The sequence below is a fragment of the Pseudomonas inefficax genome, from assembly GCF_032164165.1.
Lineage (GTDB): Bacteria > Pseudomonadota > Gammaproteobacteria > Pseudomonadales > Pseudomonadaceae > Aquipseudomonas > Aquipseudomonas inefficax.
Genome location: NZ_CP134401.1, coordinates 4750390 through 4806926, shown reverse-complemented (window position 1 = coordinate 4806926; position 56537 = coordinate 4750390). Strand labels below are relative to the sequence as shown.

Sequence of the window (56537 nt, the reverse complement as noted above, 5' to 3'; positions counted from 1 at the left end):
GCCGAAGCTGCTGCGTGTGCTGGAAACCGGGCAGTACCGGCCGCTCGGTAGCAGCGAGAGCCGGCACTTCCGCGGCCGGGTGGTGGCGGCTACCCACCGTGACCTCAAGCGCCTGGTGGCCGAGGAACGCTTTCGCGAAGACCTGTACTACCGCTTGTCGGTATTCGAGCTCGAGCTGCCGGGGCTGAACGAGCGGCGTGAGGACATCCCGGACCTGATCGAGCACTTTTGCCGTCAGCAACGGCGACCGCTGCACTTCGATGCCGCAGCGCTGGAGCTATTGTGCCAGCGAGACTGGCCCGGCAATGTGCGCGAACTGCGTAATTCGATCGACCGCATCGGCACCCTGGCCCCGTCACCACTGGTCGATCGAGAAACCCTCGAGCAGTTGCTGGCACCGCCCTCGCCCGCCTCTGCGCTTGCCGTCGAGCTGGCCGAAGCGCTGCTCGGGCTTGAGGGGCCGGACAAACTGGCGGCGGTGGAGACACTGCTGATAGAGCATGCGCTGAACCGCTGCAATGGCAACAAGAGTGCTGCAGCGCAGCTGTTGGGGGTGAATCGCAAGGTGATCGAGCGGCGGGTCCGGTTGCGCCAGGACTTGCGCCTGACCGTGGAGCGCTACCTGGCCGAAGGCCGCAAGCTGATCGACGGGGCTGACTTTCGCGGCGCCCTGGGCCCTTTACAGAAAGGCCTGGAAGTGGCCGAGCGGGTCTACGAGGGCAAAGACCTGTGGCGTTTGCAATTTGAATTGCACCGGCTACTGGGGGTGAGCTTTCGCAGTATCGAAGGCTGGTTGAGCATCACCAGCCTGGCCAGCTATCGGGACGCCCAGGCCTTGGCCGCGCGCCAAGGCCAGGCGCAGGAGATGGCGTCTGTGTCGTTCGGGCTGTGGACCACCCTTTTGATGGGCCTGGAGCTGGCGGAAGCCCGCGCCACGGCACAACAGATGCTGCAGCAGGCACAGGTCGCCGGTGGCGAGGCACTGCGCATCGAGGCCCACCTGGCCATGGCCAACACCTTGTTCTGGCTCGGCGATTTCGAGGAAAGCCTGGCCTGCCTGACGCGCGGCAGGCTGCTGGAGGACGACCAGGCCTGCTGGCCATCGAACCAGGGGCTGGACCTGGTCGGCCTGGCCCGCACTTTCGAAGGTTTGGCCGCTTTCGAGCTGGGCCTGTTCAGCCAGGCGCGCCAGGCGCTGGCCCGCTTGCAGTCCCGCGCCGAGCAGGCAGTCGACAACCCCTTCAACCGCGCGGTCGCCCTGCAGGGCGCAGCCTGGCTCGCTGCAGTGCTGGGCGAGCGCGATGCACTCGGGCACCTGGCCCGCGAGCTGGAGCTGCTCAGTGCGCGCCACGAGTTCTCCTTCTACCGTGGCGTGGGCATGATCCTGCGCGGCTATCACCAGGGCATATCGGGTGAGTACGAAGCCGGTGAACAGGCCATTGCCGAAGGCTACCAGCAGCATGTGCTGCGTAACGGCGGCCTGTTGTTCCATGGCTTCCAGGCCTGGAAGCGCGGCGAAGTGCTGTTGCTGGGCGGGCGTGCGGAGGCCTGCCTGGAACTGGTGGATGTCGCCCTGGACCTGGCCCAGGACCATCAGGAGCGCGCCTACCTGTGCGAACTGATGCTGTTACGCGGCCGGGCACTGCTGGCCATTGGCGACGACCGCGAAGCCGAGGCAACCCTGCGCGTCGCCTTGTCCACCGCGCTGACTCTCGGCGTGGTGCCGGCGCGGCTGCACGCCGCCGTGGAATTGGCCCGGTTGCTCGAACGCAGCGAGCGTGGCGCCCAGGTGCAGTCGATCCTGGTGCGGGCGCTGCGCGGCCTCGACCCGCAACTGGACTACCCGCCCGCCAGCACCGTGCGTAGCTGGCTGGCACGTTTGTCGAGCTGACCCCTCAACCCGAAAGCAGGAGCACGATCATGGCGTTTGAGCTGGAGCTTAAGGATCTGCAAGCGTTGATCAACGGTGGTTGTTTCTTTGGCAGTGGTGGTGGCGGCACCTTGGCGTCGGCCCGGCACTTGCTGGCCGCGTTCAAGGTCGGGGATTTCTACCCGCACGACCGGGTCACGGTGGTCACGGTGGATGAGGCCCGTGCCGGCGACGCCGCGGTAGTGGCGTACATGGGTGCACCGGAAACGATCGGGGGTTGCGAGTACCCCCTCGGGCCGATTCAGGCCCTGGATTGCTTGCGCCAGCGCCTGAATGCGCAGGGCCGCGAGCTTGCCTATGTCGTGCCACCGGAAAGCGGCGCGCTGGGCTTTCTGGTTGCGTGCCTGGCCGCTGCCAAGCTGGGCCTGGCGGTGGTCGATGCGGACGGCGCCGGTCGCGCAGTGCCCTCGCTGCCGATGCTCACCTTCGCGGCTGCCGGTATACCGCCGCGGCCGGCGTTCGTGGTCAGCCAGGGCGGACTGGTGGTGGAACTGAATGTGACGCCGCCGGCCAAGGCCCAGGGGTATGCAGAAAACGCCAATGTGATCGCCGAGCAAATGTTGCGCCCTGTGGTCGGCTCGCCGGCGTTCGGTGAGTTCGGTGGCCTTGCGCTATGGTGCATGAGCCCCGACCAGCTGCCTTCCGCGCTGCCGCTGCGCGGCACCCTCAGCCGCGCCCTGGCGCTGGGCAGAGCCCTGGCTGCGGGGCAGCTGCCCACTTGCCAGGCCGTGCTCGACTGGCTTGGCCAGTTCGGCCTGATGGCCCGCTGCCTGGCCCGCAATACGCGCCTGAGCCACGCCGGCGTGACTACCCAGGGCGGCTTTGACATCGGCCGCATCGACCTCGACAGCCCGGAAGGCAGCTTGCGCCTGTGCTACGAGAACGAGTCGCTGTTGCTGTGGGACAAGCGCCAGCCGCAACCGCTGGCCATGGCCCCGGACAGCATTGCCTGGTTCTTCGAAGGCCCGGGGCCGGCACTGGCCTCCAACGGCGACCTGGTGCGCGCCGATGGCTCGCTGGACCCGAGCTATGCCGGGCGCGGTGCCAGCCTGATCGGCTGGCAGGCAGCGGCGCCGCTACGCCAACCCGGTGGGTTGATCGCTTGGAGCTTCGAGCAGTTACTGGCAGACCTGGGTTACATGGGCGCCTACCGAAGCATCGAGCAACTGCAGGAGTTACGACCGTGAGCCTGCGCATTGCGGTACTCGCGCCGGTCAACAGCAGCGACTACAACGAGGGCCTGCTGGCCTCGATTGCCCCAGTGGTGCCCCCGGATGTCGAGGTTCAGGTGTTCAATATCGACCAGGGCAGCCCGTGTATCCAGAACCGGCTGAATCTCACCGAGAACGCCCTGGCGGTGGTGCGCCTGGCGCAGCAGCTTGAGCAGCAGGGGTTCGACGGCATCTGGCTGAGCGATTTCGACATGTGCGGCGTGGAGCCTGCCCGCGAGGTGATCGATATCCCGATCATTGGCGGCTTCCCCACCTCCGCGTTCAGTGCCCTGGGGTTGTGCCAGCGGTTTTCCATCATCACCATCTTGCAGAGCACCCTGGCCCTGCAACGCGGCCATGTGGCCAATTATGGCCAGAGCATCAATTTTGCCTCGATCCGTGCCATCGACTGCCCGGTAGCCCAGTTGGGTGATGTGGAGGTGGTACTGGTCAAGGCATTGCAAGCCGGGCTGGCTGCCATCAACGAGGACGGCGCGCAGGCACTGTTGCTCGGCTGTACTGGCTTCATGGGTGTCGCCGAGCGCTTGTCCAAGCTGATCGAGCAGGACCTTGGCTGCTACGTACCGGTGCTGGACCCCAACCAGTGTGGCTTCGGCTTTCTGCTGTCGCTGGTGCGGATGAAGGTGCGGCCGAGCCGTTTGTGCTATGCCAGAGCGGCCCTTGGCTGAGGCGGCCGGATGCGTCCGCCATGGGTTCCCCAAGGTGGACGAAAACGTCCACCTGCGCCGCGGCTTTCTGGGCTAACTGCTTGAAAGGAAAGCAATCACCAGCCTGGCATGATCGATGCTCTTGTCACTGGGCCGGGCGCGTGACCCCACACGCTCGGCCCACATGACAAGGAGAGCATCATGAGCACTGACTACTATGTAGACTTCGACAACCAGACCAACGATACCTGGACCCTCGCGGTCTACCAGACCTTGCCAAGCTCGGTAGGGCTCGACAGCGTGTCGTGGAAGCAGACCACCGTGCCCACCCAGGGCTTCAGCGGGGTGGAGTGGACCATCGACTACAACGTGGTGATCGCCAATTATCGGCAGGTCGGTGGCGTTGGGGTGTACAAGGCCAGCCAGACACTGTCGACGCAGCTCGGATCGGTCTGGGACTGTGTGTTCAAGGACAACGTCCAGCAACTGGTATTGGGTAGCGGCTCGGCGCCTGGAGACAGCATCCAGATCAACAACAAGTCGAACTTGCCTGCCAACCTGGGTATCGGCATGAGCGGCCAGGGTTCGGTGTTCAAGCCGGATGTGGTCGGTGGCGGCCAGGCCCAGTTCAAGGTGACGCCCACGTATTACCTGGGGCTGTTCCAGAAGGTACAGCTGGGTGAAGTCATCAGCAGCAACGTCGTAGTCGGCCCAATGCAGATCCAGTTCCCCAGTGGCATGAACTGCGCAACCGCTACTGCGCGCATGGATGGCGCCAATATCAAGCTGACGCTCACCTACACCCAGGTGACCAAGGTGTCCTACGAGGCTACCCAACGGTTGATCGCTGCCCGCCAGGAACGCCTTGGCAGGGTTCTCGAACACGCCTGAGCCTGCGGCCGGCGCGCTGCAACGCGCCGGCCTGGTTGTCGCCGGATTCGGCAAGGAGCTGAAAATGAACAAACCCATCGACATCGCCACCATCGACGCCGGCCCGCTGGCGTTTCTCGCCGAGCCCAATGTGACTGGCGCCCAGTTGTTGAACTTCGTCCATACCGTGGATCGACAAATCGAAAGCGTCACCAAGGGCCTGGTCGAACAGTTGAAGAAGGGCAACATCAACGCCCGCGTGGAGCAGCAGGGGCGTGACTACCTGATCATCCAGGAGGGCCTGCGCCCGGCGTCGCAGCTGCAGCACCGCAGCGAGGAGACCGATCCCGCACCACAACCCTCTCGCATCCGCATCTTCGTCCGCAGCAGCGACGCACCGCCCACCATCAATGCGATGCGGCTGTTCTTCCGTGACTGGCGCGCAGTAGCGGGCCTGATCGCGGTAGGCGGCGCCTGGTATGCAGGCCAGTGGGTGATGCACGTGCGCCGACAGGACCAGTAGAAGCACCTTGAACGCGAGGGGCTACCGCCGGGCAGCCCCATCGCGCGCTCACGCTTGACCCACACCCTCCCCCCGCCACATGCTCGGTCGCTCCACCCACGCTCAAGGAACGATTGCATGAAGCTGGAAACCCTCGCCATCCACGCAGGCTTCAGCCACGACCCGACCACCCGGGCAGTGGCCGTACCGATCTACCAGACCACCTCCTTCGCCTTCGACGACACCCAGCACGGCGCCGACCTGTTCGACCTGAAGGTGGCCGGCAACATCTACTCGCGCATCATGAACCCCACCAACGACGTGCTTGAGCAGCGCATGGCCGCCCTGGAAGGCGGGGTCGGCGCGCTGGCGGTGGCCTCGGGCATGGCGGCCATCACCTATGCCATCCAGACCGTCGCCGAGGCCGGCGACAACATTGTCTCGGTGGCCAAGCTGTACGGCGGCACCTACAACCTGCTGGCCCACACCCTGCCGCGCATGGGCATCCACACCCGCTTCGCCGCCCATGACGACATCGCCGCCCTGGAAGCATTGATCGATTCACGCACCAAGGCGGTGTTTTGCGAGTCCATCGGCAACCCTGCCGGTAATATCGTCGACATCGCCGCGCTCGCCGAGGCCGCCCACCGCCATGGGGTGCCGCTGATCGTCGACAACACCGTGGCTACCCCGGTGCTGTGCCGGCCGTTCGAGCATGGTGCCGATATCGTCGTGCATTCGCTGACCAAATATATCGGCGGCCACGGCACCAGCATCGGCGGCATCGTCATCGACTCCGGCAAGTTCCCGTGGGCCGACAACAAGGAACGCTTCGCCCTGCTCAACACCCCCGACCCGTCCTACCATGGCGTCACCTACACCGAAGCCTTCGGCCCCGCCGCCTTCATCGGCCGCTGCCGCGTGGTGCCGTTGCGCAACACCGGTGCCGCGCTGTCGCCGTTCAACGCCTTCCTGATCCTGCAAGGCCTGGAAACCTTGGCCCTGCGCATGGAGCGCCACACCGAGAACGCGCTTAAGGTAGCCCGTTACCTGCAAGCCCACGAGCAGGTGGCGTGGGTGAAATATGCAGGGCTGCCTGACCACCCCGAGCATGCACTGGCCCAGCGCTACACTGGCGGCAAGCCGGCGTCGATCCTGTCGTTCGGCATCAAGGGTGGCCAGGCGGCTGGTGCGCGCTTCATCGATGCGTTGCAGCTGGTGGTGCGCCTGGTGAACATTGGCGACGCCAAGTCGCTGGCCTGCCACCCCGCCTCCACCACCCACCGCCAGCTCAACGACGAGGAACTGGAAAAGGCCGGCGTGCCACGGGACATGGTGCGCCTGTCGATCGGCATCGAGCACAGCGACGACATCATTGCCGACCTGGCCCAGGCGCTGGAGGCCAGCCGCGGTTGATTCATCTGCGCCCCACCCAATGCCTACGGCGGGCGCACCTTTCGCACACCTGGATAGCGCTGCGATGACCCTGTTCTACCTCAAGCTGATCGTTACCCCTCTCCTGATGTGGGCCATCTCCCTCGCCTCGCGTCGCTGGGGTGGCCTGCTCGGCGGGTTGCTGTCCGGCCTGCCGATCACCTCGGCACTGGTAATGACATTCCTGTGCCTGGAACAGGGCACGGCCTTTGCCCTGGGGGCGGTGCCCGGCGCGCTGGGTGGCCTGGCGGCGGTGCAGGCTACGTACACCTTCTACCTGTTCGCCACACGCAGGCTCGGCATCGGCCCGGCCGTATTGCTGGCGATGCTGTTCTATGGTGTAACGGCCTATGCGTTTACCCATGGGGGCAACCAGTACCTGTCGATTGCCCTGGCGCTGGTGCTGATCGGCGTGCTGATACGCGCCAGCGGCCGCGAGCCCAGGCCGGATGCCCTGGCCCGGCCACGACAGCGGTTTTGGGAGATCCCTCTGCGCATGGTGTCTGCCACTTCGTTGCTGATGGTCATCACAAGCCTGGCCAACTGGCTGGGCCCCGCGGCCAGCGGGATGCTGGCGCCGATCCCGGTGATTGCCTGGCCGCTGGTGGTGTTCGCCCATGTGCAGAATGGCCGTGCAGGGATGGCGGCGATGGTGCGGGGCAATGCGATCGGGGCGGTGGGGGTGATCGCGTTTTATCTGGTATTGGCAGGGCTGCTCGATGCCTGGGGTGTCGCAATTGCCATCAGCCTGGCCATGCTTTGTGCCGTGATCCTGACCGTGGGGCTGGCGGCTGCGTTGCGACGGGGGTGATACGCCGGCGCATGCTAGCGCTGTGTCCATTGGGGCTGCTGCGCAGCCCATCGCAGGCAAGCCAGCTCCTACAGGATCACTACAGCCATCAAGGCAGCCACAGGATCACCACAACCTTCAAGGCAGCCACCGTACCTGTGGGAGCGGGTTCACCCGCGAACACCGGCGCAGCCGGTGCCAGCCACCGCGCTGGATGCTTCGCGGGTAAACCCGCTCCCACAGGGCTATGCCCTATCAATGGTCATTACCTGCGCTGATCCAGGTCTACCGCAGGCTGCTCCACGCTTTGCCTGCCGTCATCAGCCAAGCTGTCTTCCTCCTGCCAACCACCACCCTCCTCTTCGTTCATGAGCGGGTCGTCGTCAGGGTCGGGTATGGTCGGGCGGTCAGGGTCAACGGCCGGGTCGGGTGAAGTGGGCATGTCCGGGTTCGTGCCGCCTTGTGCATTGGGGGCGGGGCTCATCGCTGCATACCTCGCAAGAAAGGTGTGAACCGCATTCGTTCCAGACAAATCCCGTCAGCGAGGCTGCGGGTGCTCGGCAGAAACCGAATTGTTGGCCTGCACGTCCTCCATCTCTTCCTCGATCGGGCCTTCGTCATCCGAAGGTAGTGGGACCTCTCCGTTACCGCTGCCGGGCTGGGATTCGGTTTGCTCGAGGCCGGGGTCTTTCTGATCGTTTGCCATGGAAGTTCTCCTGGGTTTGCGCGTTGGTCGCGCATACAGATCGGACGGAAAACAGCATCAGCAGTGCCTTGGGTTCGACAGGTGGCACAAAAGGCCGGGGTACTGATCATGGCCACATACTGAGCACACCCGTTATTCAGAGACGTTTCCTACAAGCTTTTAGGAAGCCCAATGCCTCTCTGGAAAGCGATTCCCCGTTAGTGTTCAGAGGCCGTCAAGGACCTGTCCAACACAAGGATCGCTCATGACCATCAGCCAACGTATTGCCATTGCAGTCGCCGAAGCCGCGCTGCCGCACGACCAGTGCATGTCCTGCGAGCGCCAGGGCCTGCCGATCCTGCCGCTGCGTCGCGCCCTGGTGCCGGATACCCGCCCCGAGTGTGTCTCCACCGTCGCGGATAACCGGCATATCTCGACGAAGATAGGTGTGCGCACCTTGCGCATGGGCTACCTGTATGTGCTGCTCGACCAGCAGGTCTGGCATGCCTATGCCGTCAGCGAGCAGGGTCACCTGCGCCGCTTCAACCCTTACGAGCCGCCAGACGGCCCGCCATCGCCGCTGCCCGAAAAATGCGTGAACGCAGACCACGACATTCCTTCGGCCTTTCTCAACATCGATACCAGCAGGTACACCAGTGCCTGGCTGGCCTTCTCCAGCGATCCTTGGCCGGTCAGTGTGCTGAACGCCTACAAGAGCGGCGCATCGCCTGCGCATCGCTTCGAGGGCCTGGACCTGATCCAGGCGCGCAGCAATCCCGAGCTGCTGGGCATTGCCATGACGCCCGATAAGCTTGGGGTCGACCAGCAGGTATTCGAGTACGCCCAGCATGGCTGCGCCCCCTTCGACAGTGCGCATGGTTTCCACAGCCGCTGGCTGCGCCGGTTCGCCCTGCGCGGCTATCTGGTCAATGCGATCAACCGGCACCAGCTGGAAAACGGCGTGCTGGCAGTGGTGCTCGACGACACCGTCGGGCTGATTCAGGAGTACAACCATCAGCGGCTGAACTGGGTGGTGAAACGCCAGGTGTGGCGGGAAGACCCCATGCGCGCCTATCAGCTGCAGACCTCGCAGATCCTGCAGATCATTCGTGTCACGCACAGGGAGTGGGCGGCGCAGGAGGTGCCGTCGCTGGAGCCAATGACTGGCGATGGGCCGCCAGCGTTCGTCGAGCCGACAGTCGAGCGGCAGCGGTTGGTCGAGCGTGCGCAGCAGGAGAGTGACGAGCGGCTTGAACAACGCTACCACGAGCCGCAGCGGGCCGCGTTCCAGGCTGAATACGACCAGCAGGAACGTGAGTTTCAGCGCTACATCGACAAGGATGCGCAGGCGTACGTAGCCTTGTTCGATACGCCCATGTTCAAGCTGGCCGAGGCGTACGACTACGACGGTAACGATCGTGAGTCCGGGGTGGCCTACGCCAAGACCATGGCCCTGTGCCTGGGTGGTGGCGTTACCGAAGCTGTCGTCCCCCGCCTTGAACCGCATGTTCCCGCTTCCGGCACCAGCGAACTGCTCTGGTTGAAATGGCTGCAGGACCCGGACAGCCCGCCCTACCGCGCGTTGTTGATGCGGGATCGCTCTCTCCTGGCCGGGCTGCTGCCCAGTTTCTCCGCCACAGAAGCGATCAACTGGAACGACAGTGACAAGCTCTACGGCATGCTGAGCAAGATCATCGCCAGCGATGACGCCGGCTTGCGCATGCGCAATACCCTCAAGCAGGCCATTGCTGAAACGCAGAGCGCGCTCAATGCGGCCAGTCAGCGGCTGGCGCCCTGTCTGTCGCCTGGCATTCAGAAGGCCGTGCGGCATCTGAACAGTGCCACGCAGTTTCTCTACAACGGCGTGCACCTGATCGAACTGGAAGTGAAGATGAAGCTGGGCGAGTACTACGCCTTACAGAGTGCGCACCTTCGGGAGTTGCAGCACAAGGCCAATGCGTCGATCGCCGAGGCGCGGGACCGGATGCGCCGCAATATCGATGACTTCGAGTTTGGCTCGATGAAGGCCATGCGCAAGGTGCGGCCGATCATCCAGCACGGGCTGATGAGCCTGGCTGTGCTCGACCCGCGGTTCACCAACACCATGATCACTGTGACGGTGTGGGTCGAAGGGAAGGCTGAGGAGGTGCATGGGCGGTTGTTCCAGGAAGCCAACATGGGCGTAACGCAGGCGAGCAGTGCGGCGCAGCTTGCCTTGGTGGATATCTCGGTGGCAGCGGGGACGTTGGAAGCCGATGCGCGGAAGCTGTTGCAGGGGATGAGGATCACGTCGCAGCAGGTGGCCCGATTGGTAAAAACCGGTTTTTCCGGGTTGCGCGGGATTGCTGGCAGCTGGGAGGTTCTGCTGGCGATAGGCGGGTTGTATTTGCAACAGGACAGCCTGGGCAGGAATCAGGAAAAGGCGGAAACGGAGATTGGGCCCAAGGCGTATGAGGCCAAGTTGGCGTTGCAAGGATCGTACTTGGGAGTGTTGGGAGGGAGTATCGAGCTAATTGGGCTCTTGTTGAGCTCAAGTACTAAACCCATTGGAAAGTCGTGGGCTAAGGGCGTCTCAGAAACTGGAGTGTCGCTGATAAAAATCGGTGCGATGATAGGTGCAATAACCGGAGTGATTGACTCAGCGCAAGCATTTTCTGCTGCTAAACGTGCAATGGCATCCGGGGACAACACGGCAGAAACGCATTATTTTCGCGCAGGTTTTTTGTATGCCTTTTCAACTGGAGTGTTTGTCTACGCAGTATTTAAGCCCATCCTGTTAGGACCTTTAGGCCTGGCTATAATACTGGCGCTCGCCGCCTATGCACTTACACGCTCAGCTGAACAAAGCGAATCTAATGCATTAGAGCGTTGGGCGCGACGCTGCTGCTTTGGTAGAGGCGACGAAAGTCCGGTTGTGTCTTGGGGGACACCCGAATATGCAGATATAGCGTTTGCAGAACTCAATGCCGCCACGCTTGGCGTGCACGCGGCGGTTCATTTCGAATCCAAACGCATAAGTGACCCGACCACTTCCAAAATGGGAGGCTTGGTCAGTTTGGAACTAGAGCACAAGCTAAAATTTTACATCATATTACCCAAATACAATGATGAGTACTCAGCCTATCGGTGGACCCTGTCAGTACATCGCCATGGTGACGGAGCTTTCCCCGATTTCATTGGTGGAGAGACTCTCGTTTTTGATGAGCACCAACCTGTTCAAGTTGAAGCCCTTACCAAGACGGCTATATTTCACGACTTTTCTCAGCCAAGACTGCCAGATTATAAAAATGATGTTTTAATTGAAAAAATTCGACGCTCGCCTGACCCGGACAAGCCATATCAGTCTTGGCTAGAATTCACTGGAACGGCGGAGCTTATGGGGGCCGTTGGGCAGCATACAATAAGAGCCGCGACACTGCTGGTAAGGTATTGGCCAGATAGACGACTACCAGATGCATATGTCGAAATTTGCATTAGGGAAGCTAACGAATGAGAGCCAAATCCAGAGTTCTTTGCGAGCGGGCTTTGCACTGGAGTCATGACTTGCCGGACGTCAATTCGGATGCAGTCCCGCGACTAAGTTTTGAGGATATAGATCCCTCGCCAAATTTTTGTGATTCGGTGTACCTGGAACTCCCTCGATCCACTGTCAGTTTGCGTGGCATCGCCGTATTAATAGGAGGGCCAATACTGGCTTTTACTGTTGGCGCTATTATCTACATGCCTGGAAAATTATTTGGTATTAATTGGTCGAATGACTGGCATGTTGACCTCCTCGCATCGCTAATGCTTCTGGTCGGCATGTGGGCTACTGCGACATATGTAAAGATGGACCTGCTGCTCCCACGAGACGAACCAATCCGCTTCAATCGCCTACGACGCAAAATCTATCTCTATCAATTCAGATTCCACTACATCTATCTGTTCAGCCGCAAACACTGGGGCGTGAGACCTGTCGCCTACAACTGGGACGACGTGACCGCCGAAGTCTACCGAGTCTACGCCCCCGGCCACGGCGGCCTGGTCGAGAACGTCATGCTGTCGATACGCAACCCGGAAACCAACGAAGTCATCGACCGCGTGTTCTTCACCCACAACCTCTACCAAGGCGAAGCCTACTGGGCCATCGCCCGGTTATTCATGCAGCAAGGCCCCGAAGCCCTGCCGAAGTTCGTGCACCCACCTCGTGACTGGAACGACGACGATGGCCTGAGCCACATGCATTGCCTGGCACCAAAGGTTCATTGGCCGGAGGACATTGACCGTGAATCCCGCACTGCCCCATCTGACTGAGAAGGCCGATGCTTTGACGCAGCGGTTTTATACGGCCCGTGTCAGATGCCGAATCTATCTAAATATGGCGGCATGATCCGGAACTAAACTAAAAAGTGGCACTTGTTTGCGAGGACAGGATCATGGCCTATGTCGATTGGCGATTGCGCGGCGCAGGGGTCGACCTTTGCAACTGCGATTATGGCTGCCCCTGCCAGTTCAATGCCTTGCCCACCCATGGCACTTGCGAAGCGGCAGTGGGCTATCACATCGAGGAGGGGTATTTCGACGAGGTGTCGCTGGCCGGCTTGAATGTGGCCTGCACCTTCGCCTGGCCTGGGCCCATCCACGAGGGCGGTGGGCAATGCCAGGCCTTTATCGATGAACGCGCCAGTGATGCCCAGCGCCAGGCATTGCTGACCATTCTCAGCGGCCAGGAGCAGGAACCCACGGCCTTCTTCGCCATTTTCGCCAGCACGGTGCAGACCACGCACGCACCGCAGTTCGTGCCGGTTGAGGTGCACACCGACCGCGCCGCACTGACCGCCAGCATCCACGTGCCCGGGGTGCTGGATGGCCGGGCCGAGCCGATCCGCAACCCCGTGGACGGATCGGTGCACCGGGCCAGGCTGGTGCTGCCAGAGGGCTTCGAGTTCGGCGAGACGGACTGCGCCAGCGCCACCTTCAACTGCTCCGGGGCGGTGAAGCTGGACTATGCCGGGCGCAACGCCATGCTCTACGACCTGGATATGGGGCCAAATGGCATCATCCGCGGCTAGTCGCTGGCCAGCCCCGGGCGCGCTGCTGACCGGCGCGCTGGTGCTGATGATCAGCGCGTTGGGTTGGTGGTGGCACGTCGAGCAGGCAGCGACCATGGCGGCGATGGGCGAGATGCAGATGCCACCCACCGCCTGGTGGTCGCGCCAGGGCGCGCTGACCCTGCTGATGTGGTTGGCGATGATGCAAGCGATGATGCTGCCGGCCGCCCTGCCGGTGTTCCTGCTTTACCGACGCTGCCTGCTGCGCGACAGCGCCGGCCCATTCAAGCTGCTGCTGTTCTGCGCGACCTATGCGCTGCTCTGGTGTGGCTTCGCCCTGCTGATGACCCTGCTGCAGGCCCTTGGCGAATGGCTTGGCTGGCTCGACCCCATGACCCTGCGCCTGCCACCGCTCATGGGTGCGCTACTGCTTCTGCTGGCCGGTGGCTACCAGATGAGCCAAGGCAAGGCCGCTTGCCTGGAGCATTGCCAGAGCCCGCTGTTCTTTCTTCAGCACCATGTGCGCCCGGGCCTTGGCGGCGCCTGGAGGCTGGGGTTGCAGCATGGCCTGTACTGCATTGGTTGCTGCTGGGCGCTGATGCTGGTGCTGCTGGTGGTTGGCGCCATGAGCCTGTGGGGCATGGCCGCGCTGGCGATGCTGGTACTGGCGGAGAAAGTGTTGCGGTTGGGCACGGCCTGGCGCCGCTACAGTGGCGCCCTGCTTATCGCTGGTGGACTGCTGCTGGCGCTCTGGCCGCATATCTGACAACCCGCCCGGGCCTGCCCGGGCGGGGTGCAGCGGTACCACGCCGAAGCCCTTGGCGTCAGGCCAGCGCCTCGCGGCTGTGCTGGCCGTCGACCAGGCGTTGCAGGCCCAGCGGGTTGGCGTTTTTCAGGGCATCAGGCAGCAGCGCGTCCGGATAGTCCTGGTAGCACACCGGGCGCAAGAAGCGGTCGATGGCCAAGGTGCCGACCGAGGTGCCACGAGCATCGGATGTGGCCGGGTACGGCCCGCCATGCACCATCGCATCGCACACTTCAACGCCGGTCGGGTAGCCGTTGACCAACAGTCGCCCGGCCTTGCGCTGCAGCACCGGCACCAGCGCGGCAAAACGTTGGAAGTCTTCCGGTTCGGCAATCAGGGTTGCGGTCAGTTGCCCATGCAGGGCTTGCACGGCGCGGCGCAGTTCGGCTTCGTCGGCCACTGCGACGGCCACCGTGGCAGGCCCGAAGACTTCTTCCTGGAGCAATGCATCACCGTTCAGCAGCAAGCTCACATCGGCCTGGAACAGCTGTGCCTGGGCCTGGTCACCCGCCTGCTCAGCACCCGCCAGATGGCGCACGCCCGGATGCTGGTGCAGGCGTTGCACGCCCTGGGTATAGCTGCGCAAGGTGCCGGCATTGAGCATGGTCTGCCCGGGCTGGTCGGCCAGTTGCGCGCCAAGGGCCCTGAGGAAGGTGCTGAACGCTTCGCCGGCAATACCAATGACCAGCCCGGGGTTGGTGCAGAACTGCCCGCAGCCCAGCACCACCGAACCGGCCAGTTCCCTGGCCACCTGCTCGCCCCTGGCCTGCAAGGCCGCAGGCAAGACCAGCACCGGGTTGATGCTGCTCATTTCGGCGAACACCGGAATCGGCTGCGGGCGCGCCGCAGCCAACTCGCACAAGGCTCGGCCGCCTTTGAGCGAGCCGGTAAAGCCCACGGCCTGGATCGCCGGGTGGCGGACCAGCGCTTCGCCGACACCAGCACCGTAAATCATGTTGAACACGCCGGCGGGCATGCCGGTGGCGACCACTGCGCGCTCGATCGCCTCGGCCACCTGCTCGGCCGTGGCCATGTGGCCGCTGTGCGCCTTGACCACCACCGGGCAGCCCGCAGCCAGCGCTGCGGCGGTGTCACCGCCGGCGGTAGAGAAGGCCAGCGGGAAATTGCTGGCGCCGAACACGGCTACCGGGCCGACACCGGTGCGGTACTGGCGCAGATCGGGACGCGGCAGCGGCTGGCGCTGTGGCTGGGCACGGTCGATGCGCGCGCCGAGGAAGTCGCCGCGGCGCAGCACTGTAGCGAACAGGCGCATCTGATTACTGGTACGCGCCCGTTCGCCCTGGATGCGCCCGGCCGGCAGCGCGGTTTCGCGGCACACCGTGGTGATGAAGGTGTCGCCCAGCGCATCCAGCTGATCGGCAATGGCATCGAGGAACTGCGCACGGCGCTGGGGTGCCATGGCGTTGTATTCGGCAAAGGCCGCTTCGGCTGCCTGCGCGGCGGCGTCCACTTCTTCCGGGGTGGCCTGGGCAAAGGCCAGCGGCAAGGCTTCGCCGGTACGCGCATCGAGGCTTTGCAGGCGCACGCTGCCGGCAGCGCTGCGCTGGCCGCCAATGAAGTTGCTTCCGGTCATGGTTGGCTCCTGTAAATGAGAAGGAAGGTTCAGATGCTTGTGTCAGGCAGTTAGCGGAAAGGGGGCTGCTGCGCAGCCCATCGCAGGCAAGCCAGCTCCCACAGGGGCCGCGCAGTTCCGGAGGCTGCGCTGTACCTGTGGGAGCGGGCGAGCCCGCGAAGGGCCGCAAACCGGCCCCGATTCATCAACTGGCTGGCGGCGAGCTCAAAGGCTTTTCACCACCCCGGGGCGTACCTGCCCGGGCGCCGCTGCAATGCCGTTGCGTAGCGGCTGGCCAAAGGCGTCGAGGCTGATCTCGAAGGTATCGCCCGGGCGCGCCTGGATGCCGTCGGCGAATGACAGCGTGGCGGTACCGAAGTAATGCACGTGGATATCGCCAGCGCGCAGGAACTGCGGGTACTTGAAGTGGTGGAACTCGAGGTTCTCGAAGCTGTGGCACATGTTCTGCTCGCCCGACAGGAACGGCTTGCGCCACAGTTCCTGGCCGTCGCGCAGGATGCGGCTGGTGCCTTCCAGGTGGGCCGGCAGCGCGCCCAGGCGCAGCTCGGGGCCGAAGCTGCAGGCGCGCAGCTTGGAGTGGGCCAGGTACAGGTAATTGCGCCGCTCCATCACATGGTCGGAAAACTCGTTGCCCAGCGCGTAACCGAGGCGATACGGCGTGCCGTCGGCACCGATCAGGTACAGCCCGACCAGCTCCGGCTCCTCGCCGGCATCTTCGGCGAATGCCGGCAGCGGCAGGTCGGCGCCTGGGCGCACGACGATGCCGCCGTCGCCCTTGTAGAACCATTCCGGCTGCGCGCCCTCCTCGCCTGCCGGCGGCCGACCGCAATCGAGCCCCCACTGGAACATGCGCATGCTGTCGGTAACGGCGCCTTCGGCCTGCTGCTGGTGCATCTTGTCGCGGGTGGCGGCACTGCCCAGATGGGTCAGCCCGGTGCCGGTGACCAGGCAATGCGCCGGGTCCGGATGGTCCAGCGGTGGCAATACGCGGCCTTCGGCCAGCAGGGCCAGGTAGTCGTGACGCTCGCCCAGGCCGGCAGCCTGTACTTCGCTGGCCAGGTCACGGCCGGCGGCGATGGCTTGCAGGGCCAGCTCGCGGGTGCTGCCGGCGCCACGTACTTCCAGGGCGTACTCGCCTTCCACCACGCCCACCCGGCGCTCGCCGGTGGCGGTTTCGAATTGAATCAATCGCATGCTTGTGCTCGCTTTTCGGTTGCGAAAGTTAGCGGGAGGCCGGGGCTACCCGCGTAGAAGCCAGGCGCTGACGGCGCTCGAGGCGGTTGTAGACCACACCGGTGAGCAGCAAGCCGAACAGCATCACCGCTGCCAGGAAATACAGGCCCGACGACAGCTGCCCGGTGTGCTCCTTGAGCGCGCCGATGCCAAACGGGCCGAGGTAGCCGCCGAGGTTGCCGATGGAGTTGATGAGCGCGATGCCCGCTGCGGCGCTGGCGCCGGAGAAGAACCGGCCTGGCAAGGTCCAGAAGATGGCCGTGCAGGAGAACAGCGCAAACGCCACCAGGCACAGCGCCGCCAGTTGCAGGCCGGGCACGCTCAGCCAGGCACTGAGGAACAGGCCGATCGCACCCAGTGCGTACAACAGGCCGAGGTGGCCATAGCGGTCGTTCAGGCGGTCGGAGCTGCGCGGCACAATCAGCAGGCCGATGATGCCGAACAGGTAAGGCACGGCCGAAACGAAACCGGTCACCAGGTCACTGCCGCCAAACTGGTGGATCAGTGTCGGCAGCCACAGGCCCAGGCCGTAGATGCTCAGCGTCACCGGCAAGTAGAACAGCGCCAGCAGCAGCACCCGGCCGTCCTTCAAGGCATGCAGGGGGTTGCCGTGGCGGGTCTGGCCGAACTCGCGCAAATCGTTGGCCAGCTGTTCCTGCAGCCAGCTGCGTTGCTCGTCGCTGAGCCAGCGCACCTTGGCCGGGCCGTCCGGCAGCAAACGCAGGGTCGGCCAGGCCAGCAGCACCGCCGGGGTACCGATGCAGATGAACAGCCATTGCCAGCCATGCAGGCCGTAGCTGCCATCAAGCCCCAGCAGCGCGCCGGCAAGCGGCCCGGTAATCAGCATGGCCAACGGCTGGGAAAGGATGAAGAAGCCGAGGATCTTGCCGCGATGGCGCACCGGGTACCACTGGGTGATGTAGTACAGCACGCCCGGGAAGAAGCCCGCCTCGGCCGCCCCCAGCAGAAAGCGCATCACGTAGAAACCGTTGGGCCCGGTAACGAAGGCCATGCCGACGGTGATCGCGCCCCAGGTAACCAGGATGCGGGCGAACCAGCGGCGCGCGCCGAAGCGGTCGAGCAACAGGTTGCTCGGCACCTCGAACAGGAAGTAACCAATGAAGAAGAGCCCGGCACCCAGGCCATAGGCCGCGTCACCCAGGCCGATGTCGGCGCCCATGTGCAGCTTGGCGAAGCCCACCGCGGAACGGTCGACATAGGCCACCAGGTAAAGCAGTACCAGAAAAGGGATGAGTTTCAGTGTGATCAGGCGGACGAGCCGCTGCTCCTGAATCATGGCGATGTCTCCAATTGTTCTTGTAATGGGTACAGCACCTGGCCGGGGACTTTTTGGCAGACCTCTGACCTGGGAGAATGATCTTATAGTATTACTAATTGCACCAACAAGCCTTCACAGAGACCATTTTTATCAGTACAGTCGACCGCACAACGACAAATAGTAATACTAATTAGGTGTTCCCATGTCTGATAACAAACGCCCACTGCGCTCCGCCCAATGGTTCGGCACCGCCGACAAGAACGGTTTCATGTACCGCAGCTGGATGAAAAATCAGGGTATTCCGGACCACGAATTCCAGGGCAAGCCGATCATCGGCATCTGCAACACCTGGTCGGAGCTGACCCCGTGCAACGCGCACTTCCGCAAGATTGCCGAGCACGTCAAGAAGGGCGTGCTGGAGGCTGGCGGCTTCCCGGTGGAGTTCCCGGTGTTCTCCAGCGGCGAGTCCAACCTGCGCCCCACCGCCATGCTCACCCGCAACCTGGCGAGCATGGATGTGGAGGAAGCGATCCGTGGCAACCCGGTGGACGCGGTGGTGCTGCTGACCGGCTGTGACAAGACCACCCCGGCGCTGCTGATGGGCGCGGCGAGCTGTGACGTGCCGGCGATCGTGGTTACCGGTGGCCCGATGCTCAACGGCAAGCACAAAGGCAAGGACATCGGTGCCGGCACCATCGTCTGGCAGATGCACGAGGCCTACAAGGCCGGCCAGATCGACCTCAACGAGTTCCTCTCGGCCGAAGCCGGCATGTCGCGCTCGGCGGGTACCTGCAACACCATGGGCACCGCCTCGACCATGGCCTGCATGGCCGAAGCGCTGGGCACCTCGCTGCCGCACAACGCCGCCATTCCGGCGGTGGATGCACGGCGTTACGTGCTGGCCCACCTGTCGGGCATGCGCATTGTCGACATGGTGCGCGAAGACCTGCGCCTGTCGAAAATCCTCACCCGCGAAGCCTTCGAGAACGCCATCCGCGTCAACGCCGCCATCGGTGGCTCGACCAACGCGGTGATTCACCTGAAAGCCATTGCCGGGCGCATTGGCGTGGACCTGCAACTGGAAGACTGGACCCGCATCGGCCGCGGCACGCCGACCCTGGTCGACCTGCAGCCCTCGGGCCGCTTCCTGATGGAAGAGTTCTACTACGCCGGCGGCCTGCCTGCGGTCATCCGCCGCCTGGGCGAACACGGCCTGCTGCCCAACCCTGCCGCGCTGACGGCCAACGGCAAGAGCCTGTGGGACAACTGCCAGACCGCACCGCTGTATGACGAAGAGGTGATCCGCCCGATCGACAAGCCGCTGGTGGCCGATGGCGGCATCTGCATCCTGCGCGGCAACCTGGCGCCCAAAGGTGCGGTGCTCAAGCCATCGGCCGCCACCCCGGCGCTGATGCAGCACCGTGGCCGCGCCGTGGTGTTCGAAAACTTCGACGACTACAAGGCACGCATCAACGACCCCGAGCTGGATGTGGACGCAAGTTCCGTGCTGGTGATGAAGCACTGCGGGCCCAAGGGCTACCCGGGCATGGCCGAGGTCGGCAACATGGGCCTGCCGGCCAAGCTGCTGGCCCAAGGGGTGACCGACATGGTGCGCATTTCCGATGCCCGCATGAGCGGCACCGCCTACGGCACCGTGGTGCTGCACGTGGCGCCGGAAGCGGCAGCTGGCGGGCCATTGGCTGCCGTACGCGAAGGTGACTGGATCGAACTCGATTGCAAGGAAGGCCGCCTGCATCTGGACATTTCTGCCGAGGAGCTGGCTGGCCGGCTGGCTGACCTGCAAGCCCCGCCGCAGTTGATCAGCGGTGGTTACGCCAGGCTGTACCTGGACCATGTGATGCAGGCCGACGAGGGTTGCGACTTCGACTTCCTGGTCGGTTGCCGCGGCGCGGCGGTGCCCAAGCACTCGCACTAAGGCCTGACGTCATTGGGGCTGCTGCGCAGCCCATCGCCGGCAAGCCGGGCTCCCACAGGGACCGCGAAAGTCTTGAGGCCTGCGCCGTACCTGTGGGAGTGGCCGCGAACACTGGCAAAGCCGGTGCCATCCACCGCGTCGCCTGCTTCGCGGGTAAACCCGCTCCCACAGGTACTATGCGGGCTTCGGGTTCATGCTATACCTGTGGGAGCGGCCGTGGCCGCGAACACCGGCGTAGCCGGTGCCATCCACCGCGTCGCCTGCTTCGCGGGTAAACCCGCTCCCACAGGTACTATGCGGGCTTCGGGGTCACGCTATACCTGTGGGAGCGGCCGTGGCCGCGAACACCGGCATAGCCGGTGCCATCCACCGCGTCGCCTGCTTCGCGGGCATGCCCGCTCCCACAGGTACTATGCGGGCTTCGGGTTCACGCTATACCTGTGGGAGCGGCTTTAGCCGCGAACACCGGCAAAGCCGGTGCCATGCACCGCGTCGACGCGCTAATGCTATGATGCTGCCCCGCCCGAAGGATCCGCCCCGCCCCACATGAACTACCGCCAGCCCACCACGCGCAAGAGCATGCACGCCACCCTGGTCCAGGACCTTGGCGTCCAGATCGTCTCCGGCCAACTCGCACCCGGGCAGAAGCTGCCTTCCGAGGCCAGCCTGTGCGAAGCCTACGCGATCAGCCGGCCGGTGTTCCGCGAGGCGATGCGCGCCCTTACCGCCAAGGGCCTGATCGAGGCCCGCCCGCGGGTAGGCACCCTGGTCCGGCCCCGTCATGACTGGCACATGCTCGACCCGGATGTACTGCACTGGCTGATGCAGGCCACACCACAGCAGGAATTCTTCAACATGCTGAGCAGCGTACGCTGGGTCATCGAGCCCGCTGCCGCCGCGCTGGCCGCCACCAACGCCAGCGCCGAGGATGTCGATTCGATCACCGAGGCCTACCAGCGCATGGAAGCCGCACGCAGCCATGAAGAACGCCTGCAGCCGGACCTGGACTTCCACGCCCGCATCGCCGACGCCACCCACAACGACCTGCTGGCCTACCTGTGCAACATGCTGTCGATGGCACTGCGCGAGTCGGTGCGCTACTCCAACCAGCGGGCGAATTTCGACGAACTCGCCCTGCCCCGGCACAAGGCGATTCTGACCGCCATCCAGAACGGTGACGCACTGGGCGCGCGGCATGCCTCACTGGTACAGCTGGAAGATGCCCGGGTTGCCCTGGCCAAGGTGCTGGGCCAGGACCCGACAAGCTGAGGAGCCATCCGGGCCCACCTCAGCCACTGCGCCGCGTGAGCCCGCCAATCAGAACACCGACCACCCAATCCGCGAACTCAGCAACTCAAGCGCCGCCATCCCCGCCAGGGAGTTACCCGCCGCATTCAACTCCGGCGACCACACGCACACCGTGAACTGCCCCGGCACGATGGCCACAATCCCGCCCCCCACACCACTCTTGCCTGGCAACCCCACCCGGTAGGCGAAATTCCCTGCCTCGTCATACAGCCCACTGGTGGCCATGATCGAGTTCACCTGCTGGGTCTGGCGCCGGGTCAGAATCTGCTCACCACTGTGCTTGCAGAACCCATCATTGGCCAGGAAACAGAACGCCCGAGCCAAGTCCAGGCAGTTCATTTGCAGCGCGCAATAGCTGAAATAGCTGCGCAGCACCGTCTCCACCTCGTTATGGAAGTTGCCGAACGACTGCATCAGGTAAGCCATGGCCGCGTTACGCGCGCGGAATTGATACTCCGAATCCGCAACACGGGCATCGATCGCGATGTGGGGGTTGCCCGAAAGCCGGCGAACGAAATCGCGCATCGACAACGTGGGGGCAGCAAAGCGCGACTGGTTGATATCGCAAATCACCAACGCACCCGCATTGATAAACGGATTACGCGGCCGCCCACGCTCGAACTCAAGCTGCACCAGCGAGTTGAACGGCTGGCCGGAAGGCTCATGGCCAAGCCGCTCCCAAATGGCTTCCCCCGAATGGCCAATCGCCTGCACCAGGCTGAACACCTTGGAAATACTCTGCACCGAGAACGGCACCAGGGCATCGCCTGCACAGTAATAGCTGCCATCGTTGCCATAGACCGCGATGCCCAGCTGGTTCGCTGGCACATCGGCCAGCGCAGGAATGTAGTCGGCCACTTTGCCCTTGCCGATCAAGGGACGTACTTCTTCGAGAATCTCGTTCAACAGCGTTTGCATGGAAGGCCCTGTATCAGTCCCCAGACGACGGCTAAGGGGTAGCATTCTTGACGAAGATCGAGCGAAAGAAATCACACTCTTGGCAAGAAATGACCGGCCGACCGTGTGCCACGCCATATCCTATGCTGTGCTTGTTTCGACGACACAGCGAACGTGCCCCAGCCAGGTGCAGAAGCCGCCAACCAAGGAATAGAGGACCCACGATGCCAGCTTGCCCCTTACCCGCTGACGAAGCGCTGCGCCAGCGCACGCTCGATGACATGAACCTGGTCGACACGCCAGCCGAGCATTACCTCGATACCCTGGTGCGGCTCACCCAGGACCTGGCCCACGTGGATACCGTGCTTATCAGCCTGATCGACCAGGACCGACAGTGGTTCAAGGCCCGCATCGGGCTGGAGGCAAGCGAAACGACGCGCAGTGTTTCCTTCTGCGGCTACGCCATTCTCGGCGAGGGTACCCTGATGGTGCCCGACGCCAAGTGCGACGGGCGATTCGTCGATAACCCGCTGGTGCTAAACCCGCCCTTCATCCGCTTTTACGCCGGCCACCCCTTGCGCGCGGGTAACGGCAAAGCCATCGGTACGCTGTGCATGTTCGACCCGCGCCCGCGCGTGCTCAGCGAGGCTCAGCAAGCGAACTTCAGGGACCTGGCCACGCTCGCCGAGGGATACTTGCAGCTGCGCACCCTGGCGCAGGTAAACCGCGACTTGCGCCTTGAAATGGATCGCGAGCAGCGCAAAGCCCTGCTCGACCCTTTGACGCAACTGTGGAACCGCGGTGCGTTGTCGGCGTTTGAAGAGCATGAACGGCGGTTGGCGGAGGTGAACGGCTTACAACTGGGTGCGGTGTATGCCGACCTGGATCACTTCAAAGCCATCAACGACAAGTACGGCCATGGCGGCGGTGACAAAGTGCTTTGCGAATCTGCCCGTCGCCTGCGCGCAGCACTGCGCCCCGACGACCTGCTGGTGCGCCATGGGGGTGAGGAGTTTGTCGCTGTTTTGCACGTTAAAGACAGTGAAGAGCTGACACGGATTGCTGAGCGGATTCGCGAACAGGTGGGTGCCAGCCCGATGCAGTTGTCCTGTGGTCAGTTGAACGTAACCTTGAGCATAGGGTGCACCCTGTTCGCCAAGGGTGAAACGCTGGATGACGCACTGGAACGCGCCGACAAGGGGCTCTATACCGCCAAACAGAACGGGCGTGACCGGGTTGTATATGTAGCGCCGCCGCTCTGAGACGAGCACGAACCGGGCTGCACGGCATCTCTAACTCGCACGTCAGCCCGGCTATTCATTTCCCCGAGCCGCCCCACTAGGCATGCCCTTTCCGCCAAAGCTGGATCATCCAAAGGCCACAAGCACAGCGCTCAAACCCTGCGCGCGTCCTGTGAAAGCAACCGCCCAGCAAAAACTCCAAAAAAGTGCCGCGCCCCAGTGAAAGCCATTGCCCTGCTCAAACTCCAAAACATGACGCGATCCTTGTGGAAGCAACTGCTTGCTCAAATTCCAAAAGATGACGCAATCCCTGTGGGAGCGGGCGCGCCCGCGAACACGGGCGCAGCCCGTGCCATCCAGTGCGACCCCGCCCAAAACACGGCATACCACTCACTAATCAGCAGACCTGGTACAAGAAGGCCCAGCACATCGGTGCATCACCGCACCGATAGCCTAACCAGTAACCCCTGACCCTGCCGCTGAGCGGCCGACAATGCTGCAGCCCGACATGCCCACGAACACCCCAACACACCGCATGGCATCGCCGAAGCAGTCTCCACGAGCAGCCCGTCCTCAAAACACTCAGCAGCCCCACCCCCTCTGTGGGAGCGGCTTCAGCCGCGAACACCGGCGCAGCCGGTGCCATGCCCCGCCAAATTCTTCCCCGCCTAAACAAACTGCCCAGAGCCACGCGGCCACAGCTATCTACCCGCCGCCCGCAAAGCCCAAGACCTGGCTACATCCCAAATACACCTGCAAAACCAATCAGTCGTATGCAGCTCTTAGGCAGCTGCCTCACGCCACAAACAACCTGCCAATCCCCCCAAACCGCGTCACTTCAGCCCTGCCCCACCCGCCCCAATCTCATCCATGAAATCCCCAAGAAACACCTCAAGCCGAGCATGCCGCTCAGCACCCAGCCGAGCCCCTTCACCAGTTTTAAACCCTGACGCAAGCTTGAGCAGCTTGGTATGAAAATGCTCGACCGTATACGCCTTGTCCTGATATTCCCGCCCCAGCGCAGCAGGGTTCTCGAAATCGTACAGCGCCGACCCCATTCGCCCGGAGACGTAAAAACACCGGGCGATACCCACTGCACCTATGGCGTCCAGGCGATCACTGTCCTGAAGAATCCTGGCCTCAAGGGTGAGTGGTTCAAAGCCAGCCGAGTAGCTGTGGGTTTTGACCGCATGCGCCACCTGCTCGATGCGCTGCAAGGGCCAGCCCATATCAGCCAGGATTGACGCCGCCCTTTGTGCAGACAGCGTTGACGCCTGCCCACGCAAGGGCGAGTTCTTTTCTACCGCGACACAATCATGCAGCACAGTCGCTGCAAGCAGCACTTCCAGGTCGCCGCCTTCTACGCGCTGTATTCGTTGTACGTTGACCCATACGCGATGGATGTGGGACAGGTCGTGGGAACCGTCCTGCTGGTCGGCTGGCAAGTACTTCATCAGGTCAGCGGCAAAGCGCGGGAACGGGGCAAAAGCTTCGATAGTCATCGTTGGTGCATTCCATTGGCTGTCACTTGGCGTCCGTTGTAAGGGGGCAGACCCATGACCTGCCACGGCCCAGATGCGAGCGGGTCAGTTTCAGGGCTTGAGTGGTGAAAGTCCATGCTGGGTCGTTTGTTGGCATCGCGACATAACTGGATACAGGGATTCGTGAGTGGAAAGCTTTTTGAGAGCCACAAACCGTTAACAGAGCAGCCGGCGTTGCATGCTGTGAAGGTGGATGGGCGAAAAAAGTCAGAATTAACCCCTTCCTTGTAGGCCATTTCCCAAAGATACTCCCTGCGCCTATTTTTCGTTGCACATGGAAATCGTGAACCATAGTCTCGACCTGCCGCTACCAATTGGCGGCACGGTTTTGACAGGCCGTGGTTCACTGAGAGCATGTGCAATGCCAGTTATGGCAGCTGTGCGTGGGGCACCTCTGTGTGCGCCGGGATTCTCAGTGCCCCCGGTCTGTCAACCCACAAACAGCTGCCACCCTTCCGTTTGACAGCGGATCTGCGGCAGCCCTTAAAGGCACTGAGAGGGTTTATGCTGAAAATAGTCCCTGATCCACCCCACAACGTTCTATCCCTTGAAGACACTCTGATCCAAGCCACGGACTACGCGCTATGCGCGGCTACCGTTGTGCATCAGGCAATACTGCTGCAGCCCAAATCGCCCGCGTCGATTCTGATGATGGCCTCGATGCATGAGCTGGAGACGCTGCGAGCTTTGCTTGAGTCCGCAATAGTCCAGGTGCAGATGCCCACTGAGCCTAGGACCTTGCACTAAGGCTTCATTGATGTGTCGCCTGGGCTGTCCCTATCGCCGGCAAGCCCGGCTCCCACGTAGATCTGAGCTGCGCCACAGATCTCGAGGCCTGTGCAGTACCTGTGGGAGCTGGCTTGCCGGCGATGAGGCCAGACCAGGCACTAGAGATTTCGGGGAGATAGAACAATGTCCACAGAAGAAACCAAATTCACCGTCGGCAAAACCACCTTCTACCAAGGCGAAAACCAGACCCATCCGCTGTTCCGCATTGAAGCCGGTATCCCCTGCCAGAGCGCCCGCGAACAAGCCTCGGAGCTTATGGGCTACGCGCGGGATATGACCCTGGACGGCTTGATGGAAGACAAACCCCAGCTGATCTGGGCTTCGCATTACCTCTGCGCATTGGCCAAGGCGCTGATGGATGATGCCGAGCTGGGCATGATGCGCTGATTCACCCTCCTCTCACTGCATGCCTTCAAAGCCTAGGTCCATCCCCCGTTTTGAAGGCGCTCCAGCTACTCATCTTCAGAAGGTGAGGCGGTCGGTGAAGAGCGTCGGTAGAGGGTCCATGGCTTTAGGTCTTCTCAGTTTGATCATAGCTAGGATATTCACACTTCATCTTAAAGAAATGTGCTGGCACGTTAACCGTCGCAGAGAAAAAGTCAGAAAAATCAAAATCCCTCAGTTTTGTAGGGTTCGCAAGTACGCTTTGTTGATCTGCCCCCAAATAGACGACAGACACATCTTTCTTCAAGTTACCACACTGATGCTTCTCGTTAAAATCTAGCTTGTAGGCAATTAGATAGATTTTTTCGGGAAGTCTTTCCATGCTCAGCTCATTCTTCGACCACGCCCAACCCTGAAACATAAGAATAACAGCAACCACCAGAAACATGGCTGAGTGAAAAGGAGGCAACCGGTAATTCGGACCATCGAATTGAGCTTTGACCCACCCGATAAAATTGAAAAGATGAACAAGCGCCGCCACTGAAATGCCAAGCAAAAAAGGCGCCACCAAATGAAATAGGATAATTGCAGTCGTAAACACTAGCGTGACAGGGAACACCGAGGCATCAACGCCAAACACACCATTGATAGCGCTTGCAGCCTTACCCGTCGAATATACGATCAACCCTGAAGCTGCAAGGGAGGCAACGAGTTTGGTAAATGAGAACATCCAGATCGACTTCACCAACTCTGAACGTTCCACCGACACACCAATGTAAACCGCGGCCAGTACTACACCCCAAATCTTAATTGCGATTCGGTTCTGCCGCACCCACTCGAAGTCAGAAGTTTCCTGCCCGCCAAGCTGAATCAGAGCAAACGCGAATATGGCCAGAATACCCAGCGCCCACGTAGTGGTTTCTGTCCGACTATCACGATCATCCCTACGCTCTCGCGACCATTTCCTAATATCGGCAGCAATGTTAGATATATGATAATTTATCGATTTCCTCCCGTCTGACGACAGATCCGATTCAGTCCCGCTTAGCTGGCGGTGAATCTTATCCAGCAACTCCTTATTCTGCTCAGACATCCCTTGCACTCCTTTCCAATGTTTTTCAACCCAACCGCGCAAGCTTACCTAGTTAGACCTCAAAACATAAGCGGTTCGCATAAGACTCGCCCTACCCTTACGCCTCCATCAAATTTTCAGTGATGATCAGGAGTGCATTAGCAGCGGGCTCATGGAGGATTGGATTAAGGTCAGGCAGTTCATCTTCGGCGTGTCTCCCCCATCGAATGCGAACCTACATCTGTAGGAAAGGGCCGATCCCGGTGTAGGATTGGCACACCTTACGCCTTCACCCCGCGCTACAGAGCAGCAAACCACGGCGCTCGCCATCGCATCTGGGTCGAAGGTCTCGGAGAACGCCAGCGTTCGGCGCGCTCTCGAGCGGATCCACTGGCATGGAGTATTTGCATTGAAGCAACGCGGCGTGGCACTTAACCAGATCCTCTTTGGTCCACCCGGTACCGGGAAAACCTATGCGACGATCGACTTAGCTCTGGAGATTCTGGACCCTGAGACGCTGCGGGAGCACTCAAAAAACCGCGCCGTCCTCAAGCGTCGGTTCGATGAACTCGTCCAGCAAGAACGGATTCGCTTCGTCACATTCCACCAAAGCTTCAGCTACGAAGACTTCGTAGAGGGCTTGCGCGCCATGACCGATGAAAGCACCCAACAATTGCGCTATGAAGTCGTGGATGGTGTTTTCAAATCAATCTGTGAAGCCGCAGCAGCCAAGGTGACGCACCAAGCTCAAGGCCCAAGTGACCTTAGGGGACGACGTGTCTGGAAGATGTCCCTCGGTAATACACTAGGGGATGACTCCCACGTTTATCAGGAGTGCCTACAGGGCGGCTACGTGCTGCTCGGGTATGGCGATGCTATTGACTTTTCCGGGTGTACCAGCCGCCTGGAAGTGCAACAACGTTTCGCTTCAGCTGGCGTAATGCCCGCCAACCCGGCCAATGACTATGGCATCACCAGCGTCACAGCCTTCGTTACGCGTATGAAGATTGGTGATTTGATCGTCGTATCCGATGGCAACTTCAAATTCCGCGCGATCGCAGAGGTGACCGGCGATTACCAGTACAAGCCTCACCCAGAGTTCGATGCCGGCTACTCGCAGATGCGCTCAGTGAAGTGGCTACGTGAGTACGCCCCTTCCCTGCCGCACACCGAGTTGCTCAACGGCCAGTTCAGCCAAATGACCTTGTATGAGATGAGCAGCACCACCTTGGACCGGGACAAGCTGGCCGGGCTTCTCGGTAACGTAGCCAGTAGCGGAGAGCTCGCTCTGCAAGTCGATCAACGTTTCGGCAGCTATGTAGTGCGTAAAGTTGGCAGCGAACAAATCGAATTCGATAAGCCTAGCGGGGGCAGTCTGCCACTGCCGTTGAGCATCATCCGCCAGCTCCTCACCTACGTTCAGGGCGGCCGTATAACGGTTGAGGACATTCGACAGAAACGGGTATTCGAACGGGTAGCCGAGTCCGACCTAGAGAAGTACCTCGTCAACGGCTATCAGAACCTTTTCGCAGCGCTAGTGGAGCGTCTGCTTGAGCCGACCGAGGCGCCAAGGCTCAATGATGCGCGAGTGCTCATTATCGATGAAATCAACCGCGGCAATATGTCTCGAATATTCGGCGAGCTCATCACCTTGATCGAGCCCAGCAAGCGAGCCGATGCCGATGAAGCACTCTCCGTGATGCTGCCGTATTCGAAAAAACCGTTCAGCGTCCCCAGCAACCTGTTTCTGATCGGCACAATGAACACTGTCGATCGCTCGCTTGCAGGTCTGGATATTGCTCTACGACGCCGCTTTACTTTCCGGGAAATGCCACCCAAACCCGAGCTGCTAGACGATGTGGTGATTAATGGTCAACTCAACATCGGACAACTGCTGCGCGTGATGAACCAGCGGATAGAAGCGCTGCTGGATAGGGATCACCGCTTGGGTCATGCCTATTTCATGCCGTTGCAAAACGACAATTCGATCACGCGGCTGGAAGAGATTTTTCACAATCAGATTCTTCCATTGCTGCAGGAATACTTCTTCGAGGACTGGCAACGCATAGCCTGGATCCTCAATGACCATCGCAAGCCAAGCTGTGATCAATTCGTCCAACAGCGCCCGAGCCAAGCGGAAGCTTTGTTTGGTAGCGAAATCGCTCTCGGCCTTGAGAAAGCGTCTTGGGAATTAAACGACGAAGCCTTTCAACGCTTGGAAGCCTACCTCAGCATTCTCGACATCCAGCTGCCGAGCAGCGTACAAGCCGTAAAGCGCGAAGCCTCATCGGGCGATTTGGTCTTGCGAGAACTCGCCAGTGGCTCCATCGAAGTACTACGCCAAGGACAGCGACAACAACCCACATACCCAGCGCTACGGGAATTGGCGAACACGATCGGGTTGAGCATGCACGGAGAGACCGGCAATAGATTAAACACCCGTCGCTTGGGGCGTCAGCTACTTAGCCACCTACAGAATCAAGAATCGTGAAAACAACCGTCACGATCCGCGAATACGCACGCCTCACGACACAAGAAGTGCAGCCTTCGCTCGATTTAGCCCAGGTCTCACAAAGCGCGTTCGATTGGCTGTGTGACTTCAGCGGGTGCTCGGAAGCCAGTGGCGCAAGCGTCCTAAAGCTTACAAATCGGCGCACTTTGAAGTGGGACTCGTATGTCGGGGTGCTGGAAACCCCCTGTGGCACCCGTTTGGAAATCCTCCCTAAGCATCACGAGGAGGATGGCTGCGTAGCAAAAAGTCGCCAGTTGCTACGTAAGCTGATTCAAAACGCGCTTCAACTGAAACCGCGAAAAGCAGGAGCTGCAAACGTCGAAGCGTTTGATGCACCACTCAGCGAGTGGGTGATGGAGCAGTTCCTAAACGAGCTCGATTTGTTGCTCAAGCGCGGCATACGCTTTGATTACGAACGGGTCGAGGAAGAGCAGCGTTACCTCAGAGGTCAGTTGAATGTGGTAGCGCAAATGCGCCAGCCACCGGGGCGACAGCACCACTTTCAAATTCGCCATGACATATTCTTACCGGACCGTGCTGAGAACCGCCTGCTTAAGCTTGCGCTGGACCAGGTTGCGAAACTCACGACTAGCCCCCGAAACTGGCGACTTGCAACTGAACTACAGGCATTAACGGCAAGCATTCGAGGTAGCCGCAATATCGCTCAAGACCTACAGGCCTGGAGCGATGATCGGTTGATGAGTCACTACAGACCGGTTAAACCCTGGTGCGAACTGATCCTTAGTCAGCACGTTCCCCTAGCACTGGTTGGTCGAACCGCCGGCATGAGCTTGCTGTTCCCAATGGAACGGCTATTCGAGCGCTATGTGCAGGATTGGCTACAACGTAACCTCATACCTGAAGCCAAGATGACCGCCCAATCGCGGAGCAAATATCTGTGCGAGCATGATGATCGGCAGATGTTTTGCCTGCGACCGGATATTTTGATCGATCTGCCTGCACAGCGGTGGATTTTGGATACTAAGTGGAAGCGAATCGACGCGGAGAAACACGAGAAAAACTATCATCTGAGCCAAGCGGATTTTTATCAGCTTTTTGCCTATGGCCATCAATACCGTACAGATGGGGGCGTACCTAACCTCTTTTTAGTTTACCCGTGTTGGTCGGGTCTGCAGGCGGGACTACCTGCTTTCGATTACGGGAGAGGCTTGCGGCTGTGGGTGTTGCCGTTTGACCTGGAAGCCGGGCGGTTGGTCGTGGATGAGCGGCATTGTGTTCCCATTCAGACGCCAAACTAGAAATCCATCTTGCCACCCTTGACAGGCTCCGCCAGGTTTTTCCTCTGAGTCGCATCTTTGAGCCGAGAGTCGGCTTAGCAGAGCGACGTTTCTTATCGTCCTTGTCGACAGTGATGGTGAATCCGGCAAGACGCTAGGCAGCTGTAGATGGCTAACGTTTCTACCAAAGCTTATTTGAATGGTCCCAAGAGTTAGCTTCCGTCCTTAGAAAGAAGCGTCCGGCAAACTCAACTTCCGAACTCCAGAATTAAGGGCGATGGTGTCCGCGTATTTTTAAGCGGACGCGATCAGTGAGCTCCATTTCCGGCGGTTGTAGAACTCGCCATGTCCTACACCGCCGAGATTCCTGTTTGGGGGTATGTCGTTACCCACAGCATTCCAACCTCACAAGGTTGTAGCTTATGAACTAGCGATACGTTAGCGGATGGCGGACGCGGGTTCAGTTCCCCCCGGCGCTCCCGAGACATGGCATGCGCACTCCGTAGCACGACCAGTGACAAGCTGCTTACGCTCCAACACAAAGAGTTCAGCCCGCAAATCCGTGCGCCCACATCGGCCCTCATCGCTTAACGCAGGGAGCATCCGCTCTGGACAGCGAATGAACCAGGGTAGCCCACCCCTTTACGGAACGCCTACGCAGTACGTGATTAATGGAACAAGCGAAGCCTTCTCAATCCCAATACACCCAGAAACAAAAAAGCCACCCGAAGGTGGCTTAGTTGTTTAAATAATGGTCGGGACGGAGTGATTCGAACACTCGACCCCTTGCACCCCATGCAAGTGCGCTACCGGGCTGCGCTACGCCCCGACTGGGCTTGAAGCATGTTCTCAATCCTACCGAGAACGTTGAAGAATGTACCCTAACCTCCTGATAAATGAAAGCTTTTTCTCAAAAAAATTTCCACTCATCAAAAATCCAGGTCACTTCTTCAACACCACCAGCACATCCTCCAACTCAACAATCATCTGCCGAATCAGCTGCTTGTACTGGCTCGACTCATCCTTGGCCTCATCACTGGAAAGCCTCAACCGAGCCCCGCCAATGGTGAACCCCTGGTCATAAAGCAGCGCACGAATCTGGCGAATCATCAGCACATCCTGCCGCTGATAATACCGCCGGTTCCCCCGCCGCTTCACGGGATTGAGCTGATCGAACTCCTGCTCCCAATACCGCAGCACATGCGGTTTTACCGCACAAAGCTCACTCACCTCACCAATGGTGAAGTACCTTTTGCCCGGTATGGGGGGCAGTTCGTCGTTATGGCTTGGTTCCAGCATAGGCCTCAACCCGGGCCTTCAACTTCTGCCCTGGACGAAAGGTGACGACGCGCCGTGCGGTGATCGGGATTTCTTCCCCTGTCTTGGGGTTGCGGCCCGGCCGCTGGCGTTTGTCGCGAAGGTCGAAGTTGCCGAAACCGGACAGCTTGACCTGCTCGTTCTCTTCAAGTGCGTGCCGAATTTCTTCAAAAAACAGCTCGACCAGCTCCTTGGCCTCACGCTTGTTAAGCCCCAGCTCCTCGTACAGCCTTTCGGCCATCTCAGCTTTCGTCAGAGCACCCATGCCGTTATTTCCTTAACGTGGTGTTCAACCTTTGTTCGAGCGAGGTGAGGATGTTTTGCAGGGTAGTGTTCACCTCATCGTCGTTAAGAGTGCGCGATGGATGCTGCCAGGTCAAGCCAACGGCAAGGCTTTTTCTATCAGGATCAATACCTTTACCTTGGTAGACGTCAAACAGCCTGAGGTCTGTAAGCCATTCGCCTGCATTGTCACGAATTACTTCAAGCACCGCGCTAGAAGCTACATCACGTCCTGCGATCAAAGCCAGGTCACGACGGGTTTCCGGGAACTTGGACAGCTCGCTGAATTTCGGCAGGCGGCCTTCGACCACATCGCCCAGCACCAGCTCGAACAGGAACACCGGGCGGTCCAGGTCCAGGGCTTTTGCCAGCTCTGGGTGGATGGCGCCAAGGTAGCCGACCAGCTTGCCGTCACGCTCGATGGCGGCGGTCTGGCCTGGGTGCAGGGCTGGGTGCTTGCCGGCGCTGAAGGTGAAGTCGCTCAGGGCGCCGGAGTAGCCCAGCAGGGCTTCCACGTCGGCTTTGACGTCGAAGAAGTCGATGCCGTCGCGGCCGTTGGCCCAGCCTTCTGGCAGGCGGCTGCCGGTGACAACGCCGGCGATCATTGGCTGCTGCTGCAGGTCGCCGAGCTGGCCGACGAAACGCAGGCCGCTTTCGAACAGGCGTACGCGGTCTTGCTGGCGGTTCAGGTTGTGCTGCAGTGCCTTGACCAGGCCCGGCCACAGGGACGCGCGCATGGCGGCCATGTCGCTGGAGATGGGGTTGGCCAGCAGCAGCGGCTCTACGCCCGGGCTGAACAGTTCGAACAGTTTCGGGTCGATGAAGCTGTAGGTGATGGCTTCCTGGTAGCCGCGGGCAACCAGCAGGCGGCGCAGGGTCGGCAGGTCACCGCGGGTTTCTGGCTTGCCTTTCGGCGCCAGGCGGGCTTGCGGGTAGCGTACCGGCAGGTTGTTGTAGCCGTACAGGCGGGCCAGCTCTTCGATCAGGTCCACTTCCAGGCTGATGTCGAAGCGGTGGCTCGGCACGTTGACCGTCCACTGCCCTTCCCCACTGTTGGTGGTGGTCAGCTCCAAGGCGTTGAGCAGCTGCTCGACCTGGGCGGGGTCCATTTCCATGCCGAGCATCTGGGTGATGCGTTCGGCGCGCAGGGTGACCGGGGCCACTTGCGGCAGGTGCTGTTCACTGACGGCTTCGACCACCGGGCCGGCTTCGCCGCCGACGATGTCCAGCAGCAGCTGGGTGGCGCGCTCCATGGCTTCGCGGGCCAGCTGCGAGTCTACGCCGCGCTCGTAGCGGTGCGAGGCGTCGGTGTGCAGGCCGTAGGAACGGGCTTTACCGGCGACGGAAATCGGCTCGAAGAAGGCACTTTCCAGGAACAGGTCGCGGGTTTTTTCGGTGTTCACACCGCTGTGCTCGCCACCCATGACGCCGGCGATGGCCAGGGCGCGGGTGTGGTCGGCGATGACCAGGGTGTCGGCGCGCAGGGCCACTTCCTGGCCGTCGAGCAGAACGAGCTTCTCGCCCTCTTCAGCCATGCGTACGCGGATGCCGCCGTTGATTTCTGCCAGGTCGAAGGCGTGCATCGGCTGGCCGAGTTCGAGCATCACGTAGTTGGTGATGTCGACGGCTGCGTCGATGCTGCGCACGTCGCTGCGGCGCAGGCGCTCGACCATCCACAGTGGGGTCGGCTTGCTCAGGTCGACGTTGCGGATGACGCGGCCCAGGTAGCGTGGGCAGGCAGCCGGGGCGCTGACTTCGACCGGGCGCACTTCGTCGTGGGCAGCCGCTACGGCTGGCACTACCGGGCGGGTGACCGGGGTGTCGTACAGGGCGCTGACGTCGCGGGCCAGGCCGGCGATGGACAGGCAGTCGCCGCGGTTAGGGGTGAGGCCGATTTCGATGCTGGCGTCGTCCAGGCTCAGGTATTGGCGAATGTCTTCGCCAACCGGGGCGTCGGCAGCCAGTTCCAGCAGGCCGTCGTTCTCTTCGCTGATCTGCAGCTCGGCAGCCGAGCACAGCATGCCGAAGGACTCGACGCCGCGCAGCTTGGCCTTCTTGATCTTGAAGTCGCCTGGCAGTTCGGCGCCGATCATGGCGAACGGAATCTTGATGCCTGGGCGGGCGTTAGGGGCGCCGCACACGACCTGGAAGGTTTCCTGGCCGTTGCTTACCTGGCACACGCGCAGCTTGTCGGCGTCCGGGTGTTGTTCGGTGGCGAGGATTTCGCCCACGACGATGCCGCTGAACTGGCCGGCAGCGGGGGTAACGCTGTCGACTTCGAGGCCGGCCATGGACAGGCGGGCGACCAGTTCGTCACGGGAGACTTGCGGGTTTACCCAACCGCGCAGCCACTGTTCACTGAATTTCATGCTGTTCTCCTAGAATGTGCGTCGATTGGGCCTAGCGGAATTGGGCAAGGAACCGCAGGTCGTTATCGAAGAACAGACGCAAATCGTTGACGCCGTAGCGCAGCATGGCCAGGCGCTCGGCGCCCATGCCGAAGGCGAAGCCCTGGAACTCTTCAGGGTCGATGCCGGACATGCGCAGCACGTTCGGGTGCACCATGCCGCAGCCCATCACTTCCAGCCAGCCGGTCTGCTTGCACACGCGGCAGCCTTTGCCGGAACACATCACGCACTGGATGTCGACTTCGGCAGACGGCTCGGTGAAGGGGAAGAACGATGGGCGGAAACGTACCGCCAGTTCTTTCTCGAAGAACACGCGCAGGAATTCTTCGATGGTGCCCTTGAGGTCGGCGAAGTTGATATCGCGGTCGATCAGCAGGCCTTCGACCTGGTGGAACATCGGCGAGTGGGTAATGTCCGAGTCGCAGCGGTATACGCGGCCCGGGCAGACAATGCGGATTGGCGGCTGGCTGGACTCCATGGTCCGCACCTGCACCGGCGAGGTGTGGGTGCGCAGCAGCATGTTGGCATTGAAGTAGAAGGTGTCGTGCATCGCCCGGGCCGGGTGGTGGCCGGGGATGTTGAGCGCTTCGAAGTTGTGGTAGTCGTCTTCCACCTCTGGGCCTTCGGCAATGCCGTAGCCGATATGGGTGAAGAACTGCTCGATGCGCTCGAGTGTACGGGTGATCGGGTGCAGGCCACCGGTGGCCTGGCCGCGGCCTGGCAGGGTGACGTCAATGCATTCGGCAGCCAGGCGAGCGCTGAGCTCTGCTTCTTCGAAGGCGGCCTTGCGGGCATTGAGCACAACGGTGACGCGCTCTTTGGCGTCGTTGATCAGCGCGCCGACTTTCGGCCGCTCTTCGGCTGGCAGGTTGCCCAGGGTCTTCATCACCTGGGTCAGCTCGCCTTTCTTGCCGAGATAGTTAACCCGGATCTGTTCCAGGGTATTGATGTCTTCAGCGCGCTCCACGGCCTCTAGGGCTTGGGAGACCAACGCATCCAGGTTTTCCATGTACAGACTCCAGATACGAAAATAGGGGAAGAGCTTTGAAGGCTCTTCCCCTATCGATGACGTTCAATGCCCGACGGCGCTAGCGCCGCCGGGTGATTGTCGCGGGTACTTAAGCCAGAACGGCTTTAGCTTTCTCGACAATCGCAGCAAACGCCGCTTTTTCGTTCACTGCCAGATCGGCCAGAACCTTACGGTCGATTTCGATCGAAGCCTTTTTCAGGCCAGCAATCAGACGGCTGTAGGACAGACCGTTGGTGCGGGCACCGGCGTTGATACGAGCGATCCACAGTGCGCGGAACTGACGCTTCTTCTGACGACGGTCACGGTAGGCATATTGACCCGCCTTGATGACAGCCTGCTTGGCAACGCGGAATACGCGCGAGCGTGCACCGTAGTAGCCTTTAGCCAGTTTCAGAATTTTCTTGTGACGCTTACGAGCGATGACGCCACGCTTAACACGAGCCATGAGTAACTTCCTCTATCTAAACCAGAATTAACGTACGCGCAGCATGCGCTCGACTTTTGCCACGTCAGACGGGTGCAGCAGGCTGGCACCGCGCAGTTGACGCTTACGCTTGGTCGACATTTTGGTCAGGATGTGGCTCTTGAAAGCGTGCTTGTGCTTGAAGCCGGAAGCGGTCTTCAGGAAGCGCTTCGCAGCACCGCTCTTGGTTTTCATTTTTGGCATGTTGGAACTCCGCATTCGATAAAAATTACACAATAATCATCAGGCCTGCCGTGCCCGGGAGATTACTTCTTCTTTTTGGGGGCGATGACCATCATAAGCTGGCGTCCTTCCATCTTCGGATGCTGCTCAACGGAGCCGTATTCGGCGAGGTCGGCTTCGACCCGCTTCAACAGCTCCATGCCCAGCTCCTGGTGGGCCATCTCACGGCCGCGGAATCTCAGAGAGATCTTGGCCTTGTCCCCATCGGTAAGGAAACGTACCAGGTTGCGTAGTTTTACCTGGTAATCCCCTTCTTCCGTCCCTGGACGAAACTTGATTTCTTTGATCTGGATCTGCTTCTGGTTCTTCTTGGCTTCGTTGGCCTGCTTCTTCTTCTCGAAGAGGTGCTTGCCGTAGTCCATCACCTTGCAGACAGGCGGTACCGCGTCTGCAGAGATCTCCACCAGATCCAGCTTCGCTTCTTCAGCGATACGAAGCGCTTCATCAATCGAGACGATGCCAACCTGCTCGCCATCAGCGCCAATTAACCGAACCTCGCGGGCCGAGATATTCTCGTTGATCGGGGCCTTCGGTACAGCACGCTTATCGTTTCTCATTTCACGCTTAATAGTCATTACTCCGATTCTTGGCGTCCACGCCGGGAAACCGCTTGTGTCAGGAGCTCAGCGAACTGGGCGACGGGCATGGAGCCCAGGTCTGCGCCTTCGCGAGTACGCACAGCAACGGTTCGTGTTTCGACTTCGCGATCCCCTATAACCAAAAGGTACGGGACCTTGAGCAAAGTATGCTCGCGGATTTTAAAGCCGATCTTCTCATTTCTCAAGTCCGACTTGGCACGGAAACCGCTACCGTTCAGGGTATTTTCCACCTCGAGGGCGAAATCGGCCTGCTTGTCGGTGATGTTCATGATCACTGCCTGGGTAGGTGCCAGCCAGGCCGGGAACACGCCGGCGTAGTGCTCGATCAGCATGCCGATGAAGCGCTCGAACGAGCCGAGGATGGCGCGGTGCAGCATGACCGGGCGAACACGGCTGTTATCTTCGGCGATATAGCTGGCATCCAGGCGTTCTGGCAGGTTCGGGTCGTACTGCAGGGTACCGCACTGCCAGTTACGGCCGAGGCAGTCGCGCAGGGTGAACTCGATCTTCGGGCCGTAGAAGGCGCCCTCGCCCGGCTGGTATTCCCACTCCAGGCCCGATTCGTTCAAGGCGTCGGCCAGCGCGCCTTCGGCACGGTCCCACAGCTCTTCGGAACCCACGCGCTTGGCCGGGCGGGTCGACAGCTTCATGGCGATGTCGGTGAAGCCGAAGTCCTTGTACACATCCAGGGTCAGCTTGATGAAGTCGGCGGCTTCTTTCTTCACCTGTTCTTCGGTGCAGAAGATGTGCGCGTCGTCCTGCACGAAGCCACGCACGCGCATGATGCCGTGCAGGGCGCCGGATGGCTCGTTACGGTGGCAGGCACCGAACTCGGCCAGGCGCAGCGGCAGGTCGCGGTAGCTCTTCAGGCCCTGGTTGAACACCTGCACGTGGCACGGGCAGTTCATCGGTTTTACCGCGTAGTCACGGCTTTCCGACGAAGTGGTGAACATGTTCTCGGCGTAGTTGGACCAGTGGCCGGAACGCTCCCAGAGAATACGGTCGACAACCTGTGGGGTCTTGATTTCCTGGTAGCCGTTGACCCGCTGGACCTGGCGCATGTACTGCTCGAGTACCTGGTACACGGTCCAGCCGTTGGCGTGCCAGAACACCATGCCCGGGGCTTCTTCCTGCAGGTGGAACAGGTCGAGCTGCTTGCCGATCTTGCGGTGGTCGCGTTTTTCGGCTTCTTCGATGCGCTGGATGTACGCAGCCAGCTGCTTCTTGTCGGCCCAGGCGGTGCCGTACACGCGTTGCAGCTGTTCGTTCTTGGCATCACCGCGCCAGTAGGCGCCGGACAGCTTGGTCAGCTTGAATGCCTTGAGGAAGCGGGTGTTCGGCACGTGCGGGCCACGGCACATGTCGACGTATTCTTCGTGGTAGTACAGGCCCATGGCCTGTTCGTCCGGCATGTCTTCGACCAGGCGCAGCTTGTAGTCTTCGCCACGGGCCTTGAACACGTCGATGACTTCGGCGCGCGGGGTCACCTTCTTGATGACGTCGTAGTCCTTGTCGATCAGCTCCATCATGCGCTTTTCGATGGCGGCCATGTCTTCAGGGGTGAAGGGGCGCTCGTAGGCGATGTCGTAATAGAAGCCTTCGTCGATGACCGGGCCGATCACCATCTTGGCGGTCGGGTACAGCTGTTTCACCGCGTGGCCGACCAGGTGGGCGCACGAGTGACGGATGATCTCCAGTCCCTCTTCATCTTTAGGGGTGATGATCTGCAGGGTGGCGTCGTTGCTGATCAGGTCGCAGGCATCGACCAGTTTGCCGTCGACCTTGCCGGCCACGGTGGCCTTGGCCAGGCCGGCGCCGATGGAAGCGGCGACTTCGGCTACGGATACGGCATGATCGAACGAACGTTGACTGCCATCGGGAAGAGTAATAACGGGCATGGCGCCTCCTCTCCTAGTGGTGACCCCTACCAAAGGTCACGTGGGTTGGGATGAGCCAGTACAAGATCCGACCTGCCTTCCCGCAAAGGAAGCCTGCCTCACAGTGGCAGAAGCCTTTCGGCTTGCGAGGGACGAACCAGAGTGACTGGGGAGAAAAAAGATAGCTGCGGCGCGCAACGGCGCAACCGCAAGCCGAGCATGCTAGCACGCAGGTTGCGCGGCCGCAGAAATATTTGGAAATTACAGCCTTTGGGTGAACTAACGCGGAAAAATTCCTATCAGACCTTGGGAAGCAACCTACTCTTGATGAGACCTGACCCAAGGAGTAACTGGTTATGCGAGTTCCGTCTCTTCTGGCCCTGGCGGCCGCTGGCGCCCTGCTGCTGCCTGTAGCTGCGAACGCTGGCAACTTCCCAGCCGGGAAGGAGGCCGCCTACATGACCCAGTGCACCCAGGTGGCCAGCGGCCAAGGCGTTGACGCCGCGACCGCGAAAAAGCACTGCGATTGCGGTGCCCAAGCCATCAAAAAGAATTTCACCGATGCGGAGATCGCCGACCTGGACAGCAACGATGGCGTTGACGCCAAGCTGATGCAGAAGGCGCAAACCGTGGTGAAGAAAGCCTGCGCACCGAAAAGCTGAAACGTTGAAGCCGACGCGGGCTAGCCATTCTTTGAGATGGATCAATATCCTGCGAAGGTAAAAGGCGCTAGATGCGCAGAATTAGACTATGATGTGTTCCGTGCTCCGTAGCCTCGGCCGCATTGCACCACTGAAAAAACTAAATGTTCTGGAGATTCACCCATGTCCAATCGCCAACAAGGCACCGTCAAATGGTTCAATGATGAGAAAGGCTACGGCTTCATCACCCCAGCAGGCGGCGGCGACGACCTGTTCGTTCACTTCAAGGCCATCGAATCCGACGGCTTCAAGAGCCTGAAAGAAGGCCAGACTGTTTCCTTCGTCGCCGAGCGCGGCCAGAAGGGCATGCAGGCTGCACAGGTTCGTCCGGAGTAATTCGGATAGCTGTAAAAAAACCCGCCCTTGTGGCGGGTTTTTTTATGGGTGTGAACTTGCTCTGGCAGATATGCCCAGCCTGTGCTGGCCTCTTCGCGGGTAAACCCGCTCCCACAGGGGACGGCGCAGACCTGGAGGCTAACGCTATCCCTGTGGGAGCGGGTTCACCCGCGAAGAGGCCGGCAAGGCATCAACCGCAGTTGACGCGAACCACCTTGCCCTGCTCGTCCACATTCAGGTTCAAGCGCTCGGAACGGTACTCCAGGGTAACCACGTCGTGCGGCTTGAGAATGCGGGCCATCTGCGAGCCACTGGCCTTGCGCGCCTGCTCCAGCAGTTCGGCGCTGGCCGGCTTGCCAATGGCGAAATCGGCGCCGCTGGCTTCGCAGCGGCCATCGTTGCCTGCCGGCGTGGCTGGCGCAGCGCCACCCGCAGAATTGCCACCAGTGCTGCAACCAGCCAGGACAGCAGCCACCGCCAGGGTTGCCAGGTAAGCACGGGTACGGAACATGAAGCCTCCTAAATCGGTACGGGAACTGTCTGATCCGACAGTTCCACTCATCATTTGTTGCAAAACCGGTCAAGTCTGCCTGAACTGGCCGGCAGAGGCGAAAACGCAATCGTGACCGGATTTTGCACAACCCGCTGCGTTTGCCATATGCTTAAGCCACAAGGTCACTGACGCAAAGTCATGATTCAGTGCAAGAAGTGGAGCGCACCCCGCCTCCATCGAACACCAGGGTCAGGTGTTCGCCCCTTCGTCCCGGGCCCCAAGCGAGAGCTTTTCATGAGCAGCCACAGCATCGATGCCGATATCAAGGTCAAATGGGCCGAGGGCCAGAGCGCGTACAGCCCTGGCACACCAGAAGAGTTGCTGTTGATTGCCATCGACCTGCTGGTGCGCGATCGCGGCGCCGAGGCGGCACGCAGCTTCATCGACCAGGTGTTCGAGCGCTTCGCGCCGCACACGGCTATTCCAATCGCGCCAAACGGGCGCTGAGCAGGTCGAACAGGCCCTGGGCATCGCCCTCCTCCACCCACATCACGTTGGCAGGCTGCTTGAGCACGCCGTACCAGTCGGCAATGGTCTGGCCGAAGCCGGGGCCTTCGCGGCTGTCGATGCTCATGTGGATGCGCCGGCCGCTGAACAGCTCGGGCTTGAGCAGGTAGGCGATGACGCTGGCGTCGTGCACCGGGCCGCCGGGCATGCCGTACAGGTCCATGTCGTGGGTGATGTAGGCGTTGAGGATATCCACTACCCGTTTGCTGGCCTGGTTGTTCACCGCCGCCAGTTGCTTGAGGCGGGCGTCGCTGGTCAGCAGCTTGTGGGTGACGTCCAGCGGCAGGTAGGTCAGTTGCACACCGCTGGCCAACACCACTTCGGCGGCATGCGGGTCGGCATACAGGTTGAATTCTGCCGCCGGGGTGATGTTGCCGCCGTTGAAGTGGGCACCGCCCATGACCACCACTTCTTTGATGCCTTTTGCGATCTCGGGTTGCTGGATCAGCGCCAGGGCCAGGTTGGTTTGTGGGCCGAGCATGGCGATGGTGATGCTGTGGGGCTTGGCGCTTGCCAGGGTGTCGACCAGGTATTGCACGGCATTGCCTTGGGCCAGCGGCGCTTTCGGTTCGTGAACCTGGATGCCGGTAAGGCCTTCTTCGCCGTGCACGTCGGCGGCGTAGATCGGCTTGCGCACTAGCGGGCGCGCGGCGCCGGCGTACACGGGGATGTCTTCGCGACCAGCCCATTCGCGGGCCAGGCGGGCGTTGCGCGAGGTTTTTTCCAGGCGCACGTTGCCGGCCACGGTGGTGATGGCGCGAATGTTCAGTTCGTCGGGCGAGGCCATGGCCAGGAACAGCGCGACCACGTCGTCGGCGCCGGGGTCGGTGTCGATGATCAGGTCGATGGGGGCGGCCTGGAGGGTGGTGGCTGCGGCCATGAGGGCGATTCCTTGTAGCAGGGGTTTGAGCATGGGTGGCACTCCTGTTGCCTGGGTTGGTATTCCTGAAACACCGCAAATCCCTGTGGGAGCGGGTTTACCCGCGAAGAAGGCAGCGCGGTGGATGGCACCGGCTTCGCCGGTGTTCGCGGGTGAACCCGCTCCCACAGGGGGCCTGCGGTGGATGGCACCGGCTTCGCCGGTGTTCGCGGGTGAACCCGCTCCCACAGGGGCCTGCGGTGGATGGCACCGGCGCTGCCGGTGTTCGCGGGCATGCCCGCTCCCACAGGGGGATCTGCGTTGGGCAAGATGGCGAGTTAGAAGGTCACGCCGGAGATCAGCGCAATGTTGCTGTAGGGCTGGCACTCGCCAGTACGCACTACCGCACGGGCATTGCGTGACAATTCCTTGAAATCTTCATGGCTCAGCCATTCGCGCTTGCCCAGCTTGCCCTTCAGCCGCTCGATCTCGACCAGCGCCGGCGGCACCACTTTCTGCATCTCTTCGGCCAGCACGTGGCGCTCTACCTGCAACTCGCTCAGCACAACCCGCAACACGCTGGCGAAATCCGGCAGGCCAGGCGTGACGGCCAGGTCGATCAGTTCTACCCCCGGTGGCACCGGCAGCCCGGCATCGCCGATTATCAGGATGTCGCCATGCCCCATGCCGGCAATGGTCCGCGACAGGGCGACGTTCAGCAGTGGGGTTTTCTTCATGGCGCAAGCTCCGCCAGGTAGGGAATCGACGGCTGGGCGCCGGCGCGGGTAACCGACAGGGCCGCGGCGCGCTGGCCGAAGGCGATGGCTTCGCCCTCATCCAGGCCGCGCACCAGGCCAGCGGCAAAGCCGCCGATGAAGGTGTCGCCGGCTGCCGTGGTGTCCAGCGGCTGGACCACCGGCGCGGGGAAGTGCTGGTGGCCCTCGGGGGTGACCAGCAAGGCCCCTTGCGCGCCCAGGGTGATGATCACTTTGCCCGCGCCCAGCTGCAGCAAGCGCTCGCCGGCACGCCGGGCACTGTCCAGGTCCGCAACCGCCACGCCGGTCAGGGCTTCGGCCTCGCTTTCGTTGGGCGTCAGGTAGTCGATGTGGGGGAACCAGTCCGCCGGCAAGGGGCCGGTCGCCGGCGCCGGGTTCAGGATCACCTGCTTGCCCAGCTCGCGCCCCCTGGCCAGGGTCCAGGCCACGGTGTCGGTGGGTACCTCCAGCTGGCAGATGATCACCTCGGCCGCCTGCAGCAGCGCATCAAACCGCTGCACCGACTGCGGGGTCAGCAGGCCGTTGCCACCCGGGATGATGACAATGCAGTTCTGGCTGGCGGCATCCACGGTGATCAGCGCCACACCGCTGGACACGCCCTGGCAGGTGATGACGCCCTGGCAGTCGATGCCTTCCACATACAACGCCCGGTGCAGTTGCCGACCATAATCATCGTCGCCGACGTTGCCGATCATCGCCACGCTGCCGCCCAGGCGCGCCACGGCCACCGCCTGGTTGGCCCCCTTGCCGCCCGGCACGGTGAAAAAGCTTTCGCCGGGGAGTGTTTCGCCGGCCCGGGGCAGGCGCTGGGCGCGGGCCACCAGGTCCATGTTGAGGCTACCGACTACCACGACCTTGGCATTCATGACATTTCCTTAGCGTTAGCGGTAATCGTTGAACAGGTCCGGGCGCGGCCCGGTGGACTCGCGCAGCACGATGCGCGGGGCGACGATGCGTTGCTCTGCCGCGCCCTGCCGGGGTGTGCCGATACGCGTCAGCAACAGTGACGCGGCGCTCTCGCCCAGCTCGCGGATCGACTGGCCCACCGTGGTCAACGGCGGGTACACATAGCGGCTGAGTTCGATGTCGTCGAAACCGATCACCGACAGCTCGCCGGGCACGTTGATATTGCGTTCGGCCGCGGCACGCAGCACGCCGAAGCCGATCATGTCGTTGCCGGCGAAAATCGCCGTGGGCCGCCTGCCCTCCAGCAACCGGCTTGCCACCGCATGGCCACCCGGGCTGGTGAAGTCGCAGTGCAGCACGCGGTCGCCCAGCACCACCACACCGGCCTCGGCCATGGCGCGGCGGAAGCCGCTCAGGCGCAGCTGGGTGACCCCGGTTTCGGCGGGGCCGCCGATGTAGGCGATGTCACGGTGGCCAAGCTCCAGCAGATGCCGAGTGGCCAGGAAGGCGCCCTGCTCGTGGTCGATGCGCACCAGGTCGGCATCCACGCCATCCAGTTCGCGGTCGACGATCACCATTGGCGTACGCACGCCAGCCAGGCTTTGCAGCAGGTCGCTGTCCTGGCCTACCGAAGCCACCACCAGGCCGTCGATGCGTTTTTCCAGCAGTACGCGCAGGTAGCTGCGCTGCTTTTGCGGGTTGTCGTCGGAGTTGCACAGGATCACGCAGTAGCCGTTGCGCTCGCAGGCATCTTCAATGCCCCGCGCCAGTTCGGCGAAGTACGGGTTGACGCTGTTGGGCACCAGCAAGCCAATGGTGGCCGTGCTGCGTGCCTTTAGCGAGCGCGCCACGGCGCTGGGCACGTAGTCGAGCTCGGCGATGGCGGCTTCGACTTTCAGCCGCACTTGCTCGCTGACCGGTCGGGTCTTGTTCAGCACATGGGACACAGTGGTGTAGGAAATGCCCGCCAGTGCCGCGACGTCTTTGATGGTTGCCATGTTCTCAGTTCCGCCGGCCTGCACGCCGGCTACGGTAAGTGTCGAGCACCACGGCGATGACGATCACCGCCCCGGTGATGATGCGCTTGGTCGGTTCGCTGGCACCGATCTGCGCCAGCCCTGCGGCCAGCACCGAAATGATCAGCACGCCAAAGAAGGTGCTGATGACCGAGCCGCGCCCGCCCATCAGGCTGGTGCCGCCAATCACCACGGCGGCGATCACCTGCAGCTCCAGGCCGGAGCCGGCATTGGGGTCTGCCGCTTCCAGGCGCGAGATCTGGAACAGCGCGGCCAGGCCGGCAAGCAGGCCCATCAGGGCGAACACCAGCACCTTGTACGGACGCGGGTCGATGCCGGCCAGGCGCACGGCCTCTTCGTTGGTGCCGATGCCGATCAGGTAGCGGCCGAACACCGTGCGGGTCAGCACCAGCTGGGCCAGCACGATCACCAGCAAGGCGATGATGAACGCCGGCGAGATGCCGAATGCAATGGGGTTGGAGAACCAGGCATAGGCATCGCCGATATAGGCAGTGCGCGAATCTGTGAACTGGTAGGCCAGGCCGCGGGCCATTTCCAGCACGCCGAGCGAGACGATGAACGACGGAATGCGCCAGGCCACGGTGACGCCGCCGGTGATACTGCCGGCCAGCGCGGCCACGGCCATGCCCAGCAGGGCCGAAGGCAGCGCACCCCAACCCCAGCCGAGGATCGCCACGCTGACCGTCGAAGCCGCCAGCGCCAGCACCGAGCCCACCGACAGGTCGATGCCGCCGATGATCAGCACGAAGGTCATGCCCACCGCCAGCACCATCAGGTCGGGGATCTGGTTGGCCAGGGTACTGAAGGTGTTGTACGACCAGAAGTGGCTGCTGAGGAACGAGAACAGCACGATCATCGCCAGCAAGGCGCCGGCCAGGCCCAGGTAGGTACCCAGGCCAAGATAGGTGCCACTGCGGCGCACCGGTACGGCGCCTTGGCTGTCGAGCGGGGTGGTTTTCATGCATCCATCCTGGGAGCTGCGTCATGCAGCAGTGCGTCACGTTTCTGATAACCGGCAAAGGCTGCAGCCAGCAGCTGGTCCTGGCTCCAATGGTCACGCTCGAAGGTGTCGATGAGGCGACCGGCCGACAGCACGGCGATGCGGTCGCAGATCAGCATCAGCTCGCGCAGGTCGCTGGACACCACCACCAGGGCCTTGCCCTGGCGCGCCAGTTCGGCCAGCAGGCCGTAAATGTCGAACTTGGCGCCGACGTCGATACCACGGGTGGGCTCGTCGAACAGCAGCACCCGGCAGTCGCGCTCGAGCCAGCGGCCGATCACCACCTTCTGCTGGTTGCCACCAGACAGCTCGCCTACCACTTGCTGCGGGCCGGCACTGCGAATGCGCATGGCCTGGATCTGGCGCTCGGCCAATGCCGCTTCGGCCTCGCCATCGAGCACCCCGGCCCGGGATACCGCGCCGAGGTTGCCCAGGGCGATATTGGCGCTGATCGACTGTGTCAGCAGCAGGCCCTCGCCCTTGCGGTCTTCGGTGATCAGCGCGATACCGGCCTGCACGGCAGCCTTGGGCGAGTCGATGGTGACCACCTGCGGCGGCTGGCCGAGGGCGACGCTGCCGCTGTCGGCACGGTCGGCGCCGTAGATCAGGCGCAACAGTTCGGTACGGCCGGCACCGATCAGGCCAGAGATGCCGAAAATCTCCCCTGCCCTGACCTCGAACGTCACTTCACGCACCTTGTCGGCACGGCTGAGCTTGTCGACCTTGAGCAGCGGCGCGCCGATCTGCCGGCGGCCCAGGTCGATATGCTCGCCCAACTCGCGGCCGACCATCAGGTTGACCAGTTCGGCGCTGCTGTAGCGCTGGATCGGTTCGTCGCACACCAGCTTGCCGTCGCGCAGCACGACGATGCGCTGGGCCACGCGCTGCAGTTCTTCCAGGCGATGGGAGATGTAGACGATGGCCACGCCACGTTGGCGCAGGCGTTCGATCTGGGTGAACAGCAGCTCTACCTCGCGCGCGGTGAGCATGGCGGTGGGCTCGTCGAAGATCAGCACATGGCAGTCGCCGATCAGGTTGCGGGCGATCTCGACCATCTGCTGGTGGCCGATGCCCAGTTCGCCAACCGGGGTGTCCGGGTCGATGGCGTCGAGGCCGACCTGGGCCATGGCCGCCGTGGCCAGCTGGCGCAGGCGCTTCTGGCTGATCCAGCCAAAGCGGCCGGGCAGGTTGTCGAGGAACAGGTTTTCCGCCACGGTCAGCGTGGGCAGCAGGTTCAGCTCCTGCATCACCATGCGCACGCCAAGGCGCTCGGCCTCGCTGCGGCTGCCGGGTGCGTAGGCCTGGCCGCGGTAGCGCATGTGCCCGGTGGTGGGGGTTTCCAGGCCACTGATGAGCTTGGACAGGGTGCTCTTGCCCGCGCCGTTCTCACCCGTCAGCGCCAGCACTTCGCCGGCCCGCAGGTTCAGGCTGACCTCGCCGAGCACGGGCTGGGCATAGGTCTTGCCCAGGCCGCTGGCGGCGAGCACCACTTCATTGGCCGATGCAGGCATGGCCGTATCTCCTGCCAGCAATCAGGGCTTGGTGATGAGTTGGACCGGGGTCTGGATGACGTTGTCGGCATCCACGTCGGGTTTCTCGCCCTTGACCATTTTCAGCGCCGCCTGGATGCCGTACACCGCCTGCTGGCTGGCCGCCTGGTCGAGGGTGGCGAGCACACGGCCATCGGCGAGCATCGGCTTGATGGCGTTGATGTTGTCGTAGCCCACCACTTGCACCTGCCCGGTCTTGCCGGCGGCACGCACGGCCGACACGGCGCCCAGGGCCATGCTGTCGTTACCGGCCAGCAGGGCTTTCAGGTCGGGGTATTCGTTGAGCATGGAGGCGGCGACGGCGTTGCCTTTGTCGATTTCCCAATTGCCGCTCTGCACCGAGACGATCTTGACCTGCGCGGCCTCCATGGCGTCCTTGAAACCGGCGGTACGCTGCTGGGCGTTGGTGGTGGTCGGCACGCCTTCGATGATGCCGACCTGGTCGCCGGCCTTGAGCTTTTTGTTGGCCAGGAAGTCGCCGACCAGGCGCGCGCCCTTGCGGTTGTCGGGGCCCACGAAGGGTACGCTGATGCCTTTGCTCTTGAGCAGCGCCGGGTCCAGACGGTTATCGATGTTGATCACCACCACGCCCTGGTCCATGGCCTTCTTCACCGCCGATACCAGCGCCTTGGAGTCGGCCGGGGCGATGACCAGGGCCTTGGCGCCTGCGTTGACCATTTGCTCGACGATGCGGATCTGCTCGCCGGTGTCGGTCTCGTTCTTGATGCCGTTGGCGATCAGCTCGAATTCATCGGCGTGGGCTTTCTGGTAGTCCTTGGCGCCGTCTTCCATGGTGCGGAAGAACTCGTTGGCCAGCGACTTCATGACCAGGGCGACCTTGGGCTTGTCTTCGGCGTGGGCGGTAGAAAACGGCAGGGCCAGGGAAAGCGAGGAAATGACCGCGAGGGCCAGCAGACGACCGGGGAACGGCAGTTTCATGGACGATGACTCCGAATCTTGTGTTTTTTGTCGGATCGCAAACGTTTGCGTTGCCTAACTATGGAAACAGGACCGGGGTTTGTCAAATCCGTTTGGCTGTCGGAGGTCAAGTCGAGCCCGGGGCAGTTTATCCGGATTTTTTCCGAAAAGCCGAACGTCTTTTCCTACGTTTGTTCGGAATCTCGAATGGCCCCCCTTCATGTGGGAGCGGCCTTGTGTCGCGAAAGGGCCGCAAGGCGGCCCCGGCAATGTGTGCTGTTGCGCCGGAACCCGGGGCCGCTGCGCGCCCCTTTCGCGACACAAGGCCGCTCCCACAAAGGCCGTGCGCGCAAGTGGTACGAAACCTGCCTTGCACCCTGTGCGACAAAACAACCATCTCATTAGGAAGAGAGAGAACAATAACGATGAATGCCGCACTGAAAACCTTCGCCCCCACCGCCCTCGCCCTGCTGCTGGCTCTGCCTACCACCGTCTCGGCCAAAGAAGCCGAAACCCAGCAGAAGCTGGCCAACGTGGTCATTCTCGCCACCGGCGGCACCATTGCCGGTGCTGGCGCCAGCGCCGCCAACAGCGCCACCTACCAGGCCGCCAAGGTGGGCGTCGACAAGCTGATCGCCGGCGTGCCGGAACTGGCCGACCTGGCCAACGTACGCGGCGAGCAGGTCATGCAGATCGCCTCTGAAAGCATCTCCAACGACGACCTGCTCAAGTTGGGCAAACGCGTTGCCGAACTGGCCGAAAGCAAGGATGTGGACGGTATCGTCATCACCCACGGCACCGACACCCTGGAAGAAACCGCCTACTTCCTCAACCTGGTGGAAAAGACCGACAAGCCAATCGTGGTGGTCGGTTCGATGCGCCCGGGCACCGCCATGTCCGCCGACGGCATGCTCAACCTGTACAACGCCGTGGCCGTGGCCAGCGACAAGCAGTCGCGCGGCAAGGGCGTGCTGGTGACCATGAATGACGAGATCCAGTCCGGCCGCGATGTGAGCAAGTCGGTCAACATCAAGACTGAAGCCTTCAAGAGCGCCTGGGGCCCGATGGGCATGGTGGTGGAAGGCAAGTCCTACTGGTTCCGCCTGCCGGCCAAGCGCCACACGGTAAACTCCGAGTTCGACATCAAGCAGATCAGCAGCCTGCCGCAGGTGGACATCGCTTATGGCTATGGCAACGTCACCGACACCGCCTACAAGGCGCTGGCGCAGAACGGCGCCAAGGCACTGATCCATGCCGGGACCGGCAACGGTTCGGTGTCGTCACGGGTGGTGCCGGCGCTGCAGGAACTGCGCAAGAACGGCGTGCAGATCATTCGCTCGTCGCATGTGAACCAGGGTGGTTTCGTGCTGCGCAACGCCGAACAGCCGGATGACAAGAACGACTGGGTCGTGGCCCATGACCTGAACCCGCAGAAGGCGCGGATCCTGGCGATGGTGGCGATGACCAGGACCCAGGACAGCAAGGAGCTGCAGCGGATCTTCTGGGAGTACTGATCACTACTGCCCCCTGAAATGCAAACAGCCCGCTGCCACCCTGTGGGAGCGGGTTCCCCCGCGAACACCGGCAAAGCCGGTGCCATACACCGCCTCGCATTTTTCGCGGGTAAACGCGCTCCCACAGGGAAAAGGCATGAGAATGCGGTTAACTACCTGAACCTCCAGCCAACACGACACATCTGCGTGCCAGGATCATCGTGGGGTCTACCAGAGCAACCGTCCTGCCACTGAGTTCATAAGCATCACAGTGGCTGAGCACCAGCGGCAGTTCCGTACAGCCCAGAATCAGCACCGTCGCCCCCACTTCCGTAAGATGCTCGGCCGCAATCAACAGCTGGTCTCGACACAGTCCTTCAGTGAAGCCAGCCTTGACGCCCCGCTCACCATAGATGGCCTCCATGACCAGCTTCTGGTAATCCGGCGCCGGCACAACAATCTCAAGCCCGGCGCGGCTGGCTGCCTGGTGATAGACCTGGCTGGCGACGGTGCCTGACGTCGCCAGCAGGCCGACCGTCCTGTCGCGGCCGTATGTTTGTCTTATCCAGTCGATCGTCTCGGTGAGCATGTTGACGATTGGCACGCGCAGGTGCTCCTGGATGCGTTCAACAAACGCGTGAGCGGTATTGCACGGGATTGCAATTGCATTGGCACCGGCGCTTTCCAGGCGTTTGCAGGTCGCATACAGGGCCATCGTCGGGTCGGTTTCATCATTCAGCAGACTGGCCGTGCGATCCGGAATTTGCGGGTTCTGCTCGACCACCATCTTGATGTGGTCCTGATCCCGGCCTGCTGGCGTACCGGCAACCACCTTGCCCATGAAGTCCACCGTAGCTGCGGGGCCGACCCCACCCACGATACCCAGCTTGAATGGCAGTTCACGGGGCGCACTTGAGCCTTGGGTCGCGAACGTGGCGTAGAGCTCGTTGATATCCAGTGCGGCAATGCCGCGGCGCTGCAGGTCGGCGCACACCAGCGAAAGCTCGGTCATGCCCGGCACGACCAAGCTGGCACCCTGTGCCTGCACTGACAGGCATGCCTGGTACACGGACTCCAGAGGCATGCCATCCAGGTGCCCATCCTTGATGCCGTTGACGCCATACATGGCCTCCATCAGCGCGACCTGCGCTTGTGCATCGGGGTACACCACATTGTACTGGTGGCCCAACGCTTGTTCGAAGAGCCCGGAATGACGCACATAATCCGAAGCAAGCACGCCGAGTGTACTGCCTGGCTCCGCGACCTGACGGATGTGTTGCACCAAGGCTTCCATCATGTCCAGCACCGGAGTCCCCAGCTCTTCCTGGATCTGCGTGCGGAACGTCTGGCTGGCGAAGCAAGGCAGCATGATTGCATCCACACCGCTAGCTTCAAATGACCTGCACACCTCGAAAACATAGAACTTTCGCGAGGTCATGCTCGCGCTTGCATCCAAAGGCAGCATTACATCCTTGAAGGGATGTTGCTCGAGCAGGAAATGAAAACGCCCCTGGTCCTCCAGCACCGCCCGCGACTTCAAAAGCTTGTAGAAAAGGTCGCCCCCCGCGAGCGAACCAAGCCCGCCGACAATTCCGATCGTGTGGGCAAAAGCTTGTGGAACTGCTGCCTTCTTCGACTTCATGAGCAAACTCCTCAGGCGGCCGATACCGGGCGGTCGAGGGTGGGCGCCTCGCTTGCCGCTTGCGGCTCGGTCTGTGGCTCTGATCTGGCGATCACAGCCGTGGCAATGCTGTTGCCCACGACATTGGTAGCGGTACGTGCCATGTCGAGGAACTGATCGATACCGATGATCAACAGCAGGCCAGCCTCAGGCAGGTTGAACATCGGCAAAGTCGCAGCGACCACCACCACCGAGGCCCGCGCCACGCCCGCCATGCCCTTGCTGGTAATCATCAGGGTCAAAAGGATCAACACCTGCTGGGTGAAGCTGAGGTCGATGTTGTATGCCTGGGCGATGAACATGATGGCGAACGCCTGGTACATCATCGAACCGTCGAGGTTGAATGAGTAGCCCAACGGCAGGACGAAGCTGGACACGCGTTTCGGCGCACCGAACTTCTCGAGCGCTTCCATCGTTTTCGGGTAGGCCGCCTCGCTGCTGGCCGTGGAGAACGCCAGCAGCACAGGCTCGCGAATCAGTTTGCCGAGCGTGAAAACAGACTTGCCCAGGCACAAGTAACCCGCACCGAACAGCACTGCCCACAGCAGCAGGATGCCCAGATAGAACTCGACAATGAGTTTGCCATAGTCGGTCAGCAGCCCCAGGCCTTGAGTAGTGATTGCAGAAGCGATCGCTGCAAAAACCCCGATCGGTGCAAACGCCATGACATAGTCAGTGATGCGAAACATCACTTTCGCAAGTTCATTGATGCAGTCCACAATCTTTGTATGGCCGGCTCGGTTGACACCTGCCAAGGCGAAGCCAAAGAACAAAGAGAAGACCACAATTTGAAGTATTTCATTATTGGCCATGGCCTCGGCAATACTGCGAGGGAATACATGACTGATAAATACCTTGAGGCTGAAGTCGCCTGTATTCACCGGGGTTGTAACGGCATCAGCGTGATGCGCGACCTGCAAGTTGATGCCAGCGCCTGGCTCGAACAGGTTGACCAGCGCCATGCCGATCGCCAGTGAAATGGCCGAAGCGCAGACGAACCAGGCCATGGCACGAAAGCCGATGCGGCCGACCGAGCGCGAATTGCCCATGCTTGCGATCCCGCCGACAAGCGTGGCGAACACCAACGGCGCGATGATCATCTTAATCAAACGCAGAAAGATATCCGTCACCATTGAGAAGTAGCCAGCTATCTGCCTGGCGTCCTGTTCGCTGCCTGCGAAATGATGACATGCCCAGCCGACGACTACGCCCAAGGCGATACCTATCGCAATCCGGCGCGGAAGTTTATTGTTTTTCACGATGTATTCCTCAAGTTATTTTCTATTTTTTCTACTTGGCAGGATCTGGATAAAGACAGGAACAGCAACTCGCCGAGCGAGTGCTGGGGACAAGTTTATCGCCGCGAAAAAACAAGTTGATGAGTAATAGGGCTGACCCTATGCGTTTTTGGAATAGTTTACAGGCATCGCTGTCGAGGCTTATGCGAACACGCTTACACTGAGCGCCTGGCGAAGGAGATCAGCGATGCAAATCAAGTGGCTGGACGACCTCATGGCAATCGCCGAGTGGAAGAATTTTTCTCGCGCCGCCGAGGTGCGTTGCGTTACACAGTCCGCGCTTTCCAGGAGAATCCGCTCGCTCGAAGAGTGGGTGGGTGTCGAACTGGTTGATCGTGCAACCTACCCGGTACAGCTTACGCCCGCCGGCCAGACCTTCTGCGCTGAAGCCCGCCAGGCGCTCGCTGCCTTGATGGCGCTGCGCGCCGACCTGAGGGACGTGAAACGGATGCCAGGGCGCTCGATCCAGATCACGGCAGCCCACAGCCTGTCCATGACGTTCCTGCCGAAATGGCTCAGCCAGTTCCAGCAGCAAAACGAGCGCTTCAATGCCCGGGTAGTGGCGGCCAACATCAATGACGCCGTCATCGCCCTTGAAGAAGGCAGCTGCGACCTGATGATTGTCTACCATCATCCGCTCACCCCCATCTCCCTGGACCCTGAGCGCTTCGGTAGCCTGGCGCTCGGCCACGATGCATTCATCCCCGTGTGTGCGCCCGACGCGCAGGGCAAGCCGATGTTCCGGCTTTGCGCAGGCAACAAGCCTATTCCGCACCTGGCGTACACGGCTACGACATTTCTGGGGAAAGTGGCAGACGTCGTCATTCGCAACGCACCTGAAGTCGCCCCTCTGGAACGGTGCTATGAGGCCGATATGGCGATGCTGCTGGTTCGCATGGCTGTCGAGGGCTATGGGGTAGCCTGGCTGCCCCACAGTGCAGTAAATGACGAACTGGAAAGAGGGTTGCTCGTGCAGGCCGGAGGCGCCGAATGGAGCACTCGGCTGGAGATCCGCTCGTACTGCTCGCTGTTGAATCAGAACCCTACGATGAGAAGCCTGTGGAATACCCTGGACAACACTGCGCATGGATCAGCCCAGGCTTGAGCACAGTTTCCGCCTGACAAGCTGTTGCGAAATTACTTACAGTGAAATACTGTATGTGCATACAGCAAAAACAAGGAAACACTTGTGTCCAGCACCGCCTCCGCCACCCCGAGCAGCTACGAACAACTGGGTATGCGCATCCAGAAGATCATCAACAGCCCCACGGCACAGCGCAGCCGTGCGGCGTTGATCTTTCGCCTGGAACAGGAAACCCCGGAAGACTGGGAAACCCTGCTTGGGGAAATCGCCGAAAACGACAACGTCACCCTCGCCCACCGCGACGATGGCGGTGTGCAGATTTTCTGGACAGTACCGAAGGAAGACTGACCGCGCATCAACCTCAAGCCAGTGCCTGCAGGTAGGCACTGGCTTCGCGGTAACGCGCCAGCCGCGCCAGGTCGGTGGGGCCTGGGCAGGGGATGCGCGAAAGGTCGCTGTTGTCGGCCAGGTCGGCCAGCTTGACGGTGCGCGCCAGCGGGTCACCGCCCAGGCGCACCACGAAGTCCTGGTAGGCCTCGCCCTCACGGCGGCTCAGCGCCAGCAAGGCGGCAAGGATTTTCAGCGCGAAACCCTCCCGCGCCAGGTCGGACAGGGTCAGCGGGGTGTCTTCGATCACATCGTGAAGCACCGCGACAATCCGTTGTTCGGTTGTGCCAACCCGCATCATCACGCGTAGCGGGTGGAGGATATATGCAGCCCCACCCTTGTCGTATTGCCCTTCATGCGCCCTGGCGGCCACGGCAATGGCCCGCTCCAGTGTAGACATGAGGCCCTCCCCGTTCAGCTTCCTCCTGCCAAGCATAGCCAAAACTGTGCGGACAATGTGTGGGAGCGGCCTTGCGTCGCGAATGGGCCGCAAAGCGGCCCCGGCCATCTGTGCCAGGTTCAGATATCGGGGCCGCTACGCAGCCCTTTCGCGACGCAAGGCCGCTCCCACAAGGATTGCGCAAGCATCTGAATCTTGAGCAAACACCGTTATCTCCCTGCAGGAAGCTGGGTTAGCGCGCAGCACCGTGCTGGATGACCACCGAATCGGTACCCAGCTTGGCCATTACCTCGGCCTTGCGTGCTTCGGCTTCCTCACGGCTGGGGAACGGCCCCATCAGCACCACCGGTTTGCCGTCGCGGTACTCTACCGAGGACGGGATGCCCTTTTCGATCAGGCGTGCGGTCATGTCACTGAGCGCCCCCATGTTGGCGCCCTGGATCACTTCCACATCCCAGCCTTGCGGGGCTGGCTGGCCAGCCAGGGCTTCGGCACGGCGCTGCAGCTCGGCGCCACCGCACATCTCGCGGATGCGCAGGTTGTTGCCGTTGTCGTCGACGATGATTTCGTACTGGCCATCGCGCTTGATCGCCACGTAGCTGCGGTAGGCTTCGTACTGCCCGGCATCATCCTTGCCACGGACCTGGCCGCAGATGGTGCCCTGGGTGTCGATCCGCACGTTGCCGAACTTGGCGGTCTTGGGGTTGTGCAGGTGTTCGGCCACCTGTTTGTGCACGCCTTCGACCTCGTTCTCACAGCCCGCCAGGGCGAGCACTGCCATTACCACAGCCAGTTTGCGCACGCGTGTACCTCCAGATTCGAAGGCGCGGATTCTACCACGCCCGCCCTGGGCGAGGACCGCGAACATACGTTACACCGTGCGACCAGTGGCCCTGCACCTCAGGCAGTCATGGCATGCCACGCCTCGTCATGACGGCAGCAGATCCAAGGTCCGTTCGAGTTCATCGAGGTCGATACGGAAGCCGATGCCATTGGGTATCCCGACGACAAAGCCGAAATGCTGTTGATCGCGATCAGTCAGGTACTTGTAGAAGCAGACAAAGCGATCAGGTGGCTGCAGTGTCAGCACCGAAGCGCCGGGCGATAGCACATTGATACCGTGGATCAGCTGGCTGCCCTCGACGCCCGCCACTACCCTCGCCCCGGCACAAGTTTGCACGATGGTTGCCAGGTCGCACTTCAAAGGATTAAGGATGCGAAAGCCGCGATGTTTATGCAGATGCTCGGCAATTTCCAGTTCGTTGTGCAGCAGGCGCGGATCTCCGTCACAGCCCCGCAGGATGAAAACCCCCGGGTGGGGCTGGTAATTCACCCGCGACAACAACTTCTGGCCCATGGCGCGGAATCGCTCGGACTGGTTTGTGTTGTGGCTGAAGTCATCGAACAGCACCAACTCTCGAAAAAAGGCAGTGCGCAGCCGCAGCGGATGCATGCAAAGCCATTCTTCGTACTGCGGAGCCTGGGAAAAAAGCGGGAACCTGCCCGAAGGCGCCGTGGTCACCGGCACCCCTTCGTTACGGGCCAAAGCATAGGTGACGCAATCCTCGGCCAGCCATGTTCCAAACCAACGGTTGCCGTAACGTGAACAATAAGCGGCCCCACGCTCGACCTCTTGCTCCACGACAACCCGTGGCAACCCGTTGGGTCGGTCAGACAGCCAGAAGCTGGCATTGTTCTTGTACAGAGCACCATCGATCAGAATGACATCCTTGATCAGATAGCCCCTGGTAGGAGCCTGTTCGACGCTGCCCAACCCCTCCATGGTTCGCCGCGGATGCTCGAAGGGAAAGAAACGTTTTGCTTCCCAGCCGGTCACTCGCTCCAACTGATTCGGCAGGAAGAAAGCGGGAGGCGCCGGGGTG

Annotated in this window: 53 protein-coding genes and 1 tRNA gene (2 of these 54 only partly in view); 24 read left to right on the top strand and 30 right to left on the bottom strand. The window is 61.5% G+C overall.

Annotated elements, in window-relative coordinates:
- From RIN61_RS21745 to RIN61_RS21715, 7 genes are all read left to right on the top strand, one after another.
- Positions 1 to 1891, top strand: the 3' portion of a protein-coding gene (locus RIN61_RS21745; RefSeq protein ID WP_207879493.1) for a sigma 54-interacting transcriptional regulator. Its footprint begins 368 nt before the window's first position; the window shows 1891 of its 2259 coding nt (coding positions 369-2259); its start codon lies beyond the left edge, outside the window; the stop codon is at positions 1889 to 1891.
- 29 nt (positions 1892 to 1920) lie between these two features.
- Positions 1921 to 3117: an S-methyl thiohydantoin desulfurase domain-containing protein gene (locus RIN61_RS21740; RefSeq protein ID WP_313854019.1), complete on the top strand. Its 1197-nt coding sequence runs from the start codon at positions 1921 to 1923 to the stop codon at positions 3115 to 3117.
- Positions 3114 to 3830: an aspartate/glutamate racemase family protein gene (locus RIN61_RS21735; RefSeq protein WP_207879489.1), complete on the top strand. Its 717-nt coding sequence runs from the start codon at positions 3114 to 3116 to the stop codon at positions 3828 to 3830. The genes RIN61_RS21740 and RIN61_RS21735 overlap by 4 nt, the downstream gene beginning before the upstream one ends.
- Before the next feature lie 180 nt (positions 3831 to 4010).
- Positions 4011 to 4700 carry a hypothetical protein gene (locus tag RIN61_RS21730; protein WP_112252277.1) on the top strand — a complete coding sequence of 230 codons (690 nt, stop codon included), beginning with the start codon at positions 4011 to 4013 and terminating at the stop codon, positions 4698 to 4700.
- A gap of 64 nt (positions 4701 to 4764) precedes the next feature.
- A complete protein-coding gene (locus RIN61_RS21725) occupies positions 4765 to 5202 on the top strand; it encodes a hypothetical protein (protein ID WP_112252285.1) in 438 nt (145 codons plus the stop codon).
- A gap of 117 nt (positions 5203 to 5319) precedes the next feature.
- Positions 5320 to 6597 (top strand): bifunctional O-acetylhomoserine aminocarboxypropyltransferase/cysteine synthase, encoded by a 1278-nt coding sequence (locus RIN61_RS21720; protein WP_112252278.1) that lies wholly within the window; start codon positions 5320 to 5322, stop codon positions 6595 to 6597.
- 64 nt (positions 6598 to 6661) lie between these two features.
- Positions 6662 to 7426: a hypothetical protein gene (locus tag RIN61_RS21715; RefSeq protein WP_112252279.1), complete on the top strand. Its 765-nt coding sequence runs from the start codon at positions 6662 to 6664 to the stop codon at positions 7424 to 7426.
- 244 nt (positions 7427 to 7670) lie between these two features.
- On the opposite strand, the gene RIN61_RS21710 is transcribed toward RIN61_RS21715, so the two are convergent.
- Both RIN61_RS21710 and RIN61_RS21705 read right to left on the bottom strand, forming a co-directional pair.
- Complete coding sequence (locus RIN61_RS21710) at positions 7671 to 7847, bottom strand: hypothetical protein (protein ID WP_181457340.1); 177 nt, start codon at positions 7845 to 7847, stop codon at positions 7671 to 7673.
- Positions 7848 to 7943: 96 nt separating this feature from the next.
- A complete protein-coding gene (locus RIN61_RS21705; protein WP_207879485.1) occupies positions 7944 to 8111 on the bottom strand; it encodes a hypothetical protein in 168 nt (55 codons plus the stop codon).
- Positions 8112 to 8355: 244 nt separating this feature from the next.
- Between RIN61_RS21705 and RIN61_RS21700 the strand changes: the two genes are divergently transcribed.
- The 4 genes from RIN61_RS21700 (at position 8356) to RIN61_RS21685 (ending at position 13886) form a co-directional block, all read left to right on the top strand.
- Positions 8356 to 11583, top strand: coding sequence for a T6SS effector BTH_I2691 family protein (locus RIN61_RS21700; protein ID WP_313854009.1), 3228 nt, complete (start codon positions 8356 to 8358; stop codon positions 11581 to 11583).
- Positions 11580 to 12383 (top strand): DUF6708 domain-containing protein, encoded by an 804-nt coding sequence (locus tag RIN61_RS21695; RefSeq protein WP_313854006.1) that lies wholly within the window; start codon positions 11580 to 11582, stop codon positions 12381 to 12383. The genes RIN61_RS21700 and RIN61_RS21695 overlap by 4 nt, the downstream gene beginning before the upstream one ends.
- Positions 12384 to 12505: 122 nt before the next feature.
- A complete protein-coding gene (locus RIN61_RS21690; protein ID WP_112253809.1) occupies positions 12506 to 13141 on the top strand; it encodes a DUF1326 domain-containing protein in 636 nt (211 codons plus the stop codon).
- Positions 13122 to 13886, top strand: a complete 765-nt coding sequence (locus tag RIN61_RS21685) for a DUF2182 domain-containing protein (RefSeq protein ID WP_112253808.1) — start codon at positions 13122 to 13124, stop codon at positions 13884 to 13886. Before RIN61_RS21690 ends, RIN61_RS21685 begins: the two co-directional genes overlap by 20 nt.
- Before the next feature lie 58 nt (positions 13887 to 13944).
- On the opposite strand, the gene RIN61_RS21680 is transcribed toward RIN61_RS21685, so the two are convergent.
- From RIN61_RS21680 to RIN61_RS21670, 3 genes are all read right to left on the bottom strand, one after another.
- The gene (locus tag RIN61_RS21680) at positions 13945 to 15519 is read right to left on the bottom strand and encodes an aldehyde dehydrogenase (NADP(+)) (protein ID WP_313854000.1); all 1575 of its coding nucleotides are present in this window, start codon (positions 15517 to 15519) and stop codon (positions 13945 to 13947) included.
- A gap of 204 nt (positions 15520 to 15723) precedes the next feature.
- Positions 15724 to 16713, bottom strand: coding sequence for an AraD1 family protein (gene araD1 / locus RIN61_RS21675; RefSeq protein ID WP_313853998.1), 990 nt, complete (start codon positions 16711 to 16713; stop codon positions 15724 to 15726).
- A 28-nt stretch (positions 16714 to 16741) separates the two neighbouring features.
- Positions 16742 to 18049, bottom strand: a complete 1308-nt coding sequence (locus RIN61_RS21670; RefSeq protein ID WP_207880071.1) for an MFS transporter — start codon at positions 18047 to 18049, stop codon at positions 16742 to 16744.
- Positions 18050 to 18233: 184 nt separating this feature from the next.
- On the opposite strand from RIN61_RS21670, the gene RIN61_RS21665 reads away from it, so the two are divergent.
- Together RIN61_RS21665 and RIN61_RS21660 are read left to right on the top strand one after the other, a co-directional pair.
- Positions 18234 to 19967, top strand: coding sequence for an IlvD/Edd family dehydratase (locus RIN61_RS21665; RefSeq protein ID WP_215521179.1), 1734 nt, complete (start codon positions 18234 to 18236; stop codon positions 19965 to 19967).
- 546 nt (positions 19968 to 20513) lie between these two features.
- A complete protein-coding gene (locus tag RIN61_RS21660; protein ID WP_112253803.1) occupies positions 20514 to 21236 on the top strand; it encodes a FadR/GntR family transcriptional regulator in 723 nt (240 codons plus the stop codon).
- Positions 21237 to 21284: 48 nt separating this feature from the next.
- Here the strand turns inward: RIN61_RS21660 and glsB are convergent, their stop codons facing one another.
- Positions 21285 to 22193 (bottom strand): glutaminase B, encoded by a 909-nt coding sequence (glsB, locus tag RIN61_RS21655; protein WP_046614057.1) that lies wholly within the window; start codon positions 22191 to 22193, stop codon positions 21285 to 21287.
- A 203-nt stretch (positions 22194 to 22396) separates the two neighbouring features.
- Here glsB and RIN61_RS21650 point away from each other — a divergent pair, with 203 nt between their 5' ends.
- The gene (locus tag RIN61_RS21650) at positions 22397 to 23434 is read left to right on the top strand and encodes a GGDEF domain-containing protein (RefSeq protein WP_313853985.1); all 1038 of its coding nucleotides are present in this window, start codon (positions 22397 to 22399) and stop codon (positions 23432 to 23434) included.
- An 812-nt stretch (positions 23435 to 24246) separates the two neighbouring features.
- Here RIN61_RS21650 and RIN61_RS21645 read toward each other — a convergent pair.
- Complete coding sequence (locus tag RIN61_RS21645) at positions 24247 to 24915, bottom strand: HD domain-containing protein (RefSeq protein WP_313853982.1); 669 nt, start codon at positions 24913 to 24915, stop codon at positions 24247 to 24249.
- Positions 24916 to 25458: 543 nt separating this feature from the next.
- Between RIN61_RS21645 and RIN61_RS21640 the strand changes: the two genes are divergently transcribed.
- A complete protein-coding gene (locus RIN61_RS21640) occupies positions 25459 to 25701 on the top strand; it encodes a hypothetical protein (protein ID WP_112253799.1) in 243 nt (80 codons plus the stop codon).
- 165 nt (positions 25702 to 25866) lie between these two features.
- Positions 25867 to 26130, top strand: a complete 264-nt coding sequence (locus RIN61_RS21635; protein ID WP_003250694.1) for a DUF3077 domain-containing protein — start codon at positions 25867 to 25869, stop codon at positions 26128 to 26130.
- Positions 26131 to 26254: 124 nt separating this feature from the next.
- On the opposite strand, the gene RIN61_RS21630 is transcribed toward RIN61_RS21635, so the two are convergent.
- Positions 26255 to 27220: a hypothetical protein gene (locus RIN61_RS21630; RefSeq protein ID WP_313853978.1), complete on the bottom strand. Its 966-nt coding sequence runs from the start codon at positions 27218 to 27220 to the stop codon at positions 26255 to 26257.
- A 388-nt stretch (positions 27221 to 27608) separates the two neighbouring features.
- On the opposite strand from RIN61_RS21630, the gene RIN61_RS21625 reads away from it, so the two are divergent.
- Both RIN61_RS21625 and RIN61_RS21620 read left to right on the top strand, forming a co-directional pair.
- On the top strand, positions 27609 to 29690 hold the full coding sequence (locus tag RIN61_RS21625; protein WP_313853976.1) for a DUF8426 domain-containing protein: 2082 nt from the start codon (positions 27609 to 27611) through the stop codon (positions 29688 to 29690).
- Complete coding sequence (locus RIN61_RS21620) at positions 29687 to 30970, top strand: McrC family protein (protein ID WP_313853975.1); 1284 nt, start codon at positions 29687 to 29689, stop codon at positions 30968 to 30970. The genes RIN61_RS21625 and RIN61_RS21620 overlap by 4 nt, the downstream gene beginning before the upstream one ends.
- A gap of 731 nt (positions 30971 to 31701) precedes the next feature.
- On the opposite strand, the gene RIN61_RS21615 is transcribed toward RIN61_RS21620, so the two are convergent.
- The 9 genes from RIN61_RS21615 to thrS all read right to left on the bottom strand — a co-directional run bounded on the left by RIN61_RS21615 (position 31702) and on the right by thrS (position 39189).
- A tRNA-Pro gene (locus tag RIN61_RS21615) sits at positions 31702 to 31778 on the bottom strand.
- Between the two features lie 113 nt (positions 31779 to 31891).
- Positions 31892 to 32248 carry a MerR family transcriptional regulator gene (locus RIN61_RS21610; RefSeq protein WP_003250681.1) on the bottom strand — a complete coding sequence of 119 codons (357 nt, stop codon included), beginning with the start codon at positions 32246 to 32248 and terminating at the stop codon, positions 31892 to 31894.
- On the bottom strand, positions 32229 to 32531 hold the full coding sequence (ihfA, locus tag RIN61_RS21605; protein WP_003250679.1) for an integration host factor subunit alpha: 303 nt from the start codon (positions 32529 to 32531) through the stop codon (positions 32229 to 32231). The genes RIN61_RS21610 and ihfA overlap by 20 nt, the downstream gene beginning before the upstream one ends.
- 4 nt (positions 32532 to 32535) lie before the next feature.
- A complete protein-coding gene (gene pheT / locus RIN61_RS21600; RefSeq protein ID WP_313853973.1) occupies positions 32536 to 34917 on the bottom strand; it encodes a phenylalanine--tRNA ligase subunit beta in 2382 nt (793 codons plus the stop codon).
- 31 nt (positions 34918 to 34948) lie between these two features.
- Positions 34949 to 35965 (bottom strand): phenylalanine--tRNA ligase subunit alpha, encoded by a 1017-nt coding sequence (gene pheS, locus RIN61_RS21595; protein ID WP_112252431.1) that lies wholly within the window; start codon positions 35963 to 35965, stop codon positions 34949 to 34951.
- Between the two features lie 109 nt (positions 35966 to 36074).
- Positions 36075 to 36431: a 50S ribosomal protein L20 gene (rplT, locus tag RIN61_RS21590; protein WP_003250671.1), complete on the bottom strand. Its 357-nt coding sequence runs from the start codon at positions 36429 to 36431 to the stop codon at positions 36075 to 36077.
- 27 nt (positions 36432 to 36458) lie between these two features.
- The gene (gene rpmI, locus RIN61_RS21585; RefSeq protein ID WP_003250667.1) at positions 36459 to 36653 is read right to left on the bottom strand and encodes a 50S ribosomal protein L35; all 195 of its coding nucleotides are present in this window, start codon (positions 36651 to 36653) and stop codon (positions 36459 to 36461) included.
- Between the two features lie 62 nt (positions 36654 to 36715).
- A complete protein-coding gene (gene infC / locus RIN61_RS21580; protein ID WP_177328455.1) occupies positions 36716 to 37267 on the bottom strand; it encodes a translation initiation factor IF-3 in 552 nt (183 codons plus the stop codon).
- A complete protein-coding gene (thrS, locus tag RIN61_RS21575; RefSeq protein WP_085622146.1) occupies positions 37267 to 39189 on the bottom strand; it encodes a threonine--tRNA ligase in 1923 nt (640 codons plus the stop codon). The genes infC and thrS overlap by 1 nt, the downstream gene beginning before the upstream one ends.
- A gap of 335 nt (positions 39190 to 39524) precedes the next feature.
- On the opposite strand from thrS, the gene RIN61_RS21570 reads away from it, so the two are divergent.
- Both RIN61_RS21570 and RIN61_RS21565 read left to right on the top strand, forming a co-directional pair.
- Entirely contained in the window at positions 39525 to 39830 is a 306-nt protein-coding gene (locus RIN61_RS21570; protein ID WP_215521188.1) for a hypothetical protein, read from the top strand.
- A 162-nt stretch (positions 39831 to 39992) separates the two neighbouring features.
- Positions 39993 to 40205, top strand: a complete 213-nt coding sequence (locus RIN61_RS21565; protein WP_003250656.1) for a cold-shock protein — start codon at positions 39993 to 39995, stop codon at positions 40203 to 40205.
- A 190-nt stretch (positions 40206 to 40395) separates the two neighbouring features.
- Here the strand turns inward: RIN61_RS21565 and RIN61_RS21560 are convergent, their stop codons facing one another.
- On the bottom strand, positions 40396 to 40716 hold the full coding sequence (locus RIN61_RS21560) for an I78 family peptidase inhibitor (protein WP_003260961.1): 321 nt from the start codon (positions 40714 to 40716) through the stop codon (positions 40396 to 40398).
- A 276-nt stretch (positions 40717 to 40992) separates the two neighbouring features.
- On the opposite strand from RIN61_RS21560, the gene RIN61_RS21555 reads away from it, so the two are divergent.
- Complete coding sequence (locus RIN61_RS21555; protein WP_063912423.1) at positions 40993 to 41205, top strand: hypothetical protein; 213 nt, start codon at positions 40993 to 40995, stop codon at positions 41203 to 41205.
- Here RIN61_RS21555 and RIN61_RS21550 read toward each other — a convergent pair.
- The 7 genes from RIN61_RS21550 to RIN61_RS21520 all read right to left on the bottom strand — a co-directional run bounded on the left by RIN61_RS21550 (position 41177) and on the right by RIN61_RS21520 (position 48332).
- Complete coding sequence (locus tag RIN61_RS21550; RefSeq protein ID WP_313853945.1) at positions 41177 to 42178, bottom strand: nucleoside hydrolase; 1002 nt, start codon at positions 42176 to 42178, stop codon at positions 41177 to 41179. The genes RIN61_RS21555 and RIN61_RS21550 overlap by 29 nt on opposite strands.
- Before the next feature lie 284 nt (positions 42179 to 42462).
- Complete coding sequence (gene rbsD / locus RIN61_RS21545) at positions 42463 to 42861, bottom strand: D-ribose pyranase (RefSeq protein ID WP_112252429.1); 399 nt, start codon at positions 42859 to 42861, stop codon at positions 42463 to 42465.
- On the bottom strand, positions 42858 to 43766 hold the full coding sequence (gene rbsK, locus RIN61_RS21540) for a ribokinase (protein ID WP_112252428.1): 909 nt from the start codon (positions 43764 to 43766) through the stop codon (positions 42858 to 42860). The genes rbsD and rbsK overlap by 4 nt, the downstream gene beginning before the upstream one ends.
- Positions 43767 to 43781: 15 nt before the next feature.
- On the bottom strand, positions 43782 to 44804 hold the full coding sequence (locus tag RIN61_RS21535) for a LacI family DNA-binding transcriptional regulator (RefSeq protein WP_207878384.1): 1023 nt from the start codon (positions 44802 to 44804) through the stop codon (positions 43782 to 43784).
- A gap of 4 nt (positions 44805 to 44808) precedes the next feature.
- Complete coding sequence (locus RIN61_RS21530; protein ID WP_133971200.1) at positions 44809 to 45804, bottom strand: ABC transporter permease; 996 nt, start codon at positions 45802 to 45804, stop codon at positions 44809 to 44811.
- Positions 45801 to 47354 carry a sugar ABC transporter ATP-binding protein gene (locus tag RIN61_RS21525; RefSeq protein WP_252378874.1) on the bottom strand — a complete coding sequence of 518 codons (1554 nt, stop codon included), beginning with the start codon at positions 47352 to 47354 and terminating at the stop codon, positions 45801 to 45803. Before RIN61_RS21525 ends, RIN61_RS21530 begins: the two co-directional genes overlap by 4 nt.
- Before the next feature lie 21 nt (positions 47355 to 47375).
- Positions 47376 to 48332 (bottom strand): sugar ABC transporter substrate-binding protein, encoded by a 957-nt coding sequence (locus tag RIN61_RS21520; protein ID WP_112252424.1) that lies wholly within the window; start codon positions 48330 to 48332, stop codon positions 47376 to 47378.
- A gap of 404 nt (positions 48333 to 48736) precedes the next feature.
- On the opposite strand from RIN61_RS21520, the gene RIN61_RS21515 reads away from it, so the two are divergent.
- A complete protein-coding gene (locus RIN61_RS21515; protein ID WP_112252423.1) occupies positions 48737 to 49825 on the top strand; it encodes an asparaginase in 1089 nt (362 codons plus the stop codon).
- Positions 49826 to 49973: 148 nt separating this feature from the next.
- On the opposite strand, the gene RIN61_RS21510 is transcribed toward RIN61_RS21515, so the two are convergent.
- Entirely contained in the window at positions 49974 to 51446 is a 1473-nt protein-coding gene (locus RIN61_RS21510; RefSeq protein WP_313853934.1) for a cysteate racemase, read from the bottom strand.
- An 11-nt stretch (positions 51447 to 51457) separates the two neighbouring features.
- A complete protein-coding gene (locus RIN61_RS21505) occupies positions 51458 to 52744 on the bottom strand; it encodes a dicarboxylate/amino acid:cation symporter (protein WP_207878382.1) in 1287 nt (428 codons plus the stop codon).
- A 226-nt stretch (positions 52745 to 52970) separates the two neighbouring features.
- Between RIN61_RS21505 and RIN61_RS21500 the strand changes: the two genes are divergently transcribed.
- The gene (locus RIN61_RS21500) at positions 52971 to 53888 is read left to right on the top strand and encodes a LysR substrate-binding domain-containing protein (protein WP_112252419.1); all 918 of its coding nucleotides are present in this window, start codon (positions 52971 to 52973) and stop codon (positions 53886 to 53888) included.
- Between the two features lie 84 nt (positions 53889 to 53972).
- Entirely contained in the window at positions 53973 to 54215 is a 243-nt protein-coding gene (locus RIN61_RS21495) for a DUF1654 domain-containing protein (RefSeq protein WP_112252418.1), read from the top strand.
- Between the two features lie 13 nt (positions 54216 to 54228).
- On the opposite strand, the gene RIN61_RS21490 is transcribed toward RIN61_RS21495, so the two are convergent.
- The 3 genes from RIN61_RS21490 to RIN61_RS21480 all read right to left on the bottom strand — a co-directional run.
- Positions 54229 to 54654 carry a GTP pyrophosphokinase gene (locus RIN61_RS21490; RefSeq protein ID WP_112252417.1) on the bottom strand — a complete coding sequence of 142 codons (426 nt, stop codon included), beginning with the start codon at positions 54652 to 54654 and terminating at the stop codon, positions 54229 to 54231.
- A gap of 232 nt (positions 54655 to 54886) precedes the next feature.
- Positions 54887 to 55456 (bottom strand): SPOR domain-containing protein, encoded by a 570-nt coding sequence (locus RIN61_RS21485; RefSeq protein ID WP_112252416.1) that lies wholly within the window; start codon positions 55454 to 55456, stop codon positions 54887 to 54889.
- 126 nt (positions 55457 to 55582) lie between these two features.
- A protein-coding gene (locus RIN61_RS21480) for a glycosyltransferase family 61 protein (RefSeq protein ID WP_112252415.1) crosses the window boundary here: on the bottom strand, positions 55583 to 56537 show its 3' portion. Its footprint extends 161 nt past the window's final position; the window shows 955 of its 1116 coding nt (coding positions 162-1116); its start codon lies off the right edge, out of view; it ends in the stop codon at positions 55583 to 55585.

Bases quoted from the DNA above. Each gene is read 5' to 3' on its own strand.
- RIN61_RS21695 (WP_313854006.1), top strand. From the start codon at position 11,580: ATGAGAGCCAAATCCAGAGTTCTTTGCGAGCGGGCTTTGCACTGGAGT.
- RIN61_RS21555 (WP_063912423.1), top strand. From the start codon at position 40,993: ATGAGCAGCCACAGCATCGATGCCGATATCAAGGTCAAATGGGCCGAG.
- RIN61_RS21530 (WP_133971200.1), bottom strand. From the start codon at position 45,804: ATGAAAACCACCCCGCTCGACAGCCAAGGCGCCGTACCGGTGCGCCGC.
- glsB (WP_046614057.1), bottom strand. From the start codon at position 22,193: ATGCAAACGCTGTTGAACGAGATTCTCGAAGAAGTACGTCCCTTGATC.
- RIN61_RS21705 (WP_207879485.1), bottom strand. From the start codon at position 8,111: ATGGCAAACGATCAGAAAGACCCCGGCCTCGAGCAAACCGAATCCCAG.
- RIN61_RS21700 (WP_313854009.1), top strand. From the start codon at position 8,356: ATGACCATCAGCCAACGTATTGCCATTGCAGTCGCCGAAGCCGCGCTG.
- infC (WP_177328455.1), bottom strand. From the start codon at position 37,267: ATGACTATTAAGCGTGAAATGAGAAACGATAAGCGTGCTGTACCGAAG.
- araD1 (WP_313853998.1), bottom strand. From the start codon at position 16,713: ATGCGATTGATTCAATTCGAAACCGCCACCGGCGAGCGCCGGGTGGGC.
- RIN61_RS21560 (WP_003260961.1), bottom strand. From the start codon at position 40,716: ATGTTCCGTACCCGTGCTTACCTGGCAACCCTGGCGGTGGCTGCTGTC.
- RIN61_RS21550 (WP_313853945.1), bottom strand. From the start codon at position 42,178: ATGCTCAAACCCCTGCTACAAGGAATCGCCCTCATGGCCGCAGCCACC.
- RIN61_RS21510 (WP_313853934.1), bottom strand. From the start codon at position 51,446: ATGAAGTCGAAGAAGGCAGCAGTTCCACAAGCTTTTGCCCACACGATC.
- RIN61_RS21740 (WP_313854019.1), top strand. From the start codon at position 1,921: ATGGCGTTTGAGCTGGAGCTTAAGGATCTGCAAGCGTTGATCAACGGT.
- rpmI (WP_003250667.1), bottom strand. From the start codon at position 36,653: ATGCCAAAAATGAAAACCAAGAGCGGTGCTGCGAAGCGCTTCCTGAAG.
- rbsD (WP_112252429.1), bottom strand. From the start codon at position 42,861: ATGAAGAAAACCCCACTGCTGAACGTCGCCCTGTCGCGGACCATTGCC.
- RIN61_RS21630 (WP_313853978.1), bottom strand. From the start codon at position 27,220: ATGTCTGAGCAGAATAAGGAGTTGCTGGATAAGATTCACCGCCAGCTA.
- RIN61_RS21650 (WP_313853985.1), top strand. From the start codon at position 22,397: ATGCCAGCTTGCCCCTTACCCGCTGACGAAGCGCTGCGCCAGCGCACG.
- RIN61_RS21670 (WP_207880071.1), bottom strand. From the start codon at position 18,049: ATGATTCAGGAGCAGCGGCTCGTCCGCCTGATCACACTGAAACTCATC.
- RIN61_RS21725 (WP_112252285.1), top strand. From the start codon at position 4,765: ATGAACAAACCCATCGACATCGCCACCATCGACGCCGGCCCGCTGGCG.
- RIN61_RS21665 (WP_215521179.1), top strand. From the start codon at position 18,234: ATGTCTGATAACAAACGCCCACTGCGCTCCGCCCAATGGTTCGGCACC.
- RIN61_RS21535 (WP_207878384.1), bottom strand. From the start codon at position 44,804: ATGGCAACCATCAAAGACGTCGCGGCACTGGCGGGCATTTCCTACACC.
- RIN61_RS21645 (WP_313853982.1), bottom strand. From the start codon at position 24,915: ATGACTATCGAAGCTTTTGCCCCGTTCCCGCGCTTTGCCGCTGACCTG.
- RIN61_RS21500 (WP_112252419.1), top strand. From the start codon at position 52,971: ATGCAAATCAAGTGGCTGGACGACCTCATGGCAATCGCCGAGTGGAAG.
- RIN61_RS21685 (WP_112253808.1), top strand. From the start codon at position 13,122: ATGGCATCATCCGCGGCTAGTCGCTGGCCAGCCCCGGGCGCGCTGCTG.
- RIN61_RS21730 (WP_112252277.1), top strand. From the start codon at position 4,011: ATGAGCACTGACTACTATGTAGACTTCGACAACCAGACCAACGATACC.
- RIN61_RS21635 (WP_003250694.1), top strand. From the start codon at position 25,867: ATGTCCACAGAAGAAACCAAATTCACCGTCGGCAAAACCACCTTCTAC.
- RIN61_RS21715 (WP_112252279.1), top strand. From the start codon at position 6,662: ATGACCCTGTTCTACCTCAAGCTGATCGTTACCCCTCTCCTGATGTGG.
- rplT (WP_003250671.1), bottom strand. From the start codon at position 36,431: ATGGCTCGTGTTAAGCGTGGCGTCATCGCTCGTAAGCGTCACAAGAAA.
- RIN61_RS21690 (WP_112253809.1), top strand. From the start codon at position 12,506: ATGGCCTATGTCGATTGGCGATTGCGCGGCGCAGGGGTCGACCTTTGC.
- RIN61_RS21565 (WP_003250656.1), top strand. From the start codon at position 39,993: ATGTCCAATCGCCAACAAGGCACCGTCAAATGGTTCAATGATGAGAAA.
- RIN61_RS21680 (WP_313854000.1), bottom strand. From the start codon at position 15,519: ATGACCGGAAGCAACTTCATTGGCGGCCAGCGCAGCGCTGCCGGCAGC.
- RIN61_RS21515 (WP_112252423.1), top strand. From the start codon at position 48,737: ATGAATGCCGCACTGAAAACCTTCGCCCCCACCGCCCTCGCCCTGCTG.
- RIN61_RS21520 (WP_112252424.1), bottom strand. From the start codon at position 48,332: ATGAAACTGCCGTTCCCCGGTCGTCTGCTGGCCCTCGCGGTCATTTCC.
- RIN61_RS21660 (WP_112253803.1), top strand. From the start codon at position 20,514: ATGAACTACCGCCAGCCCACCACGCGCAAGAGCATGCACGCCACCCTG.
- RIN61_RS21490 (WP_112252417.1), bottom strand. From the start codon at position 54,654: ATGTCTACACTGGAGCGGGCCATTGCCGTGGCCGCCAGGGCGCATGAA.
- RIN61_RS21720 (WP_112252278.1), top strand. From the start codon at position 5,320: ATGAAGCTGGAAACCCTCGCCATCCACGCAGGCTTCAGCCACGACCCG.
- ihfA (WP_003250679.1), bottom strand. From the start codon at position 32,531: ATGGGTGCTCTGACGAAAGCTGAGATGGCCGAAAGGCTGTACGAGGAG.
- RIN61_RS21525 (WP_252378874.1), bottom strand. From the start codon at position 47,354: ATGCCTGCATCGGCCAATGAAGTGGTGCTCGCCGCCAGCGGCCTGGGC.
- rbsK (WP_112252428.1), bottom strand. From the start codon at position 43,766: ATGAATGCCAAGGTCGTGGTAGTCGGTAGCCTCAACATGGACCTGGTG.
- RIN61_RS21640 (WP_112253799.1), top strand. From the start codon at position 25,459: ATGCTGAAAATAGTCCCTGATCCACCCCACAACGTTCTATCCCTTGAA.
- pheS (WP_112252431.1), bottom strand. From the start codon at position 35,965: ATGGAAAACCTGGATGCGTTGGTCTCCCAAGCCCTAGAGGCCGTGGAG.
- RIN61_RS21710 (WP_181457340.1), bottom strand. From the start codon at position 7,847: ATGCCCACTTCACCCGACCCGGCCGTTGACCCTGACCGCCCGACCATA.
- thrS (WP_085622146.1), bottom strand. From the start codon at position 39,189: ATGCCCGTTATTACTCTTCCCGATGGCAGTCAACGTTCGTTCGATCAT.
- RIN61_RS21570 (WP_215521188.1), top strand. From the start codon at position 39,525: ATGCGAGTTCCGTCTCTTCTGGCCCTGGCGGCCGCTGGCGCCCTGCTG.
- pheT (WP_313853973.1), bottom strand. From the start codon at position 34,917: ATGAAATTCAGTGAACAGTGGCTGCGCGGTTGGGTAAACCCGCAAGTC.
- RIN61_RS21610 (WP_003250681.1), bottom strand. From the start codon at position 32,248: ATGCTGGAACCAAGCCATAACGACGAACTGCCCCCCATACCGGGCAAA.